General features: G+C 58.0%; 59 protein-coding genes (2 of these 59 running past the window's edge). 37 read left to right on the plus strand and 22 right to left on the minus strand.

Going from position 1 to position 54,547, the window contains the following annotated elements:
• From ACR0BF_RS08305 to pheT, 4 genes are all read left to right on the plus strand, one after another.
• A protein-coding gene (locus ACR0BF_RS08305) for a glutamate--cysteine ligase (protein WP_267365439.1) crosses the window boundary here: on the plus strand, positions 1–824 show its 3' portion. The gene continues 547 nt to the left of window position 1, outside the view; the window shows 824 of its 1,371 coding nt (coding positions 548–1,371); the start codon falls outside the window, past its left edge; its stop codon occupies positions 822–824.
• A gap of 71 nt (positions 825–895) precedes the next feature.
• Positions 896–1,969 (plus strand): phenylalanine--tRNA ligase subunit alpha, encoded by a 1,074-nt coding sequence (pheS, locus tag ACR0BF_RS08310; RefSeq protein ID WP_480518332.1) that lies wholly within the window; start codon positions 896–898, stop codon positions 1,967–1,969.
• Positions 1,970–2,454: 485 nt separating this feature from the next.
• Entirely contained in the window at positions 2,455–3,261 is an 807-nt protein-coding gene (locus tag ACR0BF_RS08315; protein WP_480624663.1) for a CE1 family esterase, read from the plus strand.
• Between the two features lie 78 nt (positions 3,262–3,339).
• Positions 3,340–5,736 (plus strand): phenylalanine--tRNA ligase subunit beta, encoded by a 2,397-nt coding sequence (gene pheT / locus ACR0BF_RS08320; protein ID WP_480624664.1) that lies wholly within the window; start codon positions 3,340–3,342, stop codon positions 5,734–5,736.
• A 43-nt stretch (positions 5,737–5,779) separates the two neighbouring features.
• Here pheT and ACR0BF_RS08325 read toward each other — a convergent pair whose 3' ends face one another.
• Positions 5,780–6,664, minus strand: a complete 885-nt coding sequence (locus tag ACR0BF_RS08325) for a LysR family transcriptional regulator (protein ID WP_480554257.1) — start codon at positions 6,662–6,664, stop codon at positions 5,780–5,782.
• Between the two features lie 86 nt (positions 6,665–6,750).
• Here ACR0BF_RS08325 and ACR0BF_RS08330 point away from each other — a divergent pair, with 86 nt between their 5' ends.
• On the plus strand, positions 6,751–7,383 hold the full coding sequence (locus ACR0BF_RS08330) for a class I SAM-dependent methyltransferase (protein ID WP_480624665.1): 633 nt from the start codon (positions 6,751–6,753) through the stop codon (positions 7,381–7,383).
• Positions 7,384–7,458: 75 nt separating this feature from the next.
• Positions 7,459–7,908, plus strand: coding sequence for a YtoQ family protein (locus tag ACR0BF_RS08335; RefSeq protein WP_480494371.1), 450 nt, complete (start codon positions 7,459–7,461; stop codon positions 7,906–7,908).
• Between the two features lie 47 nt (positions 7,909–7,955).
• Here the strand turns inward: ACR0BF_RS08335 and ACR0BF_RS08340 are convergent, their stop codons facing one another.
• Positions 7,956–8,654 carry a glutathione S-transferase N-terminal domain-containing protein gene (locus tag ACR0BF_RS08340; RefSeq protein ID WP_480624666.1) on the minus strand — a complete coding sequence of 233 codons (699 nt, stop codon included), beginning with the start codon at positions 8,652–8,654 and terminating at the stop codon, positions 7,956–7,958.
• 143 nt (positions 8,655–8,797) lie between these two features.
• Between ACR0BF_RS08340 and mscL the strand changes: the two genes are divergently transcribed.
• Both mscL and ACR0BF_RS08350 read left to right on the plus strand, forming a co-directional pair.
• Complete coding sequence (mscL, locus tag ACR0BF_RS08345; protein ID WP_480474950.1) at positions 8,798–9,226, plus strand: large conductance mechanosensitive channel protein MscL; 429 nt, start codon at positions 8,798–8,800, stop codon at positions 9,224–9,226.
• Positions 9,227–9,356: 130 nt separating this feature from the next.
• On the plus strand, positions 9,357–10,145 hold the full coding sequence (locus ACR0BF_RS08350) for a mechanosensitive ion channel family protein (protein ID WP_480624757.1): 789 nt from the start codon (positions 9,357–9,359) through the stop codon (positions 10,143–10,145).
• 161 nt (positions 10,146–10,306) lie between these two features.
• Here ACR0BF_RS08350 and ald read toward each other — a convergent pair whose 3' ends face one another.
• Positions 10,307–11,425 (minus strand): alanine dehydrogenase, encoded by a 1,119-nt coding sequence (ald, locus tag ACR0BF_RS08355; RefSeq protein ID WP_480554253.1) that lies wholly within the window; start codon positions 11,423–11,425, stop codon positions 10,307–10,309.
• 135 nt (positions 11,426–11,560) lie between these two features.
• Between ald and ACR0BF_RS08360 the strand changes: the two genes are divergently transcribed.
• On the plus strand, positions 11,561–12,019 hold the full coding sequence (locus tag ACR0BF_RS08360; protein ID WP_209506641.1) for an Lrp/AsnC family transcriptional regulator: 459 nt from the start codon (positions 11,561–11,563) through the stop codon (positions 12,017–12,019).
• A gap of 3 nt (positions 12,020–12,022) precedes the next feature.
• Here the strand turns inward: ACR0BF_RS08360 and ACR0BF_RS08365 are convergent, their stop codons facing one another.
• The gene (locus ACR0BF_RS08365) at positions 12,023–12,862 is read right to left on the minus strand and encodes a CPBP family intramembrane glutamic endopeptidase (protein WP_480622967.1); all 840 of its coding nucleotides are present in this window, start codon (positions 12,860–12,862) and stop codon (positions 12,023–12,025) included.
• 252 nt (positions 12,863–13,114) lie between these two features.
• On the opposite strand from ACR0BF_RS08365, the gene ppk2 reads away from it, so the two are divergent.
• Complete coding sequence (ppk2, locus tag ACR0BF_RS08370) at positions 13,115–14,053, plus strand: polyphosphate kinase 2 (RefSeq protein ID WP_267365547.1); 939 nt, start codon at positions 13,115–13,117, stop codon at positions 14,051–14,053.
• Between the two features lie 48 nt (positions 14,054–14,101).
• On the opposite strand, the gene ACR0BF_RS08375 is transcribed toward ppk2, so the two are convergent.
• Both ACR0BF_RS08375 and rpsU read right to left on the minus strand, forming a co-directional pair.
• Positions 14,102–15,184, minus strand: a complete 1,083-nt coding sequence (locus tag ACR0BF_RS08375) for a CAP domain-containing protein (RefSeq protein ID WP_480624667.1) — start codon at positions 15,182–15,184, stop codon at positions 14,102–14,104.
• A gap of 297 nt (positions 15,185–15,481) precedes the next feature.
• On the minus strand, positions 15,482–15,688 hold the full coding sequence (gene rpsU, locus ACR0BF_RS08380; RefSeq protein ID WP_005614280.1) for a 30S ribosomal protein S21: 207 nt from the start codon (positions 15,686–15,688) through the stop codon (positions 15,482–15,484).
• 111 nt (positions 15,689–15,799) lie between these two features.
• Between rpsU and ACR0BF_RS08385 the strand changes: the two genes are divergently transcribed.
• Together ACR0BF_RS08385 and ACR0BF_RS08390 are read left to right on the plus strand one after the other, a co-directional pair.
• Positions 15,800–16,492: a COQ9 family protein gene (locus ACR0BF_RS08385; protein WP_480624668.1), complete on the plus strand. Its 693-nt coding sequence runs from the start codon at positions 15,800–15,802 to the stop codon at positions 16,490–16,492.
• Positions 16,493–16,553: 61 nt separating this feature from the next.
• The gene (locus tag ACR0BF_RS08390) at positions 16,554–17,540 is read left to right on the plus strand and encodes an NAD(P)H-quinone oxidoreductase (protein WP_480474960.1); all 987 of its coding nucleotides are present in this window, start codon (positions 16,554–16,556) and stop codon (positions 17,538–17,540) included.
• A gap of 30 nt (positions 17,541–17,570) precedes the next feature.
• Here the strand turns inward: ACR0BF_RS08390 and ACR0BF_RS08395 are convergent, their stop codons facing one another.
• On the minus strand, positions 17,571–18,428 hold the full coding sequence (locus ACR0BF_RS08395; protein ID WP_480604666.1) for a DUF2189 domain-containing protein: 858 nt from the start codon (positions 18,426–18,428) through the stop codon (positions 17,571–17,573).
• Between the two features lie 193 nt (positions 18,429–18,621).
• Here ACR0BF_RS08395 and ACR0BF_RS08400 point away from each other — a divergent pair, with 193 nt between their 5' ends.
• The gene (locus ACR0BF_RS08400) at positions 18,622–19,605 is read left to right on the plus strand and encodes a quinone oxidoreductase family protein (RefSeq protein ID WP_480624669.1); all 984 of its coding nucleotides are present in this window, start codon (positions 18,622–18,624) and stop codon (positions 19,603–19,605) included.
• A gap of 141 nt (positions 19,606–19,746) precedes the next feature.
• Here the strand turns inward: ACR0BF_RS08400 and ACR0BF_RS08405 are convergent, their stop codons facing one another.
• The 7 genes from ACR0BF_RS08405 to ACR0BF_RS08435 form a co-directional block, all read right to left on the minus strand.
• Positions 19,747–20,223: a YHS domain-containing (seleno)protein gene (locus tag ACR0BF_RS08405; protein ID WP_480486578.1), complete on the minus strand. Its 477-nt coding sequence runs from the start codon at positions 20,221–20,223 to the stop codon at positions 19,747–19,749.
• A gap of 192 nt (positions 20,224–20,415) precedes the next feature.
• A complete protein-coding gene (locus tag ACR0BF_RS08410) occupies positions 20,416–20,685 on the minus strand; it encodes a hypothetical protein (protein ID WP_480624670.1) in 270 nt (89 codons plus the stop codon).
• A complete protein-coding gene (plsY, locus tag ACR0BF_RS08415; protein WP_480624671.1) occupies positions 20,682–21,287 on the minus strand; it encodes a glycerol-3-phosphate 1-O-acyltransferase PlsY in 606 nt (201 codons plus the stop codon). The genes ACR0BF_RS08410 and plsY overlap by 4 nt, the downstream gene beginning before the upstream one ends.
• Positions 21,287–22,567 carry a dihydroorotase gene (gene pyrC / locus ACR0BF_RS08420; RefSeq protein ID WP_480554247.1) on the minus strand — a complete coding sequence of 427 codons (1,281 nt, stop codon included), beginning with the start codon at positions 22,565–22,567 and terminating at the stop codon, positions 21,287–21,289. Before pyrC ends, plsY begins: the two co-directional genes overlap by 1 nt.
• Complete coding sequence (locus tag ACR0BF_RS08425; protein ID WP_480474974.1) at positions 22,564–22,950, minus strand: hypothetical protein; 387 nt, start codon at positions 22,948–22,950, stop codon at positions 22,564–22,566. The genes pyrC and ACR0BF_RS08425 overlap by 4 nt, the downstream gene beginning before the upstream one ends.
• On the minus strand, positions 22,935–23,453 hold the full coding sequence (locus tag ACR0BF_RS08430; protein WP_480624672.1) for a hypothetical protein: 519 nt from the start codon (positions 23,451–23,453) through the stop codon (positions 22,935–22,937). The genes ACR0BF_RS08425 and ACR0BF_RS08430 overlap by 16 nt, the downstream gene beginning before the upstream one ends.
• A complete protein-coding gene (locus tag ACR0BF_RS08435) occupies positions 23,450–24,385 on the minus strand; it encodes an aspartate carbamoyltransferase catalytic subunit (protein ID WP_267366053.1) in 936 nt (311 codons plus the stop codon). The genes ACR0BF_RS08430 and ACR0BF_RS08435 overlap by 4 nt, the downstream gene beginning before the upstream one ends.
• Before the next feature lie 509 nt (positions 24,386–24,894).
• Here ACR0BF_RS08435 and ACR0BF_RS08440 point away from each other — a divergent pair.
• From ACR0BF_RS08440 to ACR0BF_RS08470, 7 genes are all read left to right on the plus strand, one after another.
• Positions 24,895–25,209: a hypothetical protein gene (locus ACR0BF_RS08440; protein ID WP_480558744.1), complete on the plus strand. Its 315-nt coding sequence runs from the start codon at positions 24,895–24,897 to the stop codon at positions 25,207–25,209.
• Positions 25,143–25,910 (plus strand): uracil-DNA glycosylase, encoded by a 768-nt coding sequence (locus tag ACR0BF_RS08445; protein WP_480624673.1) that lies wholly within the window; start codon positions 25,143–25,145, stop codon positions 25,908–25,910. The genes ACR0BF_RS08440 and ACR0BF_RS08445 overlap by 67 nt, the downstream gene beginning before the upstream one ends.
• On the plus strand, positions 25,907–26,506 hold the full coding sequence (locus ACR0BF_RS08450; RefSeq protein ID WP_480622959.1) for a metallophosphoesterase family protein: 600 nt from the start codon (positions 25,907–25,909) through the stop codon (positions 26,504–26,506). Before ACR0BF_RS08445 ends, ACR0BF_RS08450 begins: the two co-directional genes overlap by 4 nt.
• Positions 26,503–27,123: a LysE family translocator gene (locus ACR0BF_RS08455; RefSeq protein ID WP_480624674.1), complete on the plus strand. Its 621-nt coding sequence runs from the start codon at positions 26,503–26,505 to the stop codon at positions 27,121–27,123. Before ACR0BF_RS08450 ends, ACR0BF_RS08455 begins: the two co-directional genes overlap by 4 nt.
• 6 nt (positions 27,124–27,129) lie before the next feature.
• Complete coding sequence (gene moaB, locus ACR0BF_RS08460) at positions 27,130–27,672, plus strand: molybdenum cofactor biosynthesis protein B (protein ID WP_480624675.1); 543 nt, start codon at positions 27,130–27,132, stop codon at positions 27,670–27,672.
• A 106-nt stretch (positions 27,673–27,778) separates the two neighbouring features.
• Positions 27,779–29,227: an efflux RND transporter periplasmic adaptor subunit gene (locus ACR0BF_RS08465; RefSeq protein WP_480624676.1), complete on the plus strand. Its 1,449-nt coding sequence runs from the start codon at positions 27,779–27,781 to the stop codon at positions 29,225–29,227.
• Between the two features lie 5 nt (positions 29,228–29,232).
• The gene (locus ACR0BF_RS08470) at positions 29,233–32,634 is read left to right on the plus strand and encodes an efflux RND transporter permease subunit (protein WP_480624677.1); all 3,402 of its coding nucleotides are present in this window, start codon (positions 29,233–29,235) and stop codon (positions 32,632–32,634) included.
• Here ACR0BF_RS08470 and ACR0BF_RS08475 read toward each other — a convergent pair.
• Both ACR0BF_RS08475 and ACR0BF_RS08480 read right to left on the minus strand, forming a co-directional pair.
• Positions 32,631–33,050: an NUDIX hydrolase gene (locus ACR0BF_RS08475; RefSeq protein ID WP_480624678.1), complete on the minus strand. Its 420-nt coding sequence runs from the start codon at positions 33,048–33,050 to the stop codon at positions 32,631–32,633. The genes ACR0BF_RS08470 and ACR0BF_RS08475 overlap by 4 nt on opposite strands.
• Positions 33,051–33,054: 4 nt before the next feature.
• On the minus strand, positions 33,055–33,855 hold the full coding sequence (locus ACR0BF_RS08480; protein ID WP_480624679.1) for a protein-disulfide reductase DsbD domain-containing protein: 801 nt from the start codon (positions 33,853–33,855) through the stop codon (positions 33,055–33,057).
• Positions 33,856–34,012: 157 nt separating this feature from the next.
• Between ACR0BF_RS08480 and ACR0BF_RS08485 the strand changes: the two genes are divergently transcribed.
• Complete coding sequence (locus ACR0BF_RS08485; RefSeq protein WP_480474992.1) at positions 34,013–34,567, plus strand: YqgE/AlgH family protein; 555 nt, start codon at positions 34,013–34,015, stop codon at positions 34,565–34,567.
• Here ACR0BF_RS08485 and ACR0BF_RS08490 read toward each other — a convergent pair whose 3' ends face one another.
• Positions 34,568–35,518 (minus strand): L-threonylcarbamoyladenylate synthase, encoded by a 951-nt coding sequence (locus ACR0BF_RS08490; RefSeq protein WP_480624680.1) that lies wholly within the window; start codon positions 35,516–35,518, stop codon positions 34,568–34,570.
• Between the two features lie 138 nt (positions 35,519–35,656).
• On the opposite strand from ACR0BF_RS08490, the gene ACR0BF_RS08495 reads away from it, so the two are divergent.
• The 7 genes from ACR0BF_RS08495 (at position 35,657) to ACR0BF_RS08525 (ending at position 42,161) form a co-directional block, all read left to right on the plus strand.
• The gene (locus ACR0BF_RS08495; RefSeq protein WP_480624681.1) at positions 35,657–37,360 is read left to right on the plus strand and encodes an acyl-CoA dehydrogenase family protein; all 1,704 of its coding nucleotides are present in this window, start codon (positions 35,657–35,659) and stop codon (positions 37,358–37,360) included.
• The gene (locus ACR0BF_RS08500; protein ID WP_480604692.1) at positions 37,360–38,406 is read left to right on the plus strand and encodes an MBL fold metallo-hydrolase; all 1,047 of its coding nucleotides are present in this window, start codon (positions 37,360–37,362) and stop codon (positions 38,404–38,406) included. Before ACR0BF_RS08495 ends, ACR0BF_RS08500 begins: the two co-directional genes overlap by 1 nt.
• A 4-nt stretch (positions 38,407–38,410) precedes the next feature.
• Positions 38,411–38,863, plus strand: a complete 453-nt coding sequence (locus tag ACR0BF_RS08505; protein WP_480475001.1) for a DUF6173 family protein — start codon at positions 38,411–38,413, stop codon at positions 38,861–38,863.
• Positions 38,864–38,919: 56 nt separating this feature from the next.
• A complete protein-coding gene (locus tag ACR0BF_RS08510; RefSeq protein WP_480624682.1) occupies positions 38,920–40,761 on the plus strand; it encodes a glycerophosphodiester phosphodiesterase in 1,842 nt (613 codons plus the stop codon).
• The gene (locus ACR0BF_RS08515) at positions 40,748–41,287 is read left to right on the plus strand and encodes a hypothetical protein (RefSeq protein ID WP_480483080.1); all 540 of its coding nucleotides are present in this window, start codon (positions 40,748–40,750) and stop codon (positions 41,285–41,287) included. The genes ACR0BF_RS08510 and ACR0BF_RS08515 overlap by 14 nt, the downstream gene beginning before the upstream one ends.
• A gap of 89 nt (positions 41,288–41,376) precedes the next feature.
• On the plus strand, positions 41,377–41,511 hold the full coding sequence (locus tag ACR0BF_RS08520) for an aa3-type cytochrome c oxidase subunit IV (RefSeq protein WP_267364539.1): 135 nt from the start codon (positions 41,377–41,379) through the stop codon (positions 41,509–41,511).
• Between the two features lie 17 nt (positions 41,512–41,528).
• On the plus strand, positions 41,529–42,161 hold the full coding sequence (locus tag ACR0BF_RS08525; protein WP_480624683.1) for a hypothetical protein: 633 nt from the start codon (positions 41,529–41,531) through the stop codon (positions 42,159–42,161).
• On the opposite strand, the gene ACR0BF_RS08530 is transcribed toward ACR0BF_RS08525, so the two are convergent.
• Both ACR0BF_RS08530 and ACR0BF_RS08535 read right to left on the minus strand, forming a co-directional pair.
• Positions 42,150–42,482: an AzlD domain-containing protein gene (locus tag ACR0BF_RS08530; RefSeq protein WP_209506607.1), complete on the minus strand. Its 333-nt coding sequence runs from the start codon at positions 42,480–42,482 to the stop codon at positions 42,150–42,152. The genes ACR0BF_RS08525 and ACR0BF_RS08530 overlap by 12 nt on opposite strands.
• Positions 42,479–43,189 (minus strand): AzlC family ABC transporter permease, encoded by a 711-nt coding sequence (locus ACR0BF_RS08535; RefSeq protein WP_480494338.1) that lies wholly within the window; start codon positions 43,187–43,189, stop codon positions 42,479–42,481. The genes ACR0BF_RS08530 and ACR0BF_RS08535 overlap by 4 nt, the downstream gene beginning before the upstream one ends.
• Between ACR0BF_RS08535 and ACR0BF_RS08540 the strand changes: the two genes are divergently transcribed.
• Genes ACR0BF_RS08540 through ACR0BF_RS08560 form a run of 5 tightly spaced genes read left to right on the plus strand, consistent with a single transcriptional unit; the run spans position 43,188 to position 47,845 of the window.
• On the plus strand, positions 43,188–44,126 hold the full coding sequence (locus ACR0BF_RS08540; protein ID WP_480624684.1) for a formate dehydrogenase accessory sulfurtransferase FdhD: 939 nt from the start codon (positions 43,188–43,190) through the stop codon (positions 44,124–44,126). The two genes, ACR0BF_RS08535 and ACR0BF_RS08540, sit on opposite strands and share 2 nt — an antisense overlap.
• Complete coding sequence (gene mobA, locus ACR0BF_RS08545; protein WP_480475013.1) at positions 44,123–44,779, plus strand: molybdenum cofactor guanylyltransferase MobA; 657 nt, start codon at positions 44,123–44,125, stop codon at positions 44,777–44,779. Before ACR0BF_RS08540 ends, mobA begins: the two co-directional genes overlap by 4 nt.
• Positions 44,776–45,267 (plus strand): molybdopterin-guanine dinucleotide biosynthesis protein B, encoded by a 492-nt coding sequence (gene mobB / locus ACR0BF_RS08550; RefSeq protein ID WP_480554233.1) that lies wholly within the window; start codon positions 44,776–44,778, stop codon positions 45,265–45,267. Before mobA ends, mobB begins: the two co-directional genes overlap by 4 nt.
• The gene (locus ACR0BF_RS08555; protein ID WP_480624685.1) at positions 45,264–47,333 is read left to right on the plus strand and encodes a molybdopterin-binding protein; all 2,070 of its coding nucleotides are present in this window, start codon (positions 45,264–45,266) and stop codon (positions 47,331–47,333) included. Before mobB ends, ACR0BF_RS08555 begins: the two co-directional genes overlap by 4 nt.
• Positions 47,330–47,845 carry a GNAT family N-acetyltransferase gene (locus tag ACR0BF_RS08560; protein WP_480624686.1) on the plus strand — a complete coding sequence of 172 codons (516 nt, stop codon included), beginning with the start codon at positions 47,330–47,332 and terminating at the stop codon, positions 47,843–47,845. Before ACR0BF_RS08555 ends, ACR0BF_RS08560 begins: the two co-directional genes overlap by 4 nt.
• Positions 47,846–47,919: 74 nt before the next feature.
• Here the strand turns inward: ACR0BF_RS08560 and ACR0BF_RS08565 are convergent, their stop codons facing one another.
• The 3 genes from ACR0BF_RS08565 to ACR0BF_RS08575 form a co-directional block, all read right to left on the minus strand.
• Entirely contained in the window at positions 47,920–48,915 is a 996-nt protein-coding gene (locus tag ACR0BF_RS08565; RefSeq protein ID WP_480624687.1) for a hypothetical protein, read from the minus strand.
• Positions 48,916–48,929: 14 nt separating this feature from the next.
• Positions 48,930–49,400 (minus strand): transcription elongation factor GreA, encoded by a 471-nt coding sequence (gene greA / locus ACR0BF_RS08570; RefSeq protein WP_209506599.1) that lies wholly within the window; start codon positions 49,398–49,400, stop codon positions 48,930–48,932.
• A gap of 234 nt (positions 49,401–49,634) precedes the next feature.
• Positions 49,635–50,015 carry a VOC family protein gene (locus ACR0BF_RS08575; protein WP_209506596.1) on the minus strand — a complete coding sequence of 127 codons (381 nt, stop codon included), beginning with the start codon at positions 50,013–50,015 and terminating at the stop codon, positions 49,635–49,637.
• A gap of 81 nt (positions 50,016–50,096) precedes the next feature.
• Here ACR0BF_RS08575 and soxR point away from each other — a divergent pair, with 81 nt between their 5' ends.
• The 4 genes from soxR to ACR0BF_RS08595 form a co-directional block, all read left to right on the plus strand.
• On the plus strand, positions 50,097–50,552 hold the full coding sequence (gene soxR / locus ACR0BF_RS08580; protein WP_209598669.1) for a redox-sensitive transcriptional activator SoxR: 456 nt from the start codon (positions 50,097–50,099) through the stop codon (positions 50,550–50,552).
• Between the two features lie 136 nt (positions 50,553–50,688).
• Complete coding sequence (locus ACR0BF_RS08585) at positions 50,689–52,335, plus strand: electron transfer flavoprotein-ubiquinone oxidoreductase (protein ID WP_480483095.1); 1,647 nt, start codon at positions 50,689–50,691, stop codon at positions 52,333–52,335.
• 145 nt (positions 52,336–52,480) lie between these two features.
• Positions 52,481–54,151, plus strand: coding sequence for a tetratricopeptide repeat protein (locus tag ACR0BF_RS08590; RefSeq protein ID WP_480624758.1), 1,671 nt, complete (start codon positions 52,481–52,483; stop codon positions 54,149–54,151).
• On the plus strand, positions 54,141–54,547 hold the beginning of the coding sequence (locus ACR0BF_RS08595) for a 4-(cytidine 5'-diphospho)-2-C-methyl-D-erythritol kinase (RefSeq protein WP_480554228.1). Its footprint extends 415 nt past the window's final position; the window shows 407 of its 822 coding nt (coding positions 1–407); the start codon lies at positions 54,141–54,143; its stop codon lies beyond the right edge, outside the window. The genes ACR0BF_RS08590 and ACR0BF_RS08595 overlap by 11 nt, the downstream gene beginning before the upstream one ends.

Genomic DNA, 54,547 nt, shown 5'->3' on the forward strand with positions numbered 1-54,547 from the left:
TCGACTTCGGGTCCGAGGCCGACATGGTACAGAAACTGCGCGTGGCGCTGGCGTTGCAGCCGGTGGCGACGGCGCTGTTTGCCAATTCTCCGTTCTTCGAAGGCAAGGTGAACGGCCAGAAAAGCTGGCGCAGCCATATCTGGCGACATCTGGACGATGCGCGCACGGGCATGTTGCCCTTCGTGTTCGAGGATGGCTTTGGATTCGAACGCTATGTCCAATACGCGCTCGATGTTCCGATGTATTTTGTCTACCGCGACGGGCAGTACATCAACGCGCTGGGCATGTCGTTCCGCGATTTCCTCAAGGGTGAATTGCCTGCATTGCCGGGAGAAACGCCGACCCTGTCGGATTGGGCCGATCACCTGACGACGGCCTTCCCCGAGGCGCGGATCAAGAAGTTCATGGAGATGCGCGGCGCGGATGGTGGCCCTTGGCGACGACTTTGCGCCTTGCCGGCCTTCTGGGTCGGGCTGACCTATGACCAAACCGCGCTGGATGCGGCGTGGGATCTAGTCAAGGGCTGGGATGCCGAAACGCGCGAGGGGCTGCGTGTTGCGGCGGCTAAAGACGGGCTTCAGGCGCAGGTTGGCAACGTCAACATGCATGATCTGGCGCGTGAAGTCGTGGCGATCTCCGAGGCGGGCCTGAAAGCCCGCGCGCGCCCCGGTGCTGGTGGGCTGGTCCCGGATGAGACGCATTTCCTGAATGCGTTGAAGGAAAGCATCGACACCGGCAAGGTTCCGGCAGATGAGTTGCTGGAACACTACAATGGCGACTGGAATGGAGACCTGACCCGGATTTATCCCGAATACAGCTATTGATGCGTACCGTCCCGCTTGCATTCGCGGGGCGGGGCCGATAGCAGGTTCTCGACCAAATTCAGAGGGCCGTCATGGACGATCTTAAGGCAAAGTATCTGGGCCAAATCGCCGAGGCAGGCGACGAAAACGCGCTTGAGGCGATCCGCGTCGCGGCTGTTGGCAAAAAAGGCGAGGTCGCGTTGAAGATGCGCGAGCTGGGCAAGATGACGCCCGAGGAACGTCAGGTCGCAGGCCCGGCGCTGAATGCCCTGAAGGATGAGATTAACTCGGCGCTGTCCGCCAAAAAAGCCGCGCTGGCCGATGTTGCACTGGATGAGCGCCTGCGGACCGAATGGCTGGACGTCACCCTGCCGACCCGCCCGCGCCGTCAGGGGTCAATCCACCCGATCAGCCAGGCGACCGAGGAACTGACCGCGATCTTTGCTGAACTGGGCTTCTCGGTGGCCGAAGGGCCGCGTGTTGAAGACGACTGGTACAATTTCGACGCGCTGAACATCCCCGGTCACCACCCCGCACGGGCCGAGATGGACACGTTCTATATGTACCGCGCCGAGGGTGATAACCGCCCGCCGCACGTGCTGCGCACCCATACCTCGCCGGTACAGATCCGGTCGATGGAAAAACAGGGCGCGCCGATCCGCGTGATCTGTCCGGGCGGCGTCTACCGCGCCGATTACGACCAGACCCACACGCCGATGTTCCATCAGGTCGAGGGGCTGGCCATCGACAAAGACATCTCGATGGCGAACCTGAAATGGGTTCTGGAAGAATTCGTGAAAGCGTTCTTCGAGGTCGATGATGTCGAACTGCGCTTCCGCGCCTCGCACTTCCCCTTCACCGAGCCGTCGGCCGAGGTCGATATCCGCTGTTCGTGGGATAACGGCCAGCTGAAGATCGGCGAGGGCGACGACTGGATGGAGATTCTGGGTTCCGGCATGGTTCACCCCAAGGTGATCGCCGCTGGAGGGATCGACCCCGAGGTCTATCAGGGTTTTGCGTTCGGGATTGGCATCGACCGTCTGGCGATGCTGAAATACGGCATTCCGGATTTGCGGGCGTTCTTTGATAGCGACCTGCGCTGGCTGCGCCACTACGGGTTTGCAGCGCTGGATATGCCAAACCTGCATGGTGGTTTGTCGCGGTAGAGAGCACATCGGACGACTGGCTGACCGCATATAAGGATTGGTGGAAGCAAAAGGCTTCTAGGCATCCACTGCTTTGGTGTTTGTGTTTGTTCTTCGCGATGTTTGTGACGCCAACTTTTGTGCTGTGGGTTTGGAAAAGCCAGCCGGTTGCAGTTCTGATTGCTTTTGTTGCATCGGCACTTCTGTTCTTGCCCGGAATTCTAATTGCTGGTTTCGAGTTTTTGCGGCCTGCTGTGTTTCAGATGCGCGATAGAATTCAGAGAGAAAAAACTCAGGACCTCATTTACAAACGCAATTGCGGGTTTTGGAAGTGGTGGTGAGCAGTTGGTTTGGCTGCTAAGCGCGGCTTGATGCTTTGACCTGACGTAGGGCGGGCTTCAGCCCGCCATGTGCGATGGGTGGGTGCCGGGCTGAAGCCCGGCCTACGTTCGGACTACACCGATATGTTAAGTGACAGGGCGGAATGCCCCGTTAGGGTCGGGCGCATGATCTGTCGATTGCTCTGCCTTCTCCTGCTTATGACCGCGCCTGCCTTTGCCATGGGTCCCTGGAAAACCGAATGCCACGGCGATATTGCCTGTGGTCTCGGTGACCGCTCGTATCACGTTCTTGAACCTGATGGCTGGGATGGTGAAACACCTCTGCCGGTGCTGCTGCATTTCCATGGCTGGTCCCGGCAGGGCGCCGTGGTCGTGAACCACGAACGGATTGCCGGGGCCACGAAGCGTCGGGGTGTGCTGCTGGTGGCCCCGAACGGTTTGGGCAAAAGCTGGGATTTCTGGTCCGCAAGCTCGGATGATGTGCCTTTTGCCGACCGGGTGCTTGAGGATATCGCCAGGCGCTATCCGATAGACCCGACCCGCATCTATGTATCAGGCTATTCCTTTGGCAGTGCGATGGCGTGGCGCTTTGTCTGCGAAACCGGCGATGATATCGCGGCACTGCTGGGTGTGGCGGGAACACTCCGCCAGACCGAGACCTGCCCGCAAGCCCCGCGAGAGGCGCGGCATGTCCATGGGACAGATGACACGGTAATGGATTTCCCGTTTGGTCCGGGTGGCGACATGACATACCCGGTGGCGCTGTGGCGTGAGAAATATGGCTGCGGTGCAGCGACTCCGCGCGGTGATTGGAGTGTGGAACCGTTCCTGACGCTCAGACGAGTGGAATGGACCGATTGCGCGCAGGGGCAGGTGACGCTGGACACGCATCCCGGTGGGCATTTCATCCCCCATGGCTGGATCGGATGGCAGCTGGATGAGCTTTTGGGCCGCACCCCCACCTATCCGTGACGCGCAGAGCTTGCACCCCGGCGCATTCTTTGCCATTGCCTGTGCCGACTGGATGTTTGCCAAAAAAGGCCCCGTGCAATGAAATTCACTCTGTCCTGGCTGAAAGACCACCTCGACACTGATGCTTCGGTTGATGAAATCGCCGAGGCGCTGACCGATCTCGGGCTTGAGGTCGAAGAGATCGTGAACCCGGCCGAACGGCTGGCAGGTTTTACACTGGGCTATGTGAAACACGCCGAAAAACACCCCGACGCAGACAAGCTGCGCGTTTGCAAGGTCGATACGGACGAGGGCGAGCTACAGATCATCTGCGGTGCGCCCAATGCGCGTGAAGGGATCACCGTCGTGGTCTGCAAACCGGGCATGTACATCCCTGGCCTGGACCTGACCATCAGCGTCGGCAAGATCCGCGGTATCGAGAGCTTTGGCATGATGGCGTCCGAGCGTGAGCTGGAGCTGTCGGATGAACATGACGGCATCATCGAACTGCCCTCGGGCGAAGTGGGTGATACATTCGTGGACTGGCTTGCAGAAAACGACCCATCCAAAGTCGACCCGATGATCGAAATCGCGATCACTCCGAACCGTCCGGATGCGCTGGGGGTTGAAGGGATTGCGCGCGATCTGGCCGCGCGTGGAATTGGCACGTTGAAGCAGCGTGATTATACGCCTGCTCCGGGTGATTTCGAGTGTCCGATCAAGGTGTCAATCGAAGAAGACACGCTGGACGGAGCGCCGCATTTCACCGGTCGTCTGATCCGTGGCGTGAAGAATGGCCCCAGCCCGCAATGGCTGCAGGATCAGTTGAAGGCCATAGGTCTGCGTCCGATCTCGGCGCTGGTGGATATCACCAATTACATGACCTACGATCACAACCGCCCGTTGCACGTGTTCGACGCCGACAAGGTGCAGGGCAACCTGCGGGTGCACCGCGCCAAAGGCGGAGAGACGCTGGTCGCGCTGGATGAAAAAGAATACACGCTGCAACCCGGAATGATGGTGATTTCGGATGACAAAGGCCCGGAATCGATTGCGGGCATCATGGGCGGTGAGGAAACCGGATGTACCGAGGAAACGGTAAACGTTTTCCTCGAAAGCGCGTTCTGGGATCATGTGCAAATCGCGCTCACAGGCCGTGCGCTCAAGATCAATTCCGACGCGCGCTATCGGTTCGAGCGCGGTGTTGACCCGGAATACACCCGCGAGGGGCTGGAACACGCGACCCAGATGATTCTGGATATCTGCGGCGGAGAAGCCTCCAACGTGGTTGAGGCTGGCAAAGCGCCGAACCATGCGCGCGCCTACAAGCTGAATGCGGAAAGGGTGCAGTCTCTGGTCGGGATGGATATTCCCGAAAGCGAACAGCGACAGACCCTGACCCGTCTGGGCTTTCGTCTGGAAGGCGAGATGGCCCATGTCCCCAGCTGGCGCCCAGATATCCTGGGCGAGGCTGATCTGGTGGAAGAGGTCGCGCGGATTGCTTCCTTGACCAAGCTGCAAGGCCGGCCGTTGCCGCGCGTGACCGAGGGGATACCGAAACCGGTGATGACCCCGGCGCAGCGCCGTCAGTCCATGGCGCGCCGTACCTGCGCGGCGCTGGGTTATAACGAATGCGTCAGTTATACGTTCATTGATCAGGCTTCGGCGGCTTTGTTCGGTGGTGGCGATACTACGACCATGCTGGAAAACCCGATCTCATCCGAGATGAGCCATATGCGCCCCGATCTGCTGCCCGGCCTGTTGCAGGCTGCCGCCCGCAATCAGGCGCGCGGATTCGCGGACGTCGCCCTGTTCGAGGTCGGTCCGGTCTTTCACAATGGCGAGCCGGGTGATCAGAAAACCCAGATCACCGGCCTGCTGGTTGGACGTTCGGGCCCCAAGGATGTGCACGGTGCTGCGCGTCCGGTGGATGTGTTCGATGCCAAGGCTGATGTCGAGGCTGTACTGGCCGCCATTGGTGCGCCCGAAAAGGTTCAGATTTTGCGCGACGGCGAACCATGGTGGCATCCGGGTCGCCATGGCAAAATCTGTCTGGGTCCGAAAAAAGTACTGGGTGTCTTCGGAGAACTGCATCCGCGCGTTTTGCAGGCGATGGACATAAAAGGTCCGGCAATGGCGTTCACCATCTGGCCGGACGAAGTGCCTTTGCCCCGCAAATCCGGTGCCACTCGCGCTGCGCTGGAACTACGCGACTTGCAGGCGGTCGAGCGTGATTTTGCCTTTGTCGTCGATGCCGATGTCGAAGCGCTGACGTTGGTGAACGCAGCCGCGGGTGCCGACAAGGCGCTGGTCGAGAGCGTGCGTGTCTTTGACGAATTCATCGGCGGCAGCCTTGGCGAAGGCAAAAAGTCTCTTGCCATTACCGTGCGCCTGCAACCGACCGAGGCGACGCTGAAGGAAAAAGACATCGAAGCCGTGGCCGAGAAGATCATTGCCAAGGTCGCTAAGGCGACGGGCGGAGTTCTGCGCGGTTAGAGCTCTGAGGCTCCAATGGAAAGCGCGCCTTCGGGCGCGTTTTTTATTTGGACAGGAACTTGGTCAGTAAGTCATAGACCAGCCGGATGCGGCGGCTGGTGTGCAACTCGCGATGCGTGGTCAACCAGATCGGAAATGTGATAGCCTCCATCCCGGGGCACACACGCTCCATACCTGGCGTCGCATCGCCGACGGTCTGCGACATGGGCGCGATGCCAAAGCCTTGTTTGGCGTATTCCCAAGCCACTATTCCGTTCTGAGACCCAAGCCGGAAATTCTCGTTGGTCAGGTGAATGCCAAGCGGCTTCAGATAGGCGATCATCTGATTGTTGTCGCCAAAGCTGATGAACTCATGCCGTGAAAGGTCCTGCTTTGATTTTGGGCGTCCCGCACGGTTGAGATACTCTGTGGTTGCATAGAAATGCCCCGACGCCTCCTGTACCAGCTTGGCGATTAGGTCGGGTTGATCAGGACGGACATGGCGGATCGCGATATCTGCCTCGCGCCGCATAAGATCCTGAATATCGTTTGAGGCAATCACGTCAATCCGCAGGCGCGGGGCTTGCGCCCGGATTTCGCGCAGCAGGTCGGGCAAGACATAGGCCGACATCACGTCACTGGCGGTGATGCGAACCCGGCCTTCAATGGATTGTGCCTGTCCGGATGCCGTCAGCGCGATGCGGTTGGCGGCGTCCCCCATTTTGCGAGTATGATCCAGCAGCTCCAATCCGGCCTGAGTGATCTCAAGGGTTCTGCCAACCCGTTCAAACAGCATCACGCCCAAGTCCTGTTCAAGCGCTGCTATCTGGCGACTCAGGGTAGGCTGCGTTTGCCGCAGCTGCCGTGCCGCCGCGGAAAATGACCCAGTTTCAGCCGTCGCCAGAAAGGCCCGGATGTGGTTCCAATCAAAATCGCCAAACTCATTCATACAAAAATGTATAGTAAACCTGCAAAATTCGGCAATTTATATTCGGTCTGCGCATGAATAAATTCTCGCCGAAAGGAGACTCCTCAATGACCACCACTGCGAAATTCTGGGATGGAGTGGCCGAGAAATATGCCCGCTCGCCCATAAAAGACATGGCTTCGTACGAGCACACGCTGGAACGGACAGCGTCTTACCTGAAGAAATCCGATGATGTTCTGGAACTTGGGTGCGGCACAGGCATGACTGCGCTGAAGCTGTGCGGATATGTAGGATCTATCACTGCAACCGATGTGTCCCCCGGTATGTTGGCCGTTGGACGTCGAAACGCCGCTTCGCAAAGCATCGAAAACGTCACCTTTACCGAGGCTGATGCAAATCGACCGCCTGAGGGTTCTTTTGATGCGGCGCTGGCATTCAATCTTTTGCATCTGGTCGAAGATCTGGATCTGACATTGAGCCGAGTACATTCGGTCCTTAGACCCGGCGGACTGTTTATTTCGAAAACATTTTGCCGACCGTCCAGCGCGGCGAGCCTGAAGTATTACGCTATTCGTCTCGCGCTTCCGATCATGCAGTTCTTTGGTAAGGCTCCGTTTGTGCGATTCCTGTCTGAGGCGGATCTTGATGCGGCCATTGAACACGCCGGGTTCCGCATCATCGAGAGCGACAGTTTCCCCGTACGTGACGCTCGCCGATTCCTAGTGGCTCGCAAAATGTAGGGGTTTTTCCGGAATTCGCGTTGGGCTTTGGGTGTGGGACCCTTAAATTGGTCGGAAACAACAGCGGAGTTTGCCATGGGCCTGAACGTTTATCTTTCCGGAGAAATCCACACTGACTGGCGTGAGCAGATCATCGATGGGGCGCAAGGCTTGGACGTGACCTTCAACAGCCCTGTTACTGATCACGCGGCCAGTGATGATTGTGGTGTGGCCATTCTTGGGGCCGAGCCGAACAAGTATTGGCACGACCACAAGGGAGCGATGGTCAATGCGATCCGGACCCGCAAGGGGATTGCAGATGCGGATGTTGTCGTCGTCAGGTTTGGCGACAAATACAAGCAGTGGAACGCCGCCTTTGACGCGGGTTATGCTGCAGCATTGGGCAAGTCGATCATCGTTCTGCATGGCTCGGATCACCAGCACGCGCTGAAAGAGGTTGATGCCGCCGCGTTGGCTGTGGCGGAAGAACCCGTTCAGGTGGTCGAAATTCTACGTTACGTGCTGACAGGCGCTCTGCCCGGCTGATCGATAAAAGGGGCGCCGGTTTGGCGCCCCATTTCTTTTAACTGTTATCAGTCTCGTGCGGGTATGGCTTTGCCGCGCTGAACCGCTGGGCGTTGGAAGAAACGATCGACATAAGCGACGACATTGGAATAACCGTCCCAGTCAACAACATCCTTAGCGCCATAGAAATCCAGTGCATTCAGCCACGGAGCAAGAGCGATATCCGCGATGGAATACTCGCCCGCGATCCAATCCTGTCCTTCCAGTTGCGTATTCACCACGTTCAGCAGGCGCTTGGCTTCGTTGATGTAACGCTCGCGCGGGCGCGGATCTTCTATCGCGCTGCCTGCGAATTTGTAGAAAAAGCCTAGCTGGCCAAACATTGGCCCGATGCCGCCCATTTGAAACATCAGCCATTGTGTGATCCGGTGCTTGTCTGCCGCGTTTTGGCCAAGGAACTTACCTGTTTTCTCGGCCAGATACAGAAGGATGGCACCGCTTTCGAACAGGGCCAGCGGCACGCCATCCGGACCGTCGGGGTCGATTATCGCCGGGATCTTGTTGTTCGGGTTCAGCGACAGGAACTCGGAGCTTTTGACATCCGCATCTGCCAGTGTCACCAGATGCGCCTCATAGGGCAGGCCGGTTTCCTCAAGCATGATCGAGGCTTTTACGCCGTTTGGCGTTGGATAGGAGTAAAGTTGAAGGATGCTGGGATCCTTCGCAGGCCATCTGTCGGTTACGAAAAAAGGCGTAAGTTGAGACATGAAACCTCCTGAGTAATGCCGTTTGGGGAAAAGTAGGGTGGCTTTCCCCTAAAAAACATACCCTTCTTCATGCGTTTAACGCACAATTCCTATGCGCTCATGCGTGAACAGAGGCGTGGTCTTAAAAAAGCAAGAGGGATGCTATGCTGGAAGAATTCAAGACGTTCATTGCCAAGGGCAATGTCATGGACATGGCGGTCGGGATCATTATCGGTGCCGCATTTACCGCAATTGTTACCTCGTTGGTGGGCGACCTGATCAATCCGCTTATTGGATTGTTCACAGGGGGTATCGACTTTACGAACAACTACGCCGTTCTGGCAGGCGATGTGGCCGAAGGTGCCAGCCTTGAAGCGGCACGTGAAGCAGGCGCATCCGTCTTTGCCTATGGTGCTTTCATAATGGCGATCATCAATTTCCTGATCATCGCCTGGGTTGTCTTCATGCTGGTAAAGATGGTGAACAAGGTCAAAGACGCTGCCGAAGCAGAGGAAGAAGCGGCTGAAGAAGCCCCCACAGGTCCTAGCGAATTGGACATCCTGATGGAAATCCGGGACGCTTTGAAGAAGTAGACCTGTCGTTTCGTCGCGACATCGGGCTCCGCACCAATCGCGGAGCCTGTATTATTAGAATTGCCGAACAGAAAACACGAGGAAATTCGAGATGGAACAAACCGCCGACTTGGCTGAGCAGGCGATTGGTATGGCCAATCAATACTTGCCCATTGCCTTGAATGCAGCGAAAGCTCTGATCGTTCTTGTTTTGGGTTGGATCGCCGCCCGAACGATTGCGGGTGTAGTACGCCGCCGGATCAACAAAACACCACAGATCGACCCGACACTTGGGAATTTTGCCGCCAGTGTGATCAAGTGGGCAATTCTGGCCATAGTTCTGGTCGCCGTTCTGGGGATCTTCGGGATAGAAGCCACCAGTATCGTCGCTATTCTGGGTGCTGCCTCGCTGGCTGTCGGGTTGGCACTTCAGGGTACGCTGAGTGATCTTGCGGCCGGTGTGATGTTGGTGGTTTTCCGGCCCTACAAGCTTGGACAGTATGTGGATATCGGTGGCACGGCAGGAACCGTTATGGACCTGAGCCTGTTCACGACCGAGCTTGTGACCCCCGACAACGTTCAGATCATTGTTCCAAACGGTCAGGCATGGGGGTCGATCATCACCAATTATTCTGCCCATGACACACGACGTGTCGATCTGGTGTTTGGAATTGATTACGGGGACAGCGCAGATACCGCCATGCAGATCATTCTGGATGTGGCCAAGGCCGACCAGCGAATTCACAGCGACCCTGAACCCTGGGTGCGGGTCACGAATCTGGGTGACAGCTCGGTCGATCTGACTGCGCGGCTATGGTGTGCGGCAGCCGATTACTGGGACGTCAAGTTCGAGCTTACGAAAGTGGTGAAAGAGGCGTTTGACGCCAAAGGTGTTTCGATTCCGTATCCACATTCGGTCGAAATTCAAAAACAGGGGTGACGGCTGGCGCTCAATGATCTGACAGTCTTTCATACCGTCCGCGTATTGAAAAGGGCACCGCGTAGAAACGCGGTGCCCTTTTTTGTGAAAGCCGTCGGTTCGGTACCGAACGCGCCACCCTGAGAATTACCATCACCAGGCAACTTCAGGATAGGAGGCACTTACGATTTGACCACCACATTTGGCGAAACGACGTCGATGCCAAGGGCCTTGCCAACGGCATAGTAGGTCAGTTTGCCAGCATGAACGTTCAGACCTTCCAGCAAGTGCGGATCGTCCTGACATGCCTGTTTCCATCCCTTGTCGGCCAGCGACAGCATGAACGGCATCGTGGCATTGCCCAGTGCGATGGTCGAGGTGCGCGCAACAGCGCCCGGCATGTTGGCCACACAGTAGTGCATGATACCATCGACATTGTAGATCGGGTCGGCATGGGTGGTGGCTTTTGACGTTTCAAAGCACCCGCCTTGGTCGATGGCGACATCCACCAGTACTGCGCCGGGTTTCATCGTCGACAGTTGAGCACGCGACACCAGTTTCGGTGCGGCTGCGCCGGGGATCAGAACAGCACCGATGACCATATCAGCGTCCTGGATCAGTTCAGCGGTGGCGCCCGCTGTCGAATACTGGTTCTTGAAGGTTCCGCCAAAGACATCGTCCAGATAGCGTAGACGCGGCAGCGACCGATCCAGAACGGTGACATCAGCCCCCATTCCGGCGGCAATCTTGGCCGCATGTGTCCCGACGACGCCGCCGCCAATCACAACTACTTTGGCCGGGCCAACGCCGGGAACGCCGCCCATCAGAACCCCACGGCCACCATTGGCCTTCTGCAAGGTCCAGGATCCAACCTGAGGTGCCAGCCGACCGGCGACCTCGGACATGGGTGCCAGCAGCGGCAGACCGCCGTTAGCATCCGTTACGGTCTCATAGGCGATTGCGGTACAGCCCGACTCCAGCAGGTCGTGCGTCTGATCCGGGTCCGGAGCCAGGTGCAGATAGGTGAACAGCAACTGCCCTTCACGCAGCATCTTGCGTTCAACCGCCTGAGGTTCCTTGACCTTGACGATCATGTCAGCGGTGGCAAACACCTCTTCTGCGGTGTCAACGATTTGCGCGCCTGCTGCAACATAGGCGTCATTGTCGAAACCTGCGCCGATGCCTGCACCGGATTCGATCAGGACTTGGTGTCCGCGTGCAACCGCTTCCTGAGCGGCATTGGGCGTCATCCCGACGCGGAATTCCTGAGGTTTGATTTCCTTGGGGCAACCGATTTTCATTGGGCTCTCCGTTCATAAGCTGCTTAAATTATGTGCATTTCGTGGCGCAATTTCTGTGAAAGAAAACGTGCTAATGGACTTTTCTTTGGAAGAATTTCCCGTACTATTCAAAAAACTCGCAAAGGAATTGCAGGAATGAGCCTGGACACGACCGATCGAAAGATTCTGGCCGCACTTCAGAAGAATGGCCGGATGTCGAATTCCGAGTTGTCTGAACAGGTCAACCTGTCTCCGTCTGCGTGCCACCGCCGCGTTCAACGGTTGGAGGTTGACGGCTATATCCGCAACTACGTGGCTCTGCTGGATGCGCGGAAAATGAACGTGCCAACCACCGTTTTTGTCGAAATCACGTTACAAGGTCAGGCCGAAGAGGTTCTGGATGTGTTCGAAAAGGCGGTGGCCCGAATACCGGATGTGCTGGAGTGTCACCTGATGGCAGGTACCGCAGATTACATTCTGAAAGTTGTGGCGGAAAATACAGAAGATTTCGCGCGTATCCACCGGCAATACCTGTCGCGCTTGCCGGGGGTGGCGCAGATGCAAAGCTCATTTGCGTTGCGTACCGTGTTCAAGACCACGGCCTTGCCGGTCTGACCGTCATAATGAGCCGGGATAGGTGAACAGCAGCAGGTGGGTCAGGTTAAACCCGAAATGCATCGCAACAGGCACCCAGAGCCGACCGGTAGCATAATATCCCAACCCGCACCCCAGCCCGAGAAGGGCTGCGAATACTACAAGCGCGGGTCCTCCGCCAATATGCGCCAATCCAAACAGCAGGCTGGCGGAGACCAGACCGCCTGTTACTCCAAGGCGCGAGGTAATGGCCGACTGCAAGTAGCCGCGAAAGAACGCCTCTTCCGTAAGACAAGTCAGAAACAGGTTGGACAGGCAAAATACCATCCACCAATAAGGGGTTGAGAGGTCCAAGCGCACCGCGCCCAGCGATAGACCCAGCAGAAACAGGCCAGGCAAAATCAGCAAACCCGCTAGCAAAGGTCTTATTCTGGTCTGGATTGCGCTGTTCAGCATTCCGGGCCTGGCCAGAAGAACAGCAAAGAAGACCATGGGTTTGTCCAGATTCAGGTGCAGTGTGAAACTTGTGCTGAAAACACTTGCCTGCACCTGATCCAGCAGTTTCAAATTGTTGAACCCTGGGAACAGATGTGCCCCCAATGCCAGGCACCACAGGATCAACAGCGTATGCCCTGCGATAGCGAGCAGACCTGTCTGGCGTGGGAGGAAGAAGGCCACGATCAGACCAAGCGCCACCGCCACGATTGCTGTCGGTGACATCAGCCCGGCAACCCAAGCAACACTGACGAACAGAACCAGCAGGGCAAACGCAAGGCCAGTTCGACGCACCATCGCCGCGACTTGCGCTGTGATCAGGATCAGCCAGGGCCAGATGACAGGCAATGTCGAAAAGAATAACGTCACGGCGTTCTCGTCTGAATTGTGGACCCAGTCATGCCGCACAAAAACAAGGCAATGCAAGCAACTAGAAAGCGCGCGACTGATGCCTTGTGTCAATTCTTGTGCTTGTATCCTTTGGGCCAGACGTACACATTCGGGTAAAAGACCATATACCCGTCCAGACGCTTATTTCCGATTGAGACTGCTGCAACGGATCGGCTTCAATTTACCTGGTGACATCAGGCGGTTACACAGGCCCGATATGGTTCGAACCCGATGACTGAGAAGGAGCTGATCTTGGCTTACGAAAACGATGGGGGCACCAAGAACTGGCTTGAGGCCGAGTTGGAAGACACGCTGGACGAAGATTTCGAGATCGAGTTCAGCGAGCCTATGCTGTCGATGGAAGTCCGCAAAATCTATCGGGACCAGCACCCCGAAATGCTGGATCGCAAGGTCTATTTCCGAAACCTGCTGCGATTGCAGGCCGAGTTGATCAAGGTGCAGGATTGGGTGCAGCACACTGGTGCCAAGGTTTGTATCCTGTTTGAAGGCCGTGACAGTGCGGGCAAGGGGGGCGTGATCAAACGGATCACGCAGCGTCTGAACCCCCGTGTCGCCCGTGTGGTTGCCCTGCCAGCGCCCAGTCGCCGCGAGCAGAGCCAATGGTACTTTCAACGCTACGTGCCGCATCTGCCTGCGGCCGGTGAAATCGTGTTGTTCGACCGCTCGTGGTACAACCGGGCAGGGGTTGAACGTGTGATGGGCTTTGCGTCCGAGGACCAGGTTGAACAGTTCTTTCAGGACGTTCCCGAATTTGAACGGATGCTGGTCCGGTCAGGGATCATTCTGCTGAAATACTGGTTTTCGATCACGGATGAAGAGCAGCAACTGCGGTTCCTCATGCGTATTCACGACCCGATGAAACAGTGGAAACTGTCACCGATGGATCTTGAATCCCGTATTCGCTGGGAGGCGTATACGAAGGCCAAGGAAGACATGTTGTTCCGAACCAACATACCCGAAGCACCTTGGTATATCGTTGAGGGCAATGACAAGAAACGCGAACGTCTGAATTGTATTGAGCATCTGTTGACCAGAATCCCCTACGAAGACGTGCCACAGGAAAAGGTCAATTTGCCGGACCGGCGGTACAATCCTGAATACGAGCGGCGGGTTTTGCCAGACGAGCTTTACGTTCCAAAGATCTACTGAGCAACGCATGCGAGGTCGGCAGGGCCGACCTCGCACAATTTCAAGTGATCAGGCTGCATCCATCATGCAGTCATGGGTGAAGATATTGATCATGAAGACATCGCAGCCATCGTCTTCGGCTGTTTCGGTGTCGACAGGCTCAATCTCGGTCTCCGGGGTGGTATCTAGGGTCGGCATGATATCGACGTCGTCGACATCTGCCACATCAGTGCCGCCATTCATGTCGTCGGCCCAATCAAACTCGTCAAACTGCGCTTGCAGGTTTTCAAGGAAGCTGGCGATTTCATCCAGGAAGGCCTGAATGTCAAAGCAGAAGGCTTCCGGCTCACCGCCATCCACGACTTCGGTATCGGGCGTTTCAGGTTGCGGTTCCCCGGTTTCGGTTACGTCAGTATCCGGCGCTTCAGGTTCCGGTTCTTCAGTTTCGGTTACGTCAGTGTCCGGTGTTTCGGGTGTTGGTTCCTCGGTACCGGGGGTTTCAGGTTCCGGTTCTTCCGTCTCTGTGACGTCGGTGTCTGGTGTCTCGGGTGTCGGCTCCTCGGTTTCGGGGGTCTCAGTCCCAGGCTCTTCGGTCTCGGTGACGTCAGTATCCGGGGTTTCGGTTTCCGGTTCCTCGGGCTCTGCAACTTCATCCGGTGTTGTCGGGGGAACGGGCGGCGCGTTTGTATTGCCGTTGTCCAGCATGACAGCCGCGTCGGTTGCGGCAAAGTTTTGCGTAACCATCACCGCATCGAAGCCCTGCATGTCACCGGTTTCGATCCCGATCCCGATATATTTGAAATCCGGGTTTAGGATATTGGCGCGGTGACCCGGACTGTTCATCAGGTTTTGATGCAACTGGGCGACATCGTCGCTGATACCCGGCGCGCCGCGTTCGGACTGCCATGCGATGTTTTCCCCGGTGCGCCAGCTTCCTTCAAGATCGAACCCCGCGTTTTGCATCCGCTGGGTTGCGCTGGAACCGCCTGAACCGGTGTGGCTGAAGGTGTCTGTATTCAGCATCCAGGTGCTGTGATCTTCGGACGAGTCGTTCAGCTGCGTTTCAAGTTGCAGCGGGGTGAGACCGCGGGACGTGCGCTCCTGGTTTATCAGCGCCAGCATCTCGCGTTCGTATGTACTTGCAGTCGACATATTTGCCTCCGTTTGTGTTTGTGTCCTTGCGGACGGGCTCACTTAGAGGCGGGGACGTCGCGGGTGATAGAGGGCGGCGCAATTCAGGCGAGTTTTGGCGGCCCGATGCTACCGAGACGAGATTCGCTGCGCTGCAAAGCGCCGGGCAAAACACTGCCTGTACGGAAATGGCAGCTTGCCGCACAACCTGAACCACGAGTCGGCGGATTGTATCCGAGCCCTGAAACGACAAACCCCCGGGCCATGCCTCGGGGGTCGTCAAATAGTGTCATCCAAAGCTGGACGAAATCAAAGATCTCAGAGCAGACCTTCGCGCTGGGCTTTCTTGCGCGCCAGTTTACGGGCACGGCGAATCGCTTCAGCTTTCTCGCGCGCTTTCTTCTCGGACGGTTTCTCGAAATGTTGCTTGAGCTTCATTTCACGGAACACGCCTTCGCGCTGCAGCTTTTTCTTCAGGGCACGAAGCGCCTGATCGACGTTATTGTCGCGAACACTAACCTGCATGTGGTTGTCACCACCTTTCTAGATAGAGTTGCAAGGAAATTGCAGGAGTTGGCCGTATAGCAAAGCCGCCCTAACTTGTCTAGTACTGGACCTGACAACCGGAGAACTGTCATGACCACCACATATGAAGATGCAAAACGGCAGCTTTTGGACGCGATGCTGAACCATGTTCCTTTCGACGGCTGGTCGGAAACCAGCTTTCGCGCCTCGGTTTCCGATTGTGGTCTGGATGACGGTTTGGCACGTGCAATTTGCCCGCGCGGGGCGGTTGATCTGGCACTGGCCTTTCATGCGCGCGGCGATCAGGTGATGCTGGACCGCCTCAGGTCCGAGGACATGAGCGGGCTAAAACTTCGCGACAAGATTGCCGCTGCGGTCCGGTTCCGGTTGCAGGCTGTTGAAGACAAAGAGCTGGTGCGCCGGGGCATGACGCTGTTTTCCCTGCCAGCGTATGCGACCGATGGGGCCAAGGCCTTATGGCAGACCTGCGACCTGATATGGGACGCACTGGGCGATACGTCGGAAGATGTGAACTGGTATACCAAACGGGCAACCTTGTCGGGGGTCTATTCCTCGACCTTGCTGTTCTGGCTGGGTGATGACAGCCCTGACCATCAGCGCACGTGGGAGTTTCTGGATCGCCGGATCGCAAATGTCATGGAGTTCGAAAAGCTCAAGGCTCAGGTGCGTGACAACCCGGTCTTGAAACCCTTTCTTGCAGTTCCAAACTGGCTGGCGGGTCAGGTGAGGGCGCCGGCCAAGATGCGGGATGATCTGCCTGGCATGTTGAACCCCCGAAAGTAACGCGTCTTGGTGCTGGGCCTTGCCTCTGATGCCTGTTAGGCATTGGGCAAAGGAGGTGCCTATGACCCAGATGATGCGTGCTGTTGAGATCTCTCAACCGGGTGGTCCCAATGTTTTGCAGCTGACCGAACGTCCTATCCCTAAGCCGGGGGCCGGACAGGTTGTATTGAAAGTGGCCTATGCCGGGGTGAACCGCCCCGACGCTTTGCAACGCGCGGGCGCTTACGATCCGCCGCCGGGCGCCAGTGACCTGCCGGGGCTTGAAGCTTCGGGCGAAGTGGTCTCGGTCGGTGCGGGGGTCGAAGGACTGTCTGTCGGTGATCAGGTCTGCGCACTGCTGCCCGGCGGTGGCTATGCGGAATACGTTTCGACCCCAGCGGCTCATTGTTTGCCTGTGCCCGCGGGTATGGGAATGAAAGAGGCAGCGTGTCTGCCCGAGACCTTCTTTACAGTCTGGTCCAACGTGTTCATGCGTGGCGGGTTGAGGGCAGGTGAACGTTTTCTGGTTCACGGTGGGTCCAGCGGTATTGGTACGACGGCAATCCAACTGGCCAATGCCTTTGGCGCGCGCGTTTTCGCCACGGCTGGGTCGGATGAGAAATGTGAGGCTTGCATCAAGCTGGGCGCCGAAAAAGCGATCAACTATCGCGACGAGGATTTCGTAGCAGCCATGCGCGCCGAAGGTGGGGCAAACCTGATCCTCGATATGGTCGGAGGTGATTACATCCCCCGCAACGTCAAGGCCCTGGCCGAAGATGGGCGGCTGGTGCAAATCGCGTTTCTGCAAGGGCCTGTGATCGAGCTGAACTTTGCCCTGATGATGGTCAAGCGCCTGACCCTGACCGGCAGCACATTGCGCCCACAAAGTGATCTGGCCAAGGCGCAAATCGCGCAGGACCTGCGCGAAGCTGTCTGGCCTCTGTTGGATGCCGGAAAAGTTGCGCCCGTGATGGACAGCGAGTTTGATCTGACCGAGGCCGCCGCCGCCCATGCGCGCATGGAAAGCTCGGGTCATATCGGCAAGATTGTTCTGAAGATCGCGGGTTGAGTTTAGAATGCGCGGGCGTCTCCCGCGCGTTCACGCAACGGCGCGGCGATACAGATGCCACGTGGCATGACCCAGAACGGGCATCACCACGATAAGCCCCAACAGCAGTGGCAAAGCCCCCAGGAACAAAAGCACCGCTACGATGAATCCCCAGGTCAGAATGACGCCGGGGTTGTGACGCAGCACCCTGAATGATGTCACAACAGCAACCGGCAGGCCTACTTTACGGTCCAGCAGCAAGGGAAAACTGACGACGCTGATCGCCAGTGCGCAAAGCGCAAAAACGAATCCAACCGCTGTTCCAACAATGACCATCGTCCAGCCCGCGGAGGTCGTGAACACCTGCGTGGCAAATGCGCTGAGCGACGCTGGAACCTCGAGGCCCATCGTGTAGGTGTGAATGCTTTGTGCCACCATCAGCCAAAGCAGCAGCAGCATCACAAGGTAAAACCCCAAAACCAGAATTGCTCCGAATGACGGCGAGCGGAGCACACCAAATGCGTCCAGCCAGTGAACCTCGCTGCCCTGTTCACGCTTGCGGCTGATCTCATAGAGGCCCACGGCCGCAACTGGCCCGATCAGCGCGAAGCCAGCGACCAGAGGGGCCAGAAGCGGAACCAGGTTGGCATTCAGGGCAAAGCCGAACATCAAAAGCCCGGCAACCGGGTATACCAGGACAATGAACACCACATCCGCTCGGGTTTCGAGAAAATCCTGATACCCCGCCCTCAGGCAGGCGCGTAGGTCTTGCAGGGTCAAGGTCTGCACCATTGGCACTTGCGTTGGATCTGCACTGCCAAGTTGCGAGACGCTTTCTGTAACGTGGTCACCTGTGGCGCCCAGAGCCTGGGCCGCCCAGCTGATCGGGTTTCCGATTGTCTTAGCCATTTCTTCACCCTTCCCTGGCGAGACTTGCGCCGCGGAACGGATCCGGCATTCAGTTACCCGTGGCCGGCCCAACCGGCAACGCCATGCCTCAGTATAACATAAATTTTCGAAATCTGGATCAATACTCCGGCATCGGACGGATTGCCCTGTGTCACAGTCATGTTAGCTTGATGGCAGGCAAGAGGAGGTCAGGATGCAGAAAACAGCGAAAACGGTTGTGATTCACGAATTTGGTGGGCCTGAGGTTTTGCGGATCGAAGACAGGCCTGTAGGTGACCCCGGTCCGGGTGAGATACGTATTCGGCATCAGGCCTGCGGGTTGAACTTCATCGACGTATATCAACGCACCGGCCTGTATCCCCTTGATCTTCCCCATGCTTTAGGCATGGAAGCGGCGGGAACCGTTGAGGCGGTTGGGGATGGGGTGACCCACCTTCAGCCGGGGCAGCGGGCCGCTTACGCCGCAGCCCCGCCCGGTGCTTATTGTGAGGCGCGCGTGATGCCCGCTGCGCAGGTTTGCCCGCTACCGGATGGCATCACATTCGAAGCCGGTGCAGCGATGATGCTGAAAGGTCTGACGGTTGAATACCTATTTCACCGGACCACACCATTGAAACGGGGTGATACGGTCCTGTTCCATGCGGCAGCTGGCGGGGTCGGGCTGATCGCATGCCAATGGGCTAAATCCGAAGGCATCACCTTGATCGGAACGGCGGGGAGTGACGAGAAATGCAGCCTTGCGCGGTTTAACGGGGCCGCGCATTGCATCAATTACAGGTCCGAGAATTTCGCAGAACGCGTGGCTGAGATTACAAAGGGTCAGGGCGTAGACGTGGTGATGGACTCGGTCGGAGCGGACACGTTCGAAGGATCACTGGATTGCCTGAAACCGCTGGGCATGATGATTTCCTTCGGCAACGCCTCGGGCCCGGTTCCACGGTTCAACCTTGGGGTTCTGGGCCAGAAAGGCTCGCTCAAGATCACCCGGCCCACGTTGTTTACTCATATCGCGGATCATGCGGTGTGTCAGGCAATGGCACGTCGCCTGTTTGGCAAAGTCGAGGGGGGTGAGGTCAAAGTCCATGTCGATCAGCGTTTTGCCTTGGATCAGGTTGCTGATGCGCATCGTGCGCTTGAGGCGCGGCAAACGACTGGCAGCACAATTCTGGACCTGTAACTCTGGACCTGTAACGCAGTATCCAAACGATATTGCCCATTGAATTGGGACACTTGATGCGCTGAATGGGAAGGGCAAGAGGTCTTCAATAACATACGGCGGCGGAAAACCCGCCGCCGCTGTGCCTGAAATAATTAGGTTTTACTGCGATTGCAGCTCTGCCGGGGATTTTTCAGCAATCGTTTCCCAGTTTGCGCTCGCGCTTTCGATGAAACCCGGGATGTCGCCTTCCCAGCGCTCCTGAATGTCTTTGGACAGGTTCAGATACAGCTTGTTGTCAACGATCTTCCAGTGGTTCGGGTCGCCGTCGAATTTAAAGCCCATGGCCGCGCCGAAGGCACAATAGCCGCCATATGCGGGCAGATATGCATCAGGATTGGCTTCAAAGGCTACTTTGTTTTCTTCCGACGAAAACCGGTACAGTGCATCATCGTGCAATGCAGTAATGCGGTAATCGCCCTTGGTCGCTTCGCCAGCGGTGAAGTACGCCACCGGATCATAGCCCTGCATGGCCAGACCAGTCGAGCTTGCGTTGATTTCGACGCCAGCCGCCAGTGCGGAGGTTGCCAACGTGACAGACAGTGCCACGCCACTGATCAGAGATTTAAACTTGTTCATTGCTTCACCTTTCGTGAAATGAGCCCGTTCAGCACCGCAATAATTGCCGCCGTAAGGCCCAGATTGTTGTCCTGTGTGGCCCGTAATTGACCGTCACGATAGCGATTTGGGAAGCGGGCTGATCACGTTCAAAACAATGAATTGTGATTGTGCGCAGGTGATAGAGCCACTGTTCTTTTTTGCCGAGCCGCCTCAGGTATCCGGCCTTAGGTTCAGGACAAATGCGATGACTTTGTTTGCGGGCATTTCACAGGGTCGAAGCAACGCGCCGCTGCCCTGGGTCTGATACAGGTTCAGGCTGATATAGTCGGTTCCGCCTAGCTCGTGCGCAACCAGCTTGTGGGATTTACCACGCGCCATTTGTTGACGCACAACAACATAGCGTCGACCGCCGGAGGTTCCGGTGAAACTGCCCAACGGCAGTGCAAAAAGGGCAGACAGAAACGCGTCTGACGCAGTCACGGTTTTCCGATTCTGGGTTCCGTTCCGGCCTTGATCCGGGCAACGTTCGAGCTGTGCCGCCAGTAGACAAGAAGTGTCAGAATTATCCCAAGGATAAATGTAGTCCCGTTTGTCAGCAACAACACCCAGGTTGTGGAAAGCGCAGCAGCTGCCAGTGCACCAACTGAAGATATTCGCCAGATTGCCGCCGCGACCAGCCAAGTGAGGCAGCAGGCAACACCGACGCGCCAGTCCAGTGCCAGCCAAAGCCCCAGAAAGGTCGCCACGCCCTTGCCGCCCTTGAAGCTCAGCCAAACCGGAAAGCAATGGCCCAAAAACGCCAATAGTGCAGCCACTTGGGCCGCATCTTCACCCGAATAGGCACGTGCAATCAGAACGGCCGCCGCGCCTTTACCTGCGTCAAACAGCAAGGTCAGCGCCGCAGCGGCCTTGTTGCCGGTGCGCAGGACATTTGTCGCCCCGATATTGCCGGACCCGATCTCGCGCAGATTTCCCAGCCCCATGATCTTGGCAAGCAACAAGCCGAAGGGAATGGAGCCCATCAGGTATCCAACCACCGCCCATTGGAGCAGTTCGCTAGTCGAGTTGTCGATTGGGGGCATCAGGGTCTCCGGAACACTTCATTACCTGCTACATAGGTCGAAATGACCTTACCTTGCATCCGCTGGCCGTCAAATGGAGTGTTCTGAGATTTTGATTTTAGTGCAAACCGATCAAGCACAAAAGGCACATCCGGATCGAACAGAACCAGATCGGCTGGCGCGCCTTTCGACAGGCGACCGCTGTCCAACCCAAGCCGCTTGGCCGGGTTAAGGGCCATGGCCCGAAACAGCGTCGGCAGATCCAGCTGGCCCGCGTGATACAGGCGCAAGGCCGCGGGCAGAAGCGTTTCCAGTGCGACCGCACCCGAGGCCGCTTCTTCAAACGGCAGGCGCTTGCTTTCTTCGTCCTGAGGGGTGTGCATCGAGCTGATGATATCGATCAGCCCGGTGCGAACGGCTTCGATAACCGCTTGCCTGTCGTTTTCTGATCGCAGCGGCGGCTTGACCTTGAAGAAGGTGCGATAGTCGGCCACGTCAAGCTCGTTCAACGTCAAGTGGTGGATCGACGTCCCTGCGGTTATGTCCAGCCCATTGTGCTTGGCGCGCTCCAGTGCAGGCAGCGCCCGGGCCGTGGTGATCTGGTCGGCGTGATAGGCGGCGCCGGTCATCTCCAACAGGGCAATGTCGCGGTCCAGCCCCATTCGTTCCGCCATTGGCGAAACCGCAGGCAGGCCGCGTAATGCTGCGAACTTGCCGCTGGTCGCCGCGGCCCCGGCGCTCAGCCCCGGCTCTTGCGGATGGGCTATCACAAGCGCGCCACAGGACTTCGCATAGGTCAGGGCGCGGTAAAACACCTTTGTATTGGTGATGACGTGATCGCAATCGGTGAAGGCGATCGCGCCCGCGTCCAACAAAAACCCGATTTCGGTCATCTCGCGCCCTTCGCGCCCTTTGGTCAGGGCAGCCATCGGCAGAACATTGACCGGCGCATCGGCCTGCGCCCGACGTGTCGCGAATTCCAGCGTTTCCGGTGTGTCGACTGCTGGCAGAGTATCTGGTCGGGTGACAATCGTCGTGACACCGCCAGCCGCGGCAGCAAGTCCTGCTGACCGATAGCTTTCCTTATGACGTTCACCGGGTTCACAGACCTTGACGCCAATATCGATGATGCCAGGGGCGAGGCACTTGCCGTTGCAATCTACGATATGCCCCTCCGTACTCGGAGCAATTCCTTCGCCTCGGGCGGTAATCCGGCCATCGTTCACCTGCAACCAGCCAGTTGACTCTGCTCCCGCTTCGGGGTCGATCAGGCGTGCGTTGGTGAAAAGAACGGTATTCATGGAACAGCCCTTTCGATGGCGGCCTTCGTGGCGGCGGGATCGGCCTGATACTTGATCAGGTGTTTGTCTCCGCCCTTGGTAACGACTTGCACGAAACTGCCCATGGTTTTGACCGCCTCGATCTGATTCAGCGCAACTTTTCGCTCGCCGGGACCGGTCAACAAAGTGTCGGTCATCTTCCAGTTTGCGGCCAGTTCTTCCGATGCCAGATACCACGCGCGGATGCCGATAGCGGCGAGGCCAGCAGGTGCTCCGGTCCAGACATAAGGGTTGCCGGTCAACCACAACACAGCCATTGCACCGGCCATGGCAGCGGCCGCAAGCCACGCATTGGTGCGGATATACGCGCCCTTGTCCGGGGCAAAGACTACAGGATCAGCCATAGAATCCCTCCGGTGATCAAAAGTACTACCAATGCCATAACAGCCGAGCCAATGCGGAGCGGTTTGTTGTCAACCGGCGCGGTTTGCGGGGCCGAGAAAGGTCTGGCGCATTCGGTTTCGATCGTTCCGCCGGTCCAATTGGTTGCCTCTTCCGTGAAAAGGCCCGTCAGGTGCAGCCGGGGATCGGGTTCAAGTGTCATGGTCTGGTCTTTGAACGCTGCGCTGCGCAGGACCATGACCCATCCGCCGATCTGCGCCAGCGCGGCACGGTCCAACTGATCCTCGGACACGCCACACCCTTCGTACAGATAGCCGTAAAGCCCAAGTTCCTCGAGGTCGGACACCGGAAAGACGTCGATCTGCTCGGGGTCCAGCCCGTCGACGCCAAGCACCTGATCGGCGGCACCCGGTTCGCGCAGGAACTTTGCCTCTTCTGGGCGCATGTCCAGCGTGAACATGCGCAGGACGCCGCGTTCATGGGGGGCGACCTTCAGATTGTTCATGCAACCTCGCGCAGGTTGCGGGCCAGAAGGTCCATGGCGGCCATGCGGACAGCGACCCCCATCTCCACCTGCTCCTGTATAACGGATCGATTGATGTCATCAGCCAGCGTTCCGTCGATCTCAACCCCGCGGTTCATCGGGCCGGGGTGCATGACGATGGCATCGGGTTTGGCCAGCGCCAGTTTTTCCGCATTCAGGCCGTAACGGTGGTAGTACTCGCGTTCTGACGGGATGAAGCCCCCATCCATTCGTTCTTTCTGAAGGCGCAGCATCATGACCACATCGACGTCTTTGAGGCCTTCGTTCATGTCGTCATATACCTCGGCCCCGAACTCGGCGAATTGCGACGGCACGAGTGTGGGCGGGCCGATCAGACGAATGCGGTTTTCCATCTTGCCCAGCAGGATCAGGTTCGAGCGTGCAACACGGGAGTGCGCGACATCGCCGCAAATGGCGATGTTCAGACGGTGCAGGCGACCTTTTGCGCGGCGGATCGTCAGCGCGTCCAGTAGCGCTTGTGTCGGATGTTCATGCCGCCCGTCGCCTGCGTTCAGAACAGCACAGTTGACCTTTTGCGCCAGCAGATCGACCGCGCCTGAATGCGGGTGACGCACCACCAAAAGGTCGGGATGCATCGCGTTCAGAGTCAGCGCAGTGTCGATCAACGTCTCGCCCTTTTTGATCGAACTGGCCTGCATCGCCATGTTCATCACGTCCGCGCCCAGACGCTTGCCAGCCAGTTCGAAGCTTGCCTGCGTTCGGGTTGAGTTTTCAAAGAACATGTTGATCTGGGTCAGCCCCGACAGCACGTCCGAATGTTTGGTCGACTGGCGGTTCATGTCGACATAGGTTTCGGCCAGGTCGAGAATTTCGGTGATATCGGATTGCGACAGATGCTCGATGCCAAGAAGGTGACGATGGGCGAAACGCATGGGCGGGCTCCTGTCTGTCAATCGGGCCGCTTATAGAAAGCCACGCGGGGCAAAGCAACCTAGGGATCAGAACCCTCTGGCAGTTTTTCGCAGCCGCCTTCTGGCAGGCATTGTTCACCCGGTTTGCACCATTTGCCGTATCCACAGTCGATGGCTTTGATCGGCACGCAACCCTGATGGGTCGAGCATTTGAATCCCGGACGGCACTGCGAGCCTGTTTCTTCGCACAGGAACCATCCCGGGCGGGAACAACCCCCACCCGGCAAGCAGGACGCGCCGCGCGCGCAAGTGCGGCCATCCTCGCATATTGTGGGGGGGGCTGTACCCGGATCTGGTGTGATCCGTTCACATTCGCCGCGCCCATTGCAAAAACTGTCACCGGGGCAATCCAGACGCGATGTGCATTTGTTCGCGCCTGTGGGTGCACAGCTCGCTCCTCCGGCAACGCAGCGTTCAAACGGACCGCAACTGCGCCCGCCACCGCAATAGGTGCCGCCCAGCGGTATGCAGTGCCCATCAAAGCTGCATCTTTGACCGCCGGAACAGCAGGTGGTGCCGCATTTGAACTGGCCCGCACGGCACTGGCCCTGTTCGTTGTGGAACGTCGCCAATACCGGATTGCCGGTAAGCACCAGTCCAAGCCCGATCAGGAGGATTCGCAAGGTTCTGAGCATCGTGCCCTGATGGTCGACGCGACAGAGCGACCGATCAAGCCCAATTCGCTTTCCATCAGCCCTCAGGCAGGTAAATTACCCATATGGAATCGGGCTTGGACTATTACTCTGCACGGGCCCTGCTGGAATGGCAGGTCGAACTGGGCGTGACCGAGGCAATCGGGGACGCTCCGGTTGATCGATATTCGGTGCCGGATACGTCACCAAAGCCCAAAAAGGCAGAGGTTGCGGCAACCACCCCGTCAAAGCCCGGACAGACCGACCCGGTAACGGTTGCGCAAGCAGCGGCCAAGGGGGCGGGGTCACTGGATCAGCTGCGCGATGCGATGGAAGCTTTTGATCACTGCGAGCTGAAGCGCGGGGCGCGGCAGATGGTTTTTGCTGATGGAACGCCCGGTGCGCGGGTGATGATCATCGGTGAGGCTCCGGGCCGCGACGAAGACCGCGAGGGCAAACCCTTTGTCGGGCGCGCGGGCCAGTTGCTGGATCGCATGTTGGCCGCGATTGATCTGGATCGCAGTCAGAACGTCTATATCACAAATGTGCTGCCATGGCGGCCCCCACAGAACCGTGACCCAAAGCCCGAAGAAATCGGGATGATGAAGCCGTTCCTGGAACGTCACGTGGCGCTGGCCCGGCCCGAGGTTCTGGTGGTGATGGGCAATATCAGCTGTCAGGCCGTTCTGGGCAAGCGCGGGATTACCCGATTGCGCGGCCAGTGGGATCAGGCGCTGGACCTGCCTGTGATCCCGATGTTTCATCCAGCTTATTTGCTGCGCCAGCCGCAAATGAAGCGTCAGGCCTGGGCTGATCTGCTGGAGTTGAAAGCCCGGCTGCGAGGTGAGTCATGAAGGTCTTGGCGTTTTCCGATCTTCACATGGCGCGCAATCGCGCCGCTGATCTGGTGGCGGCCAGCGCTGATGCCGACCTGGTTATTGGCGCCGGGGATTATTGTAACATGCGTCTGGGTCTGGACGAAGCGATGCAGATGCTTTCGGGCGTTTCAGCGCCCCTGGTCCTGATACCCGGGAATGCCGAAAGCGCAGAGGATCTGGGCAAAGCTGTGCCCGAGGGTGTGCATGTTCTGCATGGAACGGGAATGACAGTGGATGGATTGCGCCTGTTCGGACTCGGCTACGGTGTTCCACCCACACCGTTTGGTGATTGGTCCTGTGATCTGACCGAGGGTGAGGCCGCCGAACTGCTGGCGCGCTGTGACAGAGCGGATATCCTGATCTCGCACTCACCGCCCAAGGGTCATGGGGATGTGACCTCGCAAGGTATGGCTGTTGGTTCGGTCGCTGTCCGGAACGCGATCGAAAGGATACAGCCCCGTTTCACGTTTTGCGGCCATATTCACGACAGCTGGGGTTATCGCGGCTCGATTGGCCGCACCCGGATCGCCAATCTCGGTCCCAAGGTAAACTGGTTCGAGGTCGCCGTATGATCGAGACGGTAACGCTGCTTGCCTTCATTCCCGCTGCGCTGGCGCTGAACCTGACACCGGGGGCGGATATGATGTTCTGTTTCGGTCAGGGTTTGCGATCAGGTCCGCGTGCTGCAATTGCCGCAAGTGCCGGGATTTCCGCGGGTGGAATGATACAGGTCCTTCTGGCTGGGCTGGGCCTTGGCGCGGCGGTTACGGCCGTGCCATCGCTGTTCGATGTCATTCGCTGGGTTGGTGTTGCATACCTGTTGTATCTGGCCTGGTGTGCCATTCGAAATGGCGCAGTATCAGCCGAGGCACCCGTCAAACCGGCCCGGTTGTCTTTTTGGGACGGAATGCTTGTCAATCTGACGAACCCCAAGGTTATCCTGTTCGTTCTTGCCTTCATCCCTCAATTTGTTGACCCGTCGCGGGGATCGGTCCTTGTGCAGTTTTTGATCTTTGGCGCAATCATCGGCACCGGTGGGTTCGTGGTGAACGGGCTGGTTGGTGTTTTCGCCGGAAGCGCGGGGCGTCATCTGGTCTCGAATCCGCGCGCCTCACGTATTTTGGGTTGGATTACAGGGGGCATTTTTGCGGCCCTTGCGGTCCGGCTTGCCATCCTGGAAAGGGCCTGACACCACATGTCGCGCATTGACGAAACAATGGAGTTCATCCCGGTTAAGATCGCCGTTCTGACAATCTCGGATACCAGATCGATGGAAGAGGACCGCTCGGGTCAGACATTGGTGGACCGGATCCAAAAGGCAGGCCATGTCGTCGCTGATCGGAGGATAATTCGGGACGAGCGCAGAGAGATCGCAGATCAGTTGCGCGCGTGGGTGGCGGACGAACAGATCGACGTTGTGATTTCGACCGGCGGAACGGGCCTGACCGGGCGCGATGTCACCGTCGAGGCGCATCGCGATGTCTATGAGAAAGAGATAGAAGCCTTTGGCACCGTCTTCACGATCATCTCGATGGAGAAGATTGGAACTTCGGCGGTGCAGTCGCGGGCGACGGGGGGCGTTGCCGGGGGGACATACCTGTTCGCCTTGCCCGGCAGCCCGGGAGCCTGCAAGGATGCGTGGGACGGTATATTAGAAAAACAGTTCGATTATCGCCATCGCCCGTGCAATTTTGTGGAAATAATGCCCAGATTGGACGAACATCTGCGACGGAAGTAGACTGGTCATACGTTCCGTTCCGTATAACCGCCTTGTGGCTTGGCATATTTCCTGATCCAGCTACATGTTGTGGACGGCAGCGTGGTGCAACCGGGGTAACTGATCGATGCGATTTCTGCGGCATAGTCTTGTCGGTATTTTTCTGGCGTTTCTGGCGCTGGCTTTGTTGTTCGTTGCCGTGCAGATGATCGTGGGGGCCGTTCAGGAGGCTTTGACGCACGATAACGCGACACCGCCCTCGCGAGAAAGGATCTTTGCTGTTGCGGTTCGGCCTGCCGAGGCGGAAACCGTCACCCCATATCTTGAAGCTTTCGGAGAGGTTCAAAGCCGCCGCAGGCTGGAGCTGCGTGCGGCGCTTGGAGGTCGCGTTGTCGGGCTGGCAGAAGACTTTGAAGATGGTGGAATTGTTGAGGCTGGCGAAGTGCTGGTCGAACTGGATCCGGCAGATGCGCAATCCGCGCTGGATCGGGCAAAGTCCGATCTCTTGGACGCCCAATTTGAAGAGCGAGATGCAGAACGCTCGTTGCTGCTGGCGCAGGACGAGCTGAAATCGGCCGAGGCTCAGGCGGAACTGCGAGAAAGGGCGTTGCAACGCCAACGGGATCTGGAATCACGGGGCGTGGGGGCCGCCGCCAGCGTGGAAGAGGCCGAACTGGCCGCAGCATCATCGCAACAGGCCGTTCTGGCGCGGCGTATTGCGCTGGCACAGGCTGAATCCCGTGTGGATCAGGCATCAACCCTGTTTGCCCGAGCCATGATAGCACTGGAAGCTGCGGAGCGCGATCTGGGCGACATGACAATCCGGGCAGGCTTTGGCGGCACTTTAACGGATGTGACGCTTGTGGAAGGGCGGCTGGTTTCGGCAAATGAAAAGGTTGCTGAACTGGTTGATCCCAACGACTTAGAGGTGGCGTTTCGGGTGTCAACTGCTCAATATGTGCGGCTTCTGGATGGCGGCGATCGTCTGATCAATGCTCCGGTCACCATATCTCTTGAAGTCACAGGGACCGATCTGACCGCGGTTGGCCAGATTAGCCGCGATAGCGGGTCTGCCGGTGAAGGCCAGACCGGGCGGTTGATCTATGCCCGCCTGCAAGAGGCATCGGGGTTTAAACCTGGAGATTTCGTTACGGTTTCAGTTCAGGAACAGCCCCTTGCCGGAGTTTACCGACTGCCGTCTTCGGTCCTTGATGCATCCGGAACAGTTCTGGTTCTTGGCCCTGATGACCGATTGGTAAGTCTGCCGGTTCAGCTCATCCGCCGCCAGGGGGACGAAGTTCTGCTGCGGGGCGACGGGTTGGAAGGGCGTGAGGTCGTCGTCGGACGAACCCCCCTGCTTGGGTCGGGCGTGCGTGTGCGGCCCCTACGGCTTGAGGCGGGTGCAGACCCCGGAATGGTCGAGCTGACGGACGAGAAACGCGCCGAACTTGTGGCTCAGGTCGAGGCGAACAGTGCGATGCCACCGAAGGAAAAGACGAAGGTTCTAACCCGGCTGCGCGAAGCTCGAGTGCCGACATCTTTGGTGCGCAGTATTGAAACCAGGGCTGGGGGATAAACGCCATGATGCGCGAGATACCTGGCGCGGCGGGCGGCATTCTCAGTTACTTCACGCGGCATCGGACAGTTGCCAACCTGCTGTTGCTTGTCATGCTGGTTCTTGGCGCGGCGGCAATCCCGAACATGCGGGCACAGTTCTTTCCGGACGTTATTCTGGAACGCGTCGATGTATCCGTAACCTGGGATGGTGCTGGGCCCGAGGACATGGACGCCGGGATCGTGCAGTTGCTGGAACCGGCGCTGCTGGCCGTCGAAGGGGTGATCAGCACCGAGGCTTCCTCGCATCATGAATGGACCCGGATCAGGCTGGAATTCGAACCCAACTGGGATGTGTCCCGCGCTGTCGAGGATGTTAGGACCGCCGTAGACGCTGTCACAGATCTGCCGGAAGACGCTGAGGAGCCCAGGATTCAACGTGGTGCGTGGCGTGATCGGGTGACGGATGTGGTGATCACGGGGCCGACCGATACTGCTCAGCTGGCGAAACTGACGGATGAGCTTGTCAATCGTTTGTTCGCATCGGGTGTGACCCGCACAACGATCCGGGGTATTGCCGCACCGCGCATCGTTGTCGAAGTCACCACAGCGCAATTGATTGCCAATGATATCTCAATGGCGGAAATCGCGGCGGCGATTGGGGCCGAAGTCACCACGGATCCTGCGGGCGATGTGGAAGGTGCCGGGGCTCGTATCCGGGCAGGGACTGAGAAACGTACGCCCGAACAGATCGAAGGCATCGCGCTGCGGGTTAACGAAGATGGATCGAAGCTGAAGGTTGGTGACATAGCAACAATTCGGATCGAAGACGTCACCCGGCACCGCAGCTATTATGTGGGCGACAATCCCGCCATGTCCATCAGAGTGGACCGGTCGAACCTGGGCGATGCGATAGGTATTCAGCACACGGTCGAGGACGTTGCCCGCCAGATGCAGGCCAGCCTGCCTGAAGGTGTGAGAATTGATCTGATCCGCACCCGGGCGCAAGCAATTACCGACCGGCTAAATATCCTCGTGGATAACGGGCTGATGGGGTTGGGGCTGGTTGTCATCCTGTTGTTCCTGTTTCTGAATGCGCGCATTGCGTTTTGGGTTGCTGCGGGCATTCCGGTGGCGATGTCGGCGGCGATTGCACTGATGTATCTGGGCGGTTTGTCGGTGAATATGGTTTCCCTGTTCGGTTTGATCATCACCTTAGGGATCGTCGTAGATGATGCGATTGTCGTGGGAGAGCACGCCGATTATCGCGCCCGTCGATTGGGTGAGACACCTGTGGAAGCCGCTGAGCGTGCCGCCCGTCGAATGGCAATGCCGGTTCTGGCCGCCACGGTAACGACGGTGATTGCGTTTTTCGGCCTGACGTTGGTTGGAGGACGTTTCGGAGAGCTGATCCGCGATATCCCTTTCACGGTGATCGCAGTACTGGTTGCATCGCTGGTGGAATGCTTCCTGATCCTGCCCAATCACATGGCGCATGCAATTGCGCATTCGGCCAAAGAACACTGGTACGATCTGCCGAACCGTGTCGTCAATCGTGGCTTTCGTTGGGTTCGGGATCACTTGTTCCGTCCGCTGATCGCCTGGGTGATCTGGGCGCGTTATGTGGTGGCCGCGCTGATGATCGCCATCCTGGCCAGTCAGGTCGCATTGTTCATTCGTGGCGACGTGAACTGGCGGTTCTTCAACGCGCCTGAACGCAGTTCGGTTAGCGGCGGGTTTATTATGCGCGAAGGGTCGACCCGGTCAGATACACTTGAGATGATGCGCATTCTACAGGATGCAACCAACGAACTGGGCCGGATCTACGAAGAGCGTCATGGCCGAAATCCAATTGACTATGTCCTGGCTGAAGTTGGTGGCAATGCCGGGCGTGCGCTTGCTGCGGCTGACGGCAAGGACGGCAGTGTGCTGGGAGGTATTTCGATTGAATTGATCGACGCCGATCTGCGCCCATATTCGAGTTTTGAGTTTGTGGGCGAGCTACAGGATTTCGTACCGCGTCACCCCAAGGTCGAAGTGATCAGCTTCCGCGGTTGGCGGTCCGGCCCCGGCGGCGATGCAATCGATGTGCAATTTTATGGCTCAGACGTAAATGTCCTGAAAGCCGCATCTGAAGATCTGCAAACTGCGCTGTCGAAGTTTCCTGAAGTTTCGGCACTTGAGGACACTTTGGCATATGACAAGGAAGAGTTTCTTCTTGACCTGACGGCGCAGGGTCAGGCGCTGGGCTTTCGGATCGAAACGCTGGGGCGGGCTTTGCGCAACCGTTTGAACGGGATTGAGGCCGCAACCTTCCCTGACGGGCCGCGCAGTGCCGAGATCCGTGTCGAACTGCCCGAAGGTGAACTGACAGCAGATTTTCTGGAACGAACTCTGATGCGTTCTCCTGATGGGGTCTACGTACCGTTGGCTGATATCGTTTCGGTCGAGCGCAAGTCCGGGTTTTCGACGGTTCGGCGTGAAAACGGCCTGAGGGTGGTTTCGGTAACAGGCGATATTTCGGAAGACGATCCGGCACGGGCCGCCGAAATTGAACGCGTGATGCAGGACGAGATCCTTCCCAATATCGCGGCCGAAAGGCAGGTTGAGTGGCGCATGTCGGGTCTGAGCGAACAGGAAAACGAATTCCTGTCCGAGGCCCGCAACGGTCTGATCCTGTGCCTGACCGGTATTTATCTTGTACTGGCCTGGGTTTTTGCCAGCTGGACACGACCCCTTGTGGTTATGGCGATTATTCCCTTTGGCCTGGTCGGGGCAATTTGGGGCCATTACATCTGGGAGGTTCCGCTGAGCATGTTCACGGTTGTCGGGTTGTTGGGCATGACAGGGATCATCATCAACGATTCGATCGTTTTGGTGACTACGATCGACGCATACCAGCAGGATCGCGGGTTGATTCCGTCTATTCTGGATGGCACGGCAGACAGGTTGCGCCCCGTGATGCTGACCACGCTGACGACGGTTCTTGGCCTTGCGCCCTTACTATATGAAGGCTCTCAACAGGCGCAATTCTTGAAACCGACTGTAATCACACTGGTCTACGGGCTTGGTTTCGGAATGTTGCTGGTGTTGGTTCTTGTACCTGCCTTGCTGGGAATTCTTAATGACGTGGCACGTCCGATGACAGCCATGCGCCGTGCTGCACGGGCCCCTGACAAGGTTGTTCGTGGCGCGTTGGCCGGAACCGGCGTGATACTTGGGATCTGGTTTGCCTTGACGATGATCTGGCCCGCTGTCAACGGTGCACCGCTTGCCATGCTACAAAGCCTTTATCCCGGTGATGATGGCATTGCCGCATTGAAAATGGGGCTGGGCGCGTTTGTTGCCGGCGCTGTACCGATTGTGATTCTAAGCATTGCTGCCTCAGGTATACTCTATGGTCGCCTCACGAAATCGGCAGGTACTTAAACCGCACGCAAGGCATATTCCAAAAGCTCAATGACCCGCGCGCTCATGGGCAGGTTACCCTGGCGTATCTGATCGATGGGAAACCACCGGGCATCAAGTGCGTCGTCACCGGCCCTCGGCGTGCCCGAGCGATACTGACATGCGACCCCGACCAGCAGGTAATGGGACACGACCAGCCCATCTGGGGTTCGGCGCAGAAGGTCCAGATTGTTCAGATAATGTGTCGGTTGCGCGATCACCGAGGTTTCTTCCAGCAATTCGCGTTGCGCCGCTTCCAATACGGTTTCACCCCATTCGACATGGCCACCGGGAAAGCCCCACAGCCCGGCGTCGGGCTGCTTGCTGCGCTGAACCAGAAGAACCTGATCCTGATGCAGAACAACGGCCAGGGCACCGATTTTTGGCGATTGGGTCATGAATTCAGCCTGCGCTGCAACCCTGAATATCAACTGCGTGATTGGCGCCCAGAACTGTAATCCGGATTTCAGACCGATCCAGCGCAAAGGGTGTACCCGATGCATTGATAATCTCGGCCTCGGCCACCAACGTATCGCCCTGCCGTTGCGCAACCGGCTGCGAAGCCCAGAGGGTGGGATTGCCGGGTTCGATCACAGCAACTTCATGACCACCTGCCGATGGCATGGTCACTCGTGCTTCGATACGCATACCATCTTTCGTTGGCGTCAGACGACACGTGGCACTGGACACGCGAGCTTCCTGCGCGGAATAGGGACGTTGCGCCAGTGCCGCGGCAATCGCGGGATGGCGCCCGGCATTGGCGTCGAGCGTGTGGTCAAAGCCCAGACGTTCCGGAATACAAACGTCTTTGCAGACGCCCAGATCCATTTCGCCCTGCAATCGGACCGGCTTGGCAGGGTTGCGCGGCGTAATCTCAATAGGAAGGACCAGTTGGTTCTTGTAACCGATCGACTGCAACCCGTTTTGATCAAAGACATCGGGGGCAGGCCATGTGATCTCAACCCGCCCGACATTGCTTGACCGTTTCCAGTTGATTTCCGGCGGGATGCCAGCGTCTCCCGGCGCGCGCCAGTAGGTTTTCCAACCATCCTCGAGCGTCAGCTTTAAGGCGGTAAGATAAGTGCCGTTTGCAGTCCGGCCACCATCCAGAACATCCAGCTGAACGACACCATCCAGGCCCTGTGCGGCAACCGGGGCGGACAGATGCAGGCAAGCAAGTGCGGCGACAGCAGTGTGTTTCATCGACATCTTCATCCCTCTTAAATGCGCGGCGTTGGCCCAGATTCCAAGTCACGTTCTGTTCACTGGGATGAAATCCGTCAAAATACCCGTTGTTCTCTTGCCAATAGACATGCTGCGGGGCCATTGTTGAGGTGTTCTGAGAAAGAGATGGCGGCCCATGGACCTGACCGGAAAACTGTTGATTGCGATGCCCGGTATGGGGGATCCGCGATTCGACCATTCGGTGGTGTATGTGTGCAGCCACGGCGACGATGGAGCCATGGGTTTGATTGTGAACAAGCCCTCGGACCTGCGGATAAAGACCTTGCTGGGTCAACTGAACATCGCCTGCCGTATTCCGATTGTCGGAGAGCGCCTTGTGCATTTCGGTGGGCCGGTCGAGATGTCGCGCGGCTTTGTCCTTCACAGCGCCGATTACGAGGCCAACCTGCATTCAATGCAGATTTCTGAGGACTTCAGCATGACGGCGACACTTGATGTGCTCGAGGATTTGGCGTCAGGCAGCGGGCCGCTGAACTCGATGCTGGCGCTGGGTTATTCCGGCTGGGGGCCCGGTCAGCTTGAGGATGAAATTGCCATGAACGGTTGGCTGACCACCGACGCGACACCCAAGCTTGTTTTCGATGTGCCCGATGATGCGAAATGGGAGGCAGCGTTGGCTACTTTGGGCGTGGACCCGCTAACCCTTTCTGCCAGCGCAGGGCGGGCCTGATCAGCTGTCGCGAGGTGCTGCAGCGCGCCGCAGCCGGTCATTGATTGCCGCCCCCAATGCCGTGCCTGGGATCGGAGAAACGGCAATCGGTCGCCCGGTTTCGTTCAGTTGATGCAGAAACGCAAACAGATTTGCCGCCGCTTCGGTCAGGTCGCCAATGGCGGACAAGTTCAGGTCGCACTCAACCTGTCCAAATCCCAGCAACACCTCGTCACCCTGACGGGTTTCGGCATTCAAACGGACCGGAGCATCCGGCGCATAATGCGATTGCAACTGGCCGGGGGCGGTCAGAAGGTCACCGGATTGATGCAGATGTAGGTGTGTTTTCAGCGTCTCTTCGATTTGCTCCAGCGCGATGCCACCTGGACGCAAAAGCGCGGGTTCCCCAGCCAGACCGATGATGGTGGATTCAAGCCCGACACCGCACGGCCCGTCATCCAGAACAGCCGCGATCTTGCCGCCAAGACCTGACCAGACATGACTTGCCTTGGTCGGACTGATCTGACCCGACGGGTTTGCAGATGGCGCAGCAACCGGGCCATCAAATTCGGCCAGCAGCGCGTGCGCTGTCGGATGTGCCGGAACGCGCACGGCCAGCGTGTCCAAACCTGCCGTCACTAGCGAAGAAATCCCGTGCCCTTCGCGCAAGGGCAAAACCAAGGTAAGCGGACCGGGCCAAAAGGCCTGCGCCAGATGCTCGGCCTGATTTGACCATAGCACATACCGTTGCGCCGCGGCGACCGATGCGACATGTGCGATCAGGGGATTGAAACTGGGCCGCCCCTTGGCCTCGTAGATCGACGCCACCGCCTGCCCGTTGCGTGCATCGCCGCCCAGGCCATAGACCGTCTCGGTCGGGAAGGCGACCAGAAGGCCCTGTCGCAACATATCTGCAGCCCGCGCGATACCGCCGGGATCCGCCGTCAATTCCTGAGTGCCGGTTGAGATCATAACTGGTGACGCCGCGTTTTGGTTGCTTGAAACATAAGGGACAGTAGGTAATTGATCCAAGCTCATACGCTTACCGGCGCTTGCCCACAATTCCAAGCCTGCCGATATGTTCTGAATTGTTAGCCTTCGAGAGTGATCATGCCCTATCGCACCCCAATTTCAGATTACCAGTTCCTGCTGGACCATGTGGTCGGGTTCGACCAGGTCGCTGCGACGGATAAATTTGTTGATGCCAGCGGGGATGTGGTCAATGCGATCCTGACCGAAGCTGGAAAAATGTGCGAAGAGGTGATGGCCCCTCTGCAGCGCCCCGGTGATCTGGAACCTGCACGACTTGAAAATGGCGTGCTGCGAACTTCTCCGGGATATGCAGACGGTTGGAAGGCAATTGCCGAAGGTGGCTGGATCGGGATCAGTGGCAATCCTGAATACGGGGGGATGGGGCTGCCTATGACCATCACCACGGCGGTCAACGAGATGATGAGTGCTGCTTGCCTGTCGCTTCAACTTGCGCCGCTTATGTCTCAGGGCCAGATTGAGGCGTTGGAGCATCACGCCAGCGACGAATTGAAAGCGCTGTATCTGCCTAAGATGATGACGGGGGAATGGTCGGGCACCATGAACCTGACCGAAGCTCAGGCCGGATCGGATGTTGGCGCGCTGTCTGCGAAGGCTGAGCCGAACGGTGACGGGACATATTCGATCACCGGTCAAAAGATATTCATCTCGTGGGGCGATACCGATTTTACCGAGAATGTCTGCCATCTGGTACTGGCTCGCCTTCCCGATGGGGTGCCCGGCACCAAAGGGATTTCATTGTTCCTTGTCCCTAAATTCCTGCCTGACGCAAATGGTGACCCGGGCGCGGCCAATGATCTAAAAGTGGTTTCGCTGGAACACAAGATGGGTTTGCACGGATCGCCCACCTGCGTGATGCAATATGACAGAGCCAAAGGCTGGCTGGTGGGTGCCGAACATGGCGGTATGGCTGCCATGTTTACCATGATGAACAATGCGCGTCTTGGTGTGGGCGGACAGGGCGTGGGCGTGGCCGAAGGTGCATACCAGCATGCGTTGGCCTATGCCCTGGAACGGAAACAAGGCAAAACGCCGTCCGAGACGATCATCGATCATGCGGATGTGCGCCGCATGCTTTTGGATATGCGTGCTGATGTTTATGCCGCGCGCGCGATCCTGTTGGCCAATGCGGTTGCGATCGATATGGCAGAGGCCACTGGTGACGCCGATTGGGCTGCGCGGGCCGCGCTGTTGACGCCGATCAGCAAGGCGTTTGGTACTCAGACCGGGATGCGTGTGGCTGAAACCGGGGTCCAGGTGCATGGTGGCATGGGGTATATTGAGGAAACCGGCGCGGCACAGTTCTATCGCGATGCGCGTGTCACCGCGATCTACGAGGGCACCAACGGTATTCAGGCGATGGACCTTGTTGCGCGGAAGATGATGGACGGGGGCGAGGCTGCTTCGAACCTGCTGGATGAGATCGAAGACCAGGCCGAACGCGCCCGTGCAACGCTGCCTGATCTGGCGGGTCCGGTCTGGGAAGCCACCGAAACACTGCGCGAGGCGACAGAATGGCTGGTGGCACAGGATGATTTGAATAACCGCTTTGCAGGCGCCGTTGCTTATTTGCAGGCTTTTGCCCGGGTGCTGGGCGGGCATTATCACCTGACCGCAGCCCTTGCCGACCCAGAGGGACCGCGGGCGAAACTGGCGCGATATTATATCAACACCCTGTTGCCCGAACATTCGGGCCTTTTGGCGCGGGCGCAGAACGGGGCGGATGACCTTTTCGCGCTGAGCACGGACGAGTTTGCGGCCTGATGGATGGGGATCACGTCTTGGGGATCAGATATCCGTGGGCTGAACCGCCCGCGCAGGGCGCGGCCACCGAGATTGCCCAAGGTGTTCTCTGGATGCGCCTGCCCCTGCCGATGGCGCTGGACCATGTAAACATCTACGCTCTGGACGATGGCGACAGCTGGACCGTGATCGATACGGGGCTGTCCTCGAACAAGACGCGGCGCATCTTGGAAGCGTTGATGGCCGGGCCACTTGCAGGCAAGCCGATCAGGAGGGTGGTGGTGACTCACCATCATCCCGACCATGTTGGCAATGCCGGATGGTTTCAGACGGAACACGGCGCCGAGCTGGTGACAAGCCGCACCTCGTGGCTGTTTGCGCGGATGCTGACGCTGGATGTGCAGGAAACCTGGCCGCAAGAAACGCTGGAATTCTATCGCAGTGCGGGGATGGCATCCGATGTTCTGAACAAACGGATGGCGGACCGGCCCTTTAATTTTGCCGACACGGTCTATCCCATGCCGCTGGGTTTTACCGGGATCAAGCAGGGTGACGTGATCCGTATGGGTGGACGTGACTGGGACGTTCATATGGGCAATGGCCATGCGCCGGAACACGCCACCTTCTGGAGCCGCGATGACAATCTGGTACTCAGCGGTGATCAGATCCTCAGTTCAATCAGTCCCAATCTGGGTGTCTATGCGACCGAACCCATGGCAGATCCGGTGTCAGGATGGATGGAGGCCTGTGAGAGGCTTCAGGTACTCGCCCGTCCCGATCATCTGGTTTTAGGCGGGCACAAATTGCCCTTCACCGGTCTGCCGTTGCGCATGAAGCAGTTGATTGACAACCACCATGGCGCGCTGGAACGGTTGCTGGATCATCTGGATCAGCCCAAATCTGCCGCTGACTGCTTTATGCCGCTGTTCAAACGTACAATCCAAGAGGGTGAGTATGGCCTTGCGCTGGTTGAGGCGGTTGCACATGTAAATCACCTCTACCACATTGGTGCAGTAACCCGGACGCAACGCGCGGATGGGGCATGGCTGTATCAGCGCAAAGGGTAGACGAATGCAGGACCAGATCGAAACCTCGGCCGAGGCCGCAGAAGCCGCAGCGTTGCCAAGATGTTACGAGGTGCACGCCGATCCGAAAGCCGAATCCGGAACCAAAAAACTGCCAGAGACGCTGAAAAAACCGGTGGCCAGCAAAAGCCCCGCACAATGGGCCTACGAGCGGCTAATCCTGTATATCCAGAATTTCGAACAGACATTGGACGGCGATCATGAGGTCGCCATGGGTTTCACTGGCGGCGATGCAGGCGTGATGCGGATCGAGGGGATGGGTTATTTCGACCCCGACATGATAACCTTTTACGGGTCCGACGGGACCGGAGCCCGCACGCAACTGGTGCAACATGTCAGCCAGTTGAACGTGATGTTGCGTGCGCTTCCCAAATCGGTTGAAGACAAGCCAGCCAACCGCATCGGGTTCCGCCTGGCTGCGGACCTGAAAGACAGCTGACTTGCAATTCACGTTTGCGCGCCTTTGAATGAATGAATCAGTTCGGAGGCGACCGCGTGAACAGATATTTCCATGCCGTAACACATGCCTACGCGGGGGCTTGGGCCCGGCGTCGGGTTTTTGTGCCAATTTATATCGCTGTGCGATTACTGCTTGTTGCGCTGATTGCGCCAGGGGTGGCACTGACGGTCAATCTGGCAGTCTCTCTGTCTGACCAGACGGCCTTGACGGATCAGGACATTGCCATGTTCCTGCTGTCTCCGGTCGGGTTTATCTCGTCTGTTGTAGTTCTGAGCCTGTTTCTGCTGGCCGAGGTCTTTGTGTTCTCGGTCATGGCCGGGTCGCTGCGTATGGGCGAACAAGATCCCTGGCGCGCTGGCAGTGCGGCGCTCGCGTTGATCCTGTCCCGTTTCCCGGCGTTGTTCGGATTTGCCGTGCGTTTCATCCTGCGTGTCCTGTTGCTTGCCCTGCCATTCGTGGCTGTCGCTGGCCTGATCGCGTGGTGGACGCTGACTGAATACGACATCAACTATTACCTGACCTTCCGACCCCCCGCCTTCAAGGTGGCGGTTCTTCTGATCGGAGTGGTTGTTCTTGTACTGGCGTGGCTTTTGATCCGTCGCCTGTCCGCCTGGGCGCTGGCCCTGCATTTGGTCCTTTTCGAACGAACTGCGCCCCGAACGGCGTTTGCCCAAAGTGCGCAGAAGATCGAAGGCAGGCGCGGGCGGTTGAAGATCGAACTTGCCCTTTGGCTGGGGATGCGCCTTGTCATCGCCGCTTTGATTGCCGCAGTGGCCAGCCTTTTGTTTACTTTCGTACCCGTGCAGGACGGCAGCAACCTCAAGCTGGCCCTGACCTTCAGTTTTGTCGTCGCAGGGCTGTGGTCATTGGCGGGGCTGGTTCTGGCGGCAACGGCGCTGGGCGCGTTGGCCGTCTTGTTGGACGGGTTTTTCGATATTGACGCAAAAAAGATCGCCCACCCAGAACCCCGGAAAATTCGGGCGCCTGTATTTGTGACAGTGGGCGCATCCCTTGCCGCGTTGGTTATTGGCCTTTGGTCAGGTCAAAGTCTGCTGGAACGTGTGCAGGCCCCGGATCATGCCGAGGTCATTGGCCACCGGGGTGCAGCGGCCTTGCGGCCGGAAAACACGATGGCCTCGGTTCTGAAAGCCATCGAGGACGGCGCGGATTGGGTTGAAATCGACGTTCAGGAATCTGCGGATGATGTGATCATCGTGGCCCATGACAGCGATTTCATGAAGCTGGCGGGTGTTAACCTGAAGGTCTGGGATGCAACGATGGCGGATGTGGCAGATATCGACATCGGCAGCTGGTTTGATCCGGAATACGCCTCGGAACGAACGCCAACTCTGCGTGATGTGCTGGAGGCGGCCAAAGGCAAGTCCAGGGTTCTTATCGAACTGAAATACTATGGCCATGATATCGATCTGGAAAACCGGGTGATCAATCTGGTGGAAGAGTTGGAGATGCAGGACGAGGTCGCCACCATGTCGTTGAAATATCCGGCCGTCCAAAAGATGAAGAAACTGCGCCCGGACTGGCGTTCGGGTGTATTGGCGGCCACAGCCATTGGTGATCTGTCGGGGTTGGAGGGCGAGTTTGTCGCAATCAATGCAGGGATGGCAACTCCGGGCCTGATCCGAAAGGTTCACGATGCCGGTAAGGATATCTATGTCTGGACAGTGAACGATCCGCTGCAAATGTCCAAAATGGCGTCTATGGGCGTTGATGGTCTGATCACCGACCGCCCGGCCATGGCCAATGAGGTTCTGCGCGTGCGTGCCGAAATGGGACCAGCAGAGCGGCTGATGTTGTGGTTGGCCACGACTTTCGGATTGCAGGTCGACACCAAGGCGATGCGCGATGAAAGCCCTTAATCTTTCGCTGCTGTTGCTCGTTATTCCGCACGCCGCCTTGGCACAGGACTTGATGCGCCGGTTCGAAATGCCTGCCCATCGCGCCTTGATGGACCAGAGCGAAAGCGCCGAGCTGCAACCATTCGAAACAGACGGGTGTTCGGGTGGGTTGTCCGCAAGCTGGCGCTGGGTGGCAAAGCAGTTCCCGCAGGTTGGCGAGCTTTTTGAAGAACATCCGCCTTGGGAAAACTGTTGTGTGATCCACGACCGGGCATATCACAATGCCGGCGGCGCGGATTCGGCCGAGGAAAGCTATGACGCGCGTTTGGCGGCGGATGATGCCCTGCATGCCTGTGTTAAGGCGCATGGAGATCTGTATGCCGACGAATACGCGGATCGCTATGATATGGAACCTGACCAGATCCGCACCATTCACGCGATCACCGCGGATGCCATGTATGGGGCGGTTCGTTTCGGTGGCGGGCCGTGCAGCGGCCTGCCCTGGCGATGGGGGTTCGGTTATCCCGGATGCTCGGTCCTCAAGTAAGCGCGCCCTGCGCGCGAATGACGTGGTGACAGGCGTTTTGTTTTCCATTATCCAACAAGTCAAACACGCGAATTGGGATTCTGAGACTCATGGCTGAATACAAGCACGGCGAAATGAACATCGATGTTCAAACCAAAACTTTCAACGGTTTCATCAAAGCCACCACCTGGTGTGTGGTTGCAATCGCCTTGTTGTGCCTGTTCCTGGCAGTTTTCGCCTCGTAAGCAACTCGGGGGCGGCTTTGCTCAGGATATTGACTGCGTGCCTTGTGGCCGCAACGTTGGCTGGTTGCGCTGCATCACAGCGCCCGCAAGCGGATCAGACTGAAATCACGTCCCGCTCCTATCGCGATCCGGGGCCATCGACCCTGACCTTGTACACGATGATCAGCACCCGGACCGGTTCGGGTGCGCATACGTCGCTGATGATCAGTGGCAGGGAGCGGGTTATTTTCGACCCGGCAGGATCGTTCCGGGCGGATGTTGTACCGATCAGGAACGACGTGCTGTACGGAATCACTCCGAATGTCGAACGTGCGTATCGCAGCAGCCACGCCCGCGAAACACATTATGCGCGCATCCAGACGATCGAGGTCTCTCCGCAGCAGGCCGAAATCGCATTGCAACTGGCCAAGCAGATGGGCCCGGTGGCTGGTGCTTTCTGTGCGAACTCTACTTCGCAACTGTTGCAGCAGGTTCCGGGGTTCGAACAGATCACGACTACATTCTATCCGGTCAAACTGTCGGATCAGTTTGGAGCGTTGCAAGGTGTTCAAACGGCGGAATACCGTGAAAACGACGACGCGGACCTGCAAAAGGGACTGGCGTTCAACAATGCGCGGCTGAACCAGCTGGACGCGGCTTCATCCAACTAGATACAGCAATGTGTAAAGTGTTGCCGCCCCGGTAAAAATGGCCGCCAGCACGTTCTTGGTTAGAATGCCCACAGACAATGCAACCGCTGCGGCCGACATACGGGGTATATCCGGTTGTCCTTCGGTGGCCGCAGGCCAAACCACCAGCGGCGCGATCAGTGCGGGCAGGATGGCCACGGCTGTATATCGAAGGTGACGTAACAACCAGGGCGGCATTGGGCGATCACCGACGAGACCGATAAAGGTAAAGCGCAAAGCATAGCTGCCCACCGCAAGACCCACGATGATGATCCATATTGTTGTCTGATCGATCTGGTTCATGGCGTGTTCCGCTTTAGCATCAATTCCGCCTGCGCGCCGGCCATCATCCCTGCCGCGCCTGCGATCAGCAGGCCCAGATTGAACGGCACACTCACGGTCAGCAGGGCAACGACAATGGCGACCAGGGCGGCGATGACATGGGCCAGCGTACGCATCATTGGTCCGATCATCGCCAGAAAGGTGATCGGCAGGGCAAAGTCCAGCGCCCAACTCTCTGGGATCTGAGCGCCCAGCACGGCACCCAGACAGGTTCCCAGAACCCACAGCGGTGTGATCGGAGTGACCGAACCCAGGAAATAGGCCATTCGCTGGGGGATCGTTAGATCAGGCTCTTTTTCGAACTGCGCGATTGAACAGGCGTAAGACTGATCCACGATCAGGTAAGCCGCACATGCTCTTTGCCACAAGGGGGCGGCACCCAAGAACGGCGTCAGCGATGCGGAATACATCGCAACCCGCAGGTTCACTGCCAGCGCCGAAATCAAAACGATGATTGTAGGCGTTTCATCCTGCAGAAGTTGCAGAGCTGTGAACTGCGCCGCGCCAGCAAAAACGGTGACGGAGAAGGCAATGGTCTGCACGATATTCAACCCGGCTTCTGTCGCGAAGACACCAAACAACAGGCCAAAAGGCACAGCCACGAAGACAAACGGCGTGCCGTCGCGAAAACCTTTCCAGAAGTATGACTTGGATGTGGCAGAGGCCATGGCTAAATCCTATGGTGACGCCAGCAGCAGTATCGGTCTTGTGGAGGGGTTGCAATTGGTCACCGAAACCGACGTGTCAGACTATGTAATCGCTCCTGATCCGGGCGCGGCCCGCCTGACCCGTGCGGTCGAGGGCGTGGACCAGAATGGCGAGGTCAGCCAGATTTCAGTAGTCGAAGAGCGCCCACTGACGATCTTCCTCAACGCGCAGGAAATTGTGACGGCGATGACCATTGGCGACTATCCCGAATACCTGGCGCTGGGTTTTCTGCGAAATCAGGGCATGTTGCTGGCTGATGATGAGATTACCCGTGTCGATTACGACGATGATCTTGAAGCCGTTGTTGTCCGCACCGCACGCGCGACTTCGTACGAGGACAAGCTGAAGAAAAAGACGCGCACCAGTGGCTGCGCTGTGGGAACGGTGTTCGGGGACATGATGGAGGGTCTTGAGGGCGTTCAGCTGCCGCAAGTGCAGGTGCGTACCTCGTGGCTTTACGAACTGGCTGCCAAGATCAATCGCACCCCGTCGCTTTATCTTGAGGCCGGGGCAATTCATGGGACTGTATTGTGCCGCGAAAACCGTCCGCTGGTTTATATGGAAGACGTGGGTCGCCATAATGCCGTCGACAAGATCGCAGGCTGGATGCTGTCCGAGGGGGCGACGGCAGAGGACAAGATCCTCTATACCACCGGTCGCCTGACATCCGAGATGGTGATCAAAACGGCGATGATGGGTATTCCTGTGTTGGCGTCCCGTTCCGGCTTTACCGCCTGGGGTGTCGAGATCGCGCGTGAGGTCGGCCTTACGCTGATCGGCCGGATGCGCGGACAGCGCTTTGTTTGTCTTTCCGGTGAGGAACGGTTGGTTCGCGATGTGGACCCGTCGACGGTTGTGGCCGAAGACAGGAAACACCGGCGGAAGAGTAGCCAATGAGTGATGAAAACAGAAAACCTCTCGGCGTCATCCTCGCAGGCGGGCAGGCCACCCGGATGGGTGGTGGTGACAAAGGTTTATTGCAGATTGGCGGGCGGAGCCTGCTGTCCCATGTGGTTGATCGGCTGTCTCCTCAAGTCGATGGTTTGGCCCTGAACGCAAATGGTGACCCCAAGCGTTTCAGCGATTTGACGCTACCCGTTCTGCCTGACACGATTGAAGGCTTCGCTGGCCCTTTGGCCGGTGTTCTGGCGGGGCTCGACTGGGCGGCAGATCAGGGGGCCGACAGTATCGTAACGGCTGCCGCAGATACACCGTTCTTCCCGCGTGATTTGGTGGCGCGCCTGCAAGAGGCGGCAGAGGGGCAGGTGCATCCTCTGGTCTTGGCCACTACTCCGCGAACGGGCGACGAAGCGCTGAAATCCGGAGGGGGCAGGCGGGTCAACCGGCACCCGACCTTTGGGCTCTGGCCTGTGGCTCTGCGCGATGATCTGCGGGCGGCTCTGACGGACGGGTTGCGCAAGGTCGTGCTGTGGACTGATAAACATGACGGACGCGAGGCTATGTTCCAGGCTGACCCGTTTGATCCGTTCTTCAACGTCAATACACCTGACGATTTGGACCGCGCCCGGACACTGTTGGAGCAGGTATGAGAGTCTACGGTGTCACTGGCTGGAAAAACGCAGGCAAAACCGGGCTGATGGAACGGCTGGTGGCCGAGATCACGGGGCGGGGTTTTACCGTCTCAACTGTCAAACATGCGCATCACGGCGTCAATGTGGACCAGCCGGGCACGGACAGTCATCGTCACCGCGTTGCTGGTGCCAGCGAGGTGTTGCTTGCGTCGGGGCAGCGCGTCGCCTTGATGCAAGAGCTGCGCGGTGCGCCCGAGCCAACTTTGGCCGAATTGCTGGCGCGGCTTTCTCCGGTTGATCTGGTGCTGGTCGAAGGCTTCAAGCGGGAAGGCCACCCAAAGATCGAGGCGTTTCGCGCCGAGGCGGGAAACCCTTTGATCGCGATTGAAAACGATACCGTTCGAGCCGTTGCCAGCGACACGGCGCTGGAACTGGATTGCCCGGTTTTCGACTTGAATGATACAGTCAGGATCGCGGACTTCATATTGGATGAGGTCGGTTTGTGACCCTGTTCCAGACCTTTGCCATGGTGGACTGGTCTGGTGGAAATGACACCGGACCAACACCGCGCAAAGACGCGATCTGGGTCTGTATTGCGCGTGAAGGGCGGGCACAGGGACCTGAATACCTAGGCAACCGGGCGCTTGCCGAGGCGTGGCTGGGTGCCCTGATCCACACCGAACTGAAAGCAGGCCGGCGCCTATTTCTGGGGTTTGACTTCCCTTTTGGATACCCGAAGGGTTTTGCCCGCGCGATGACCGGAACGGATGACCCCTTGGTCTTGTGGGATTGGTTCGAACAGCATGTCGAGGACGGTCCGAAAACAAACAATCGTTTCGACTTGGCAGGCCGGATCAATCGACAATTCGGAGGAAGAGGCCCATTTTGGATGAATGGCCTCGGGCGTGACATTGATGGTTTGCCGCGAACTAAGACGGGCTATTCCAATCCGTTTTCCGACCGTCGTGCGGTTGAAGCCTTGGCAAAAGGCAGTTTCACCTGCTGGCAGATGGCGGGTGCAGGCGCGGTCGGTGGGCAGGTGATGATGGGGCTTCCAGTTCTGAGCAGGCTCCGCCATCGCTTTGCCGGACAAGTCGCGGTCTGGCCGTTCGAGCCGTTGGATAGACCCGTTGCCTTTGTGGAAATCTGGCCGTCGCTCACCTTGGGTGCGCCACCGGACGGGCGGATCAAGGATGCTTGGCAGGTCGAACAGGTCGCCTTGACTCTGTCGCGTTTGACAGAGCAGGAGTTGAAAGCGCAATTAGATGTTTCAGCGGCAGAGGAAGGCTGGATATTGGGTGTGACTCAGAAAAAGCCGAACATAGCCCCGCCACCATTGCGCAACGATTGTTTTGCACTGCCAGCGGGTGTGGAGTGGACGCCCGTTGATGACGCCTTGGCCTATTTGCGCGACAGGTTGCATCCGATTACCTCGGTCGAGGTGGTCGCGCTGAATACGGCGAGTGGGCGCATTCTGGCAGAAGATGTGACAGCCCAACGTTCCAACCCGCCGCAGCCGAATACAGCCGTGGATGGGTTTGGGTTCGCTGGTCCGGTTTCAGATGGGCCACAGGTCCTGCCGCTGGTCGATGGGCGTGCTGCAGCCGGTATCCCGTTCGACGGTGATGTTCCCGCGGGTCAGGCAGTGCGCGTTCTGACGGGTGCCGCGCTGCCTGACGGGGTGGATACGGTTATTCTGGAAGAGGATGTCACAGTTAAAGACGGGCATATCGCATTCCACGGCCCGCTGAAAAAGGGGGCAAATACCAGGCAAGCGGGCGAGGATGTGGCCGCAGGCGATCTGGCCCTGCCTAAAGGACGCCGATTGACACCGGCTGATCTTGCGCTGCTCACCGCTTTGGGCATTGCCGAGGTGAATGTGCGCAAGCCGCTGCGTGTCGCCGTGGTATCGACCGGTGATGAACTGGTCGACGCCGGAGAACGCGCCGGACCGGGACAGATATTCGACGCCAACCGCCCGATGCTGTTGTCTCTGGTCGAAAGGCTGGGGTTTGTACCTGTGGATATGGGGCGTGTTTCAGATGATCGGGACGCCCTGCGGGAACGGCTGGATCAGGCTGCGGAACAGGCAGAAGTGATACTGACGAGTGGTGGCGCATCTGCTGGTGACGAAGACCACGTGTCTGCCTTGCTGCGCCAGGCGGGGGCGATGCAACACTGGAGGATCGCCTTGAAACCCGGTCGCCCTCTGGCTTTGGGGTTGTGGTCCGGAACCCCTGTCTTTGGACTGCCCGGCAATCCCGTTGCCGCCTTGGTCTGCACCTTGATCTTTGCGCGACCGGCGCTGGGCCTGATGTCTGGCGAAGGCTGGATCGAACCGCAAGGGTTCGAAGTTCCCGCGGCCTTTGAAAAGCGCAAGAAACCGGGCCGCCGCGAATACCTGCGCGCGCGCATACGGGAAGGCCGGGTTGAAGTCTTCAAGTCAGAAGGATCGGGCAGGATCAGCGGGCTCAGCTGGGCCGAAGGGCTGGTCGAAATTGAAGATGGAGCTCGGCACATCCAACCCGGGGATATGGTTCGCTTCATACCGTATGGAAGTTTCGGATTGTGAAAATCACGGTCTCACGCGGTTTTTCTGATGCTGAACGCCCACTGGTGGCGACCCTGTTCTGGCAGGCATTTTCGGCGAAACTGAATAAAGTCATGGGCCCGGATGAAAAGGGGCTGGCTTTCTTCGAAACTTCGTTGAACCCGGATTATGCGCTGGTTGCACGGGACAAGGAAGACCGGGTTTTGGGGCTTGCAGGTTTCAAGACACGCGATGGTGCATTGGCCGGAGGCAGAATGTCAGACCTAGCAAAGGTCTATGGCTGGTTTGGGGCCATTTGGCGCGCCCTCATCCTCAGCATTTTGGAGCGCGAACTGAAACCCGGCGTGTTTCAGATGGATGGCATATTTGTGGCCGCGGGCTCGCGTGGCAAAGGTGTTGGTACGGCCTTGCTGGATGCCGTTAAGCGTGAGGCGCGGAAACAAAACATGTCAGTCGTTCAGCTTGACGTTATCGACACAAACCCCCGCGCCCGCGCTTTATATGAGCGCGAAGGATTTCGGCCTGTGGGTTAAGAAAAAACCGGACCTTTAAGTCACGTGTTTGGTTTCAGCAGCGCGACCAAGATGTCTTGGGTCGTCAAATCGGACTAATCAAACGTCCCGGCCACGCGTCCCAGCAACATGAACGCCCGCGCCGTGCGGGTCTCACCCAAAGCGCTCAGTTCTGCATCGCTTGCGTTGGGCTCGAACTCGGCCATCATCTTGTCGAAGCGGCGGAGAAAATGGTGGGCGGCGTCGCGGAAAATCGGATCCTGTTTCATCCGCGCAGCTGTCAGTGCCAGCGAGGACCTGTCCCGTACACCCCCCAGCGCGGCAACGGCGCGACCCCGCGCGCCCTGCGCGAACTGGCGCCAGATTTCGGGCCGGGCCATGTCAGGGCGCAAGTCGTCCATATAGATGCCTTCCTGGCTGAGCAGTGTAAGAACATCCTGCGAGGCTTGCACGATCTGTGCCGTCTTGCGGTCTTTCAGCGCCACGCGCAGGGCGTTGAACCCTTCGGTGTCATTCTGAGTTTCCGGAAAATTCAAGGCGCGGATAAAGATATCGGTGCTCAGCGGTGGCGCAATTTCTTCCGCAGATGTGCCCAGTTCAAGCGAGGTCTGAGCACCCGCAACGAGTGGTTTTGCCGGGGCATAAGGGGGCGTTGTGCGCTTGGTCGAAAATGTTGCCAGCGTGCTTTCGGTTTTCCGCGTCGCGGCTGCGATCTCATCCAGTTTCTTGGCCACTGCCGGTTCGTAGGTGCTGGATGCGCGCTGCTGCTGCGCCACATAAGCCTGGCGGATCGCGTCAATCGCAGTTTGCAGCCGCGCGCTTTCCTCGCGCATCACGCGGCTGGCACGCATGGCAGTGGCCGCGACCCAGATCATCGCCACAGGCATGAAAACGGCCAGAAAGGTGACAACAAAACCACCGCTCTGCGCCTTATCTGGCAACACCAGAAAAACAACCGACACCATCAGCCAAATCAGGCTGAGCACCAGTGCGGCAATCTCAATCTCGGTGACAGACGGCGCCTTTGGGCGGTCATAGATGCCCAGCGAAGTCGGTCTTTCAGTTTCCGGGTCAGGTTTGGGCCCCGACATTACATGCGCTCCGGTCAGGCGTACTTGATACTCAGAATTTCATAAGAGCGCACGCCGCCAGGGGTGCGCACCTCGACACTGTCACCTTCGTCCTTGCCGATCAGGGCGCGGGCGATGGGGGATTTGATATTCAAAAGGCCAGCTTCGATATTGGCTTCATATTCACCGACGATCTGCCACGTCTTTTCTTCGTCGGTATCCTCGTCAACCAATGTAACCTTTGCGCCAAACTTGATCGCGCCAGACAGTTTTGCAGGGTCAATTACATCCGCCAGTGACAGGATACCTTCCAGTTCCTTGATGCGACCTTCGATAAACCCCTGCTTTTCGCGGGCTGAATGATATTCGGCGTTTTCTTTCAGGTCGCCAAGTTCTCGCGCCGATGCGATGGCTTCGATGATCGCAGGGCGTTCGACGGATTTGAGGTTCTTCAGCTCAGCTGCGAGTGCGGCATTGCCCGCAGGCGTCATCGGGATCTTTTCCATACTCTCTACGTCCACGCATAAACTGACTCGCCCCGCCGCACAGAAGCGTCGGGGCGAGTCCTAGGTTGACGATTACCTGACCCAAATACCACGTGAATTGCAAGAGGTGTCAGCAGGTGCAGCGATCAATTTGCAACATTGCGCCGCCGGGATTGTTTCGGGTGTGGCCTATGGCGATGGTCCGGTTGCCCACCCTTGCACCATCGCTTTGAAGGCGTGCAGAGCCACAGCATCTCAATCATATTGAACCACTTCAAACTCGATGCCGTTGTCATCCCTGAAATAGAACCGACGCCCCGGTTCGTAATCGGCATGATTATGGGGTTCGAACCCGGCCTTGCGCACCTTGGCCTCGGTTGCATCGATATCTTCGACCAGAACACCAACATGATTCAGCCCGCCGACGACATCGTAGCTGCTTTCGACCAATGGTTTCGGCGCATCTGGTTTGTAAAGCGCAAGATAGGTGTGGGCCGATCCGACATGCACCGTGTATCCGCCTGATATTGCGGGTCCTTCCCACCGTGTTTTCCAGCCAAAGACCTGCTGCATCCAGGCGGCCGAGGCCTGTGGGTCGCTGACAGTGAAATTGGTATGTTCAAGCGTTGCCATCATGGGATCTCCTTTTTTGGCTTGTTTCGACTCACCGTAATTTCTAAACCTAACTTTAGGTCAAGGTATTTCTTCGAGGGCGACATGGCTGTTTCAGAAGGGTTGGCAATCGGGGCATTGGCCCGACGTACGGGGTTGGCCGTTTCGGCGATCCGGTATTACGAAGCACAGGGTTTGATCGCGCCCTGGCGCAATGCAGGTGGGCAGCGACGTTACCAGCGGGCAGATATCCGGCGGCTGAGCTTTGTCATGATCGCACAGCAGTTCGGCCTGACCTTGCCTGAAATTCGCGAGGTCTTGTCGGGCTTGCCGGGAAAGCGAACACCGACACCACAGGATTGGAAAGCCATAAGCGTGCGGTTGCGCACTCATCTGGATCAGCGAATCGATACCCTGATGCGATTGCGCGACAATCTGGACGGCTGCATCGGATGCGGGTGCCTCAGCTTGCCGAAATGCAAGCTTTATAACCCCGATGACAGGGCAAAATCCCATGGTAGCGGTCCCAGATACCTGATGGGTGATGCACCAGAGGACTGATGTGTCGAATAGCGCCCTTGTTACGCCGTGTTTCGATTGACCAAAGTCTTACTGACCATGTAATCAGCCGTGAAACAAAATTGCGCAGATCCTGCAGTGACAGCGCCAATTCGGAAAGTAAGCTAGGGAGCCCGCGATGGCCGAGATTGAACGCGAAGCAATGGAATATGACGTGGTGATCGTAGGCGCAGGTCCTGCGGGCCTGTCGGCGGCCATTCGTCTGAAACAGCTGGATGCGGATCTGAACGTTGTCGTTCTGGAAAAGGGCTCGGAAGTGGGCGCTCATATCCTGTCTGGCGCAGTTCTCGATCCCTGCGGGCTGGATGCTTTGATCCCGGATTGGAAGGCTAAGGGTGCTCCGCTGAACGTGCCGGTGCATGAAGACAATTTCTACATGCTGGGCGAGGCAGGCAAGATCCGCATCCCCAACTTCCCGATGCCGCCGCTGATGAACAACCATGGCAACTACATCGTTTCGATGGGCAATGTTTGCCGCTGGATGGCCGAGCAGGCCGAGGAGCTGGGCGTGGAAATCTTCCCCGGCATGGCCTGTTCCGAGCTGGTTTACGGTGACAATGGTGAAGTCAAAGGCGTAGTGGCCGGTGTCTTTGGTCTGGAAGCGGATGGCTCTTATGGCCCCAACACCGAGCCGGGTATGGAATTGCACGGCAAATACGTCTTCCTGTCGGAAGGTGTGCGCGGCTCACTGTCCAAGGAAGTCATCGCCAAATACGACTTGTCTGCCGGCAAAGAGCCGCAGAAATACGGCGTCGGCATGAAAGAGATCTGGGAGATCGATCCGGCAAAGCACAAGGAAGGTACGGTCACGCACACAATGGGCTGGCCTCTGGGCGGCAACGCAGGCGGCGGGTCGTTCATCTATCATCTTGAAAACAATCAGGTCTATGTCGGCTTTGTAGTTCACCTGAACTACAAAAACCCGCACCTGTACCCCTACATGGAATTCCAGCGCTTCAAGCATCACCCGATGGTGGCCGAGCTGCTGAAAGGCGGCAAGCGCGTGGCTTACGGTGCCCGTGCGATCACCGAAGGCGGCCTTCAATCGATGCCCAAGCTGGTGGCGCCGGGCGTGGCGCTGCTGGGCTGTTCCGCGGGCATGGTCAACGTGCCGCGCATCAAGGGCAACCACAATGCGATGCTGTCTGGTAAGGCCGCGGCTGAGGCTGCTTATGACGCGATCAAGGCTGACCGTTCAGGCGATGAGCTGACCGCTTACGAGGCCGATGTCCGCAATGGCGCAATTGGCAAGGACCTGAAGAAGGTGCGCAACGTCAAGCCGATGTGGTCCAAGTGGGGCATGATCCCTTCGCTGGTGCTGGGTGGTCTGGACATGTGGACCAACACATTGGGCTTTTCGCTCTTTGGCACGCTGGGACATGGCAAGAACGATGCACAGTCGACCGAGGAAGCCAGCAAGCACAAGCCGATCAATTATCCCAAGCCCGATGGCACGCTGTCCTTTGACCGTCTGACCAACGTGTCCTTTGCGGCAACCAATCACGAGGAAAGCCAGCCCTGCCACCTGCGCCTGACGGACCCGGATATCCCGGTCAAGGTCAACCTGCCCAAGTTCGACGAACCGGCGCAGCGCTATTGCCCGGCAGGTGTTTACGAAATGGTCGAGGATGACAACGGTCCGCGATTCGTCATCAACTTCCAGAACTGCGTTCACTGCAAAACCTGTGACATCAAGGATCCAAGCCAGAATATCACCTGGACCACGCCGCAGGGGGGCGACGGACCAAACTATCCGAACATGTAAGCAAAAAACCGGCAATGGCAGGGTCGTGAAGGCTCTGCCATTGCCTCTTGCCGACCGAAGCCCTAGCTTAACCGTCAGTCAACGATAGTAAGGCAGGATTTCGGTGGTTTCCCTGGTTCGTCGCGCGGCATTGTCCGTGCTGCTCATGTCGTCGGTCGCAGTTCCGGCCTATTCGGATTCGGGTGCCGGTTCATATCTGGCCGGGCGTCAGGCGATCTACGAAAGCGACTATTCTGCGGCGGAAAGATACTACGCCCAGGCTCTCAGGTTTGATCCGGAAAACGCGCTGCTCTTGGAAAGCGTTGTTGTCGCCCGCCTTGCGCTGGGGGAAATTGCCCGTGCTTTGCCCGTTGCAAAGCAGATCGAGGAAGCCAACCTTCCCAGTCAGGCCGCGCGCATGGCGATTTCGGCCAATTTGATCGCAGACGGCAAGTTTGACGAACTTCTGGCGCGTGACCCTGAAACGCAGGGGATCGGTCCTTTGGTTGATGGGCTGATGATCGCATGGGCCCATCTGGGGCAAGGTGAAATGACAAAGGCCATGGATCAGTTCGATGCCGTGGCAACGCAGGAAGGCCTCAGGGAATTTGCGCTGTATCACAAAGCCATGGCACTGGCCTCTATCGGCGATTTCGAAGGTGCCGAGGTGATTTTTGCGGATAACAACGGCGCGGTTGCGCGGTTCTCGCGTCGGGCCGCGCTGGCCCGTGCAGAGGTGCTGTCACAGCTGGATCGCAACGAAGACGCCATACAGTTTCTGGACGATGTGTTTGTTTCCGGTAGCGATCCGACCATTGAAGCCTATACCGGCCAATTGACTGCGGGCGAGACGCTTCCGTTCACCCACGCTGGTTCTGCGCTGGATGGAATGGCGGAAATATTCTTTACCGTTGGTGCCGCATTGAACAGCGAGGCTTCGGCTGACTACGTCCTGCTTTACGCACGACTGGCGAGTTTTCTGCGCCCTGACCACGTGGACGCCATTCTGCTGAGCGCGGAATTGCTGGACAAGCTGCAACAGTATGATCTGGCTGTTGCCGCCTATCGCATGGTCCCGGCCGGCAGTAATGACCACCATGCCGCAGAACTTGGACGGGCCGAAATCCTGGACAAGTCCGGAAAAACCGATGCGGCCATTGAAGTTCTGCAAAACCTGGCGCTGCAAAATCCTGATTTACCCAGCGTCCATGTTTCTCTGGCAGATCTTCAACGTCGTCAGGAAAACTATGCGGCTGCGGTTGCCTCTTATGACACTGCGATTGGTTTGACGGACAGTCAGGCAGGCGGGAATTGGTTCCTGCACTACGCGCGCGGTATAAGCCACGAGCGGCTGAAGCAGTGGGATCAGGCTGAATCCGATTTCCGCCGGGCGCTGGAGTTGAATCCGGATCAGCCGCAGGTGCTGAACTATCTGGGCTATTCTTTGGTAGAAAGGAAAGAAAAGCTGGATGAAGCGCTGGACATGATCCAGCGCGCGGTCGAGGCCCGCCCGGATAGTGGCTACATCGTGGATAGTCTGGGTTGGGTTTTGTTCCGTCTGGGTCGTTACGAAGAAGCGGTCGAGCATATGGAGCGCGCGGTCGAGCTGATGCCCGTTGATCCGGTCGTCAATGATCATCTGGGGGACGTCTATTGGGCTGTTGGACGAGCGCGTGAGGCCGAGTTCCAGTGGAAACGGGCTCTGTCCTTCGTTGACCCCGAAGACACGGATGGCGAGGCTGACCCGGATCGCATTCGACGCAAGATCGAAGTCGGACTAAGCGCCGTTCTGGCCGAAGAAGGTGCGGAACCTTTGAAAGTCGCAAATGGAAATTAAGGCGTTTGCGCCCGCCAAGATCAACCTGACCCTCCATGTGACCGGACGTCGTAAGGACGGTTATCACCTGTTGGATTCGTTAGTGGTTTTTGCTGATCTGGGCGATCAGTTGACATTCACACCCGGCCCCGAACTGTCTATGGACGTGATTGGGGAGTTTGCTGAAGGCGTGCCGACGGACAACCGTAATCTGGTCTGGAAAGCGGCCGAAGGCGTCGGCTGGACCGGGCATGTAGACCTGATCAAGTCGCTGCCCCACGGGGCAGGTATAGGGGGTGGGTCATCGGATGCGGCCGCCACGCTTTGGACATTGGCAGGGCAGGGATGTGACGTCCCGCCTGACTTGCCGTTGTCACTGGGGGCAGATGTGCCCGTTTGCCTGGAAAGCCGGGCGAT

The sequence above is a fragment of the Ruegeria sp. AG7 genome, from assembly GCF_056541545.1.

Excerpts from the sequence above, each read along its gene's own strand:
- pheS (WP_480518332.1), top strand. The coding sequence starts at position 896 with ATGGACGATCTTAAGGCAAAGTATCTGGGCCAAATCGCCGAGGCAGGC.
- ACR0BF_RS08315 (WP_480624663.1), top strand. The coding sequence starts at position 2,455 with ATGATCTGTCGATTGCTCTGCCTTCTCCTGCTTATGACCGCGCCTGCC.
- pheT (WP_480624664.1), top strand. The coding sequence starts at position 3,340 with ATGAAATTCACTCTGTCCTGGCTGAAAGACCACCTCGACACTGATGCT.
- ACR0BF_RS08325 (WP_480554257.1), bottom strand. The coding sequence starts at position 6,664 with ATGAATGAGTTTGGCGATTTTGATTGGAACCACATCCGGGCCTTTCTG.
- ACR0BF_RS08330 (WP_480624665.1), top strand. The coding sequence starts at position 6,751 with ATGACCACCACTGCGAAATTCTGGGATGGAGTGGCCGAGAAATATGCC.
- ACR0BF_RS08335 (WP_480494371.1), top strand. The coding sequence starts at position 7,459 with ATGGGCCTGAACGTTTATCTTTCCGGAGAAATCCACACTGACTGGCGT.
- ACR0BF_RS08340 (WP_480624666.1), bottom strand. The coding sequence starts at position 8,654 with ATGTCTCAACTTACGCCTTTTTTCGTAACCGACAGATGGCCTGCGAAG.
- mscL (WP_480474950.1), top strand. The coding sequence starts at position 8,798 with ATGCTGGAAGAATTCAAGACGTTCATTGCCAAGGGCAATGTCATGGAC.
- ACR0BF_RS08350 (WP_480624757.1), top strand. The coding sequence starts at position 9,357 with ATGGCCAATCAATACTTGCCCATTGCCTTGAATGCAGCGAAAGCTCTG.
- ald (WP_480554253.1), bottom strand. The coding sequence starts at position 11,425 with ATGAAAATCGGTTGCCCCAAGGAAATCAAACCTCAGGAATTCCGCGTC.
- ACR0BF_RS08360 (WP_209506641.1), top strand. The coding sequence starts at position 11,561 with ATGAGCCTGGACACGACCGATCGAAAGATTCTGGCCGCACTTCAGAAG.
- ppk2 (WP_267365547.1), top strand. The coding sequence starts at position 13,115 with ATGACTGAGAAGGAGCTGATCTTGGCTTACGAAAACGATGGGGGCACC.
- ACR0BF_RS08375 (WP_480624667.1), bottom strand. The coding sequence starts at position 15,184 with ATGTCGACTGCAAGTACATACGAACGCGAGATGCTGGCGCTGATAAAC.
- rpsU (WP_005614280.1), bottom strand. The coding sequence starts at position 15,688 with ATGCAGGTTAGTGTTCGCGACAATAACGTCGATCAGGCGCTTCGTGCC.
- ACR0BF_RS08385 (WP_480624668.1), top strand. The coding sequence starts at position 15,800 with ATGACCACCACATATGAAGATGCAAAACGGCAGCTTTTGGACGCGATG.
- ACR0BF_RS08390 (WP_480474960.1), top strand. The coding sequence starts at position 16,554 with ATGACCCAGATGATGCGTGCTGTTGAGATCTCTCAACCGGGTGGTCCC.
- ACR0BF_RS08395 (WP_480604666.1), bottom strand. The coding sequence starts at position 18,428 with ATGGCTAAGACAATCGGAAACCCGATCAGCTGGGCGGCCCAGGCTCTG.
- ACR0BF_RS08400 (WP_480624669.1), top strand. The coding sequence starts at position 18,622 with ATGCAGAAAACAGCGAAAACGGTTGTGATTCACGAATTTGGTGGGCCT.
- ACR0BF_RS08405 (WP_480486578.1), bottom strand. The coding sequence starts at position 20,223 with ATGAACAAGTTTAAATCTCTGATCAGTGGCGTGGCACTGTCTGTCACG.
- plsY (WP_480624671.1), bottom strand. The coding sequence starts at position 21,287 with ATGCCCCCAATCGACAACTCGACTAGCGAACTGCTCCAATGGGCGGTG.
- pyrC (WP_480554247.1), bottom strand. The coding sequence starts at position 22,567 with ATGAATACCGTTCTTTTCACCAACGCACGCCTGATCGACCCCGAAGCG.
- ACR0BF_RS08425 (WP_480474974.1), bottom strand. The coding sequence starts at position 22,950 with ATGGCTGATCCTGTAGTCTTTGCCCCGGACAAGGGCGCGTATATCCGC.
- ACR0BF_RS08430 (WP_480624672.1), bottom strand. The coding sequence starts at position 23,453 with ATGAACAATCTGAAGGTCGCCCCCCATGAACGCGGCGTCCTGCGCATG.
- ACR0BF_RS08435 (WP_267366053.1), bottom strand. The coding sequence starts at position 24,385 with ATGCGTTTCGCCCATCGTCACCTTCTTGGCATCGAGCATCTGTCGCAA.
- ACR0BF_RS08445 (WP_480624673.1), top strand. The coding sequence starts at position 25,143 with ATGGAATCGGGCTTGGACTATTACTCTGCACGGGCCCTGCTGGAATGG.
- ACR0BF_RS08450 (WP_480622959.1), top strand. The coding sequence starts at position 25,907 with ATGAAGGTCTTGGCGTTTTCCGATCTTCACATGGCGCGCAATCGCGCC.
- ACR0BF_RS08455 (WP_480624674.1), top strand. The coding sequence starts at position 26,503 with ATGATCGAGACGGTAACGCTGCTTGCCTTCATTCCCGCTGCGCTGGCG.
- moaB (WP_480624675.1), top strand. The coding sequence starts at position 27,130 with ATGTCGCGCATTGACGAAACAATGGAGTTCATCCCGGTTAAGATCGCC.
- ACR0BF_RS08465 (WP_480624676.1), top strand. The coding sequence starts at position 27,779 with ATGCGATTTCTGCGGCATAGTCTTGTCGGTATTTTTCTGGCGTTTCTG.
- ACR0BF_RS08470 (WP_480624677.1), top strand. The coding sequence starts at position 29,233 with ATGATGCGCGAGATACCTGGCGCGGCGGGCGGCATTCTCAGTTACTTC.
- ACR0BF_RS08475 (WP_480624678.1), bottom strand. The coding sequence starts at position 33,050 with ATGACCCAATCGCCAAAAATCGGTGCCCTGGCCGTTGTTCTGCATCAG.
- ACR0BF_RS08480 (WP_480624679.1), bottom strand. The coding sequence starts at position 33,855 with ATGAAACACACTGCTGTCGCCGCACTTGCTTGCCTGCATCTGTCCGCC.
- ACR0BF_RS08485 (WP_480474992.1), top strand. The coding sequence starts at position 34,013 with ATGGACCTGACCGGAAAACTGTTGATTGCGATGCCCGGTATGGGGGAT.
- ACR0BF_RS08490 (WP_480624680.1), bottom strand. The coding sequence starts at position 35,518 with ATGATCTCAACCGGCACTCAGGAATTGACGGCGGATCCCGGCGGTATC.
- ACR0BF_RS08495 (WP_480624681.1), top strand. The coding sequence starts at position 35,657 with ATGCCCTATCGCACCCCAATTTCAGATTACCAGTTCCTGCTGGACCAT.
- ACR0BF_RS08500 (WP_480604692.1), top strand. The coding sequence starts at position 37,360 with ATGGATGGGGATCACGTCTTGGGGATCAGATATCCGTGGGCTGAACCG.
- ACR0BF_RS08505 (WP_480475001.1), top strand. The coding sequence starts at position 38,411 with ATGCAGGACCAGATCGAAACCTCGGCCGAGGCCGCAGAAGCCGCAGCG.
- ACR0BF_RS08515 (WP_480483080.1), top strand. The coding sequence starts at position 40,748 with ATGAAAGCCCTTAATCTTTCGCTGCTGTTGCTCGTTATTCCGCACGCC.
- ACR0BF_RS08520 (WP_267364539.1), top strand. The coding sequence starts at position 41,377 with ATGGCTGAATACAAGCACGGCGAAATGAACATCGATGTTCAAACCAAA.
- ACR0BF_RS08530 (WP_209506607.1), bottom strand. The coding sequence starts at position 42,482 with ATGAACCAGATCGATCAGACAACAATATGGATCATCATCGTGGGTCTT.
- ACR0BF_RS08540 (WP_480624684.1), top strand. The coding sequence starts at position 43,188 with ATGGCTAAATCCTATGGTGACGCCAGCAGCAGTATCGGTCTTGTGGAG.
- ACR0BF_RS08535 (WP_480494338.1), bottom strand. The coding sequence starts at position 43,189 with ATGGCCTCTGCCACATCCAAGTCATACTTCTGGAAAGGTTTTCGCGAC.
- mobA (WP_480475013.1), top strand. The coding sequence starts at position 44,123 with ATGAGTGATGAAAACAGAAAACCTCTCGGCGTCATCCTCGCAGGCGGG.
- mobB (WP_480554233.1), top strand. The coding sequence starts at position 44,776 with ATGAGAGTCTACGGTGTCACTGGCTGGAAAAACGCAGGCAAAACCGGG.
- ACR0BF_RS08565 (WP_480624687.1), bottom strand. The coding sequence starts at position 48,915 with ATGTCGGGGCCCAAACCTGACCCGGAAACTGAAAGACCGACTTCGCTG.
- greA (WP_209506599.1), bottom strand. The coding sequence starts at position 49,400 with ATGGAAAAGATCCCGATGACGCCTGCGGGCAATGCCGCACTCGCAGCT.
- ACR0BF_RS08575 (WP_209506596.1), bottom strand. The coding sequence starts at position 50,015 with ATGATGGCAACGCTTGAACATACCAATTTCACTGTCAGCGACCCACAG.
- soxR (WP_209598669.1), top strand. The coding sequence starts at position 50,097 with ATGGCTGTTTCAGAAGGGTTGGCAATCGGGGCATTGGCCCGACGTACG.
- ACR0BF_RS08585 (WP_480483095.1), top strand. The coding sequence starts at position 50,689 with ATGGCCGAGATTGAACGCGAAGCAATGGAATATGACGTGGTGATCGTA.
- ACR0BF_RS08590 (WP_480624758.1), top strand. The coding sequence starts at position 52,481 with ATGTCGTCGGTCGCAGTTCCGGCCTATTCGGATTCGGGTGCCGGTTCA.